General features: G+C 70.1%; 42 protein-coding genes and 1 pseudogene (2 of these 43 cut by a window edge). 27 read left to right on the top strand and 16 right to left on the bottom strand.

Annotated elements, in window-relative coordinates; all coding sequences use genetic code 11:
* The 3 genes from WME85_RS45935 to WME85_RS45925 all read right to left on the bottom strand — a co-directional run.
* Positions 1–1,419, bottom strand: partial view of a sensor histidine kinase gene (locus tag WME85_RS45935; RefSeq protein ID WP_437830800.1) — the 5' portion only. The gene continues 45 nt to the left of window position 1, outside the view; only the first 1,419 of its 1,464 coding nucleotides appear in the window; its start codon is at positions 1,417–1,419; its stop codon lies off the left edge, out of view.
* A 185-nt stretch (positions 1,420–1,604) separates the two neighbouring features.
* Complete coding sequence (locus tag WME85_RS45930; protein ID WP_437830798.1) at positions 1,605–2,912, bottom strand: c-type cytochrome; 1,308 nt, start codon at positions 2,910–2,912, stop codon at positions 1,605–1,607.
* A gap of 5 nt (positions 2,913–2,917) precedes the next feature.
* Entirely contained in the window at positions 2,918–3,559 is a 642-nt protein-coding gene (locus WME85_RS45925) for a hypothetical protein (protein ID WP_437830795.1), read from the bottom strand.
* Positions 3,560–3,849: 290 nt separating this feature from the next.
* Between WME85_RS45925 and WME85_RS45920 the strand changes: the two genes are divergently transcribed.
* From WME85_RS45920 to WME85_RS45880, 9 genes are all read left to right on the top strand, one after another.
* Positions 3,850–4,890: a BMP family lipoprotein gene (locus WME85_RS45920; RefSeq protein ID WP_437830793.1), complete on the top strand. Its 1,041-nt coding sequence runs from the start codon at positions 3,850–3,852 to the stop codon at positions 4,888–4,890.
* Positions 4,891–4,909: 19 nt separating this feature from the next.
* Entirely contained in the window at positions 4,910–6,010 is a 1,101-nt protein-coding gene (locus WME85_RS45915; protein ID WP_437830791.1) for an ABC transporter permease, read from the top strand.
* Positions 6,011–6,024: 14 nt separating this feature from the next.
* Complete coding sequence (locus WME85_RS45910) at positions 6,025–7,113, top strand: ABC transporter permease (protein ID WP_437830789.1); 1,089 nt, start codon at positions 6,025–6,027, stop codon at positions 7,111–7,113.
* Positions 7,110–8,693, top strand: a complete 1,584-nt coding sequence (locus WME85_RS45905; RefSeq protein WP_437830787.1) for an ABC transporter ATP-binding protein — start codon at positions 7,110–7,112, stop codon at positions 8,691–8,693. The genes WME85_RS45910 and WME85_RS45905 overlap by 4 nt, the downstream gene beginning before the upstream one ends.
* Positions 8,690–10,783 carry a DUF1585 domain-containing protein gene (locus tag WME85_RS45900; protein ID WP_437830786.1) on the top strand — a complete coding sequence of 698 codons (2,094 nt, stop codon included), beginning with the start codon at positions 8,690–8,692 and terminating at the stop codon, positions 10,781–10,783. Before WME85_RS45905 ends, WME85_RS45900 begins: the two co-directional genes overlap by 4 nt.
* 11 nt (positions 10,784–10,794) lie before the next feature.
* Positions 10,795–11,493, top strand: a complete 699-nt coding sequence (locus WME85_RS45895; protein WP_437830783.1) for a hypothetical protein — start codon at positions 10,795–10,797, stop codon at positions 11,491–11,493.
* Positions 11,494–11,765: 272 nt separating this feature from the next.
* Positions 11,766–16,652: a hypothetical protein gene (locus tag WME85_RS45890; RefSeq protein WP_437830780.1), complete on the top strand. Its 4,887-nt coding sequence runs from the start codon at positions 11,766–11,768 to the stop codon at positions 16,650–16,652.
* Entirely contained in the window at positions 16,633–17,292 is a 660-nt protein-coding gene (locus WME85_RS45885; protein WP_437830779.1) for a nucleotidyl transferase AbiEii/AbiGii toxin family protein, read from the top strand. The genes WME85_RS45890 and WME85_RS45885 overlap by 20 nt, the downstream gene beginning before the upstream one ends.
* A gap of 519 nt (positions 17,293–17,811) precedes the next feature.
* Positions 17,812–18,609 (top strand): AAA family ATPase, encoded by a 798-nt coding sequence (locus tag WME85_RS45880; protein WP_437830777.1) that lies wholly within the window; start codon positions 17,812–17,814, stop codon positions 18,607–18,609.
* On the opposite strand, the gene WME85_RS45875 is transcribed toward WME85_RS45880, so the two are convergent.
* The gene (locus tag WME85_RS45875; protein ID WP_437830775.1) at positions 18,599–20,299 is read right to left on the bottom strand and encodes an AAA family ATPase; all 1,701 of its coding nucleotides are present in this window, start codon (positions 20,297–20,299) and stop codon (positions 18,599–18,601) included. The genes WME85_RS45880 and WME85_RS45875 overlap by 11 nt on opposite strands.
* Before the next feature lie 181 nt (positions 20,300–20,480).
* Between WME85_RS45875 and WME85_RS45870 the strand changes: the two genes are divergently transcribed.
* The 10 genes and pseudogenes from WME85_RS45870 to WME85_RS45825 all read left to right on the top strand — a co-directional run bounded on the left by WME85_RS45870 (position 20,481) and on the right by WME85_RS45825 (position 32,037).
* A complete protein-coding gene (locus tag WME85_RS45870; protein WP_437830773.1) occupies positions 20,481–21,848 on the top strand; it encodes a DUF1501 domain-containing protein in 1,368 nt (455 codons plus the stop codon).
* Positions 21,845–23,200: a c-type cytochrome gene (locus tag WME85_RS45865; protein ID WP_437830770.1), complete on the top strand. Its 1,356-nt coding sequence runs from the start codon at positions 21,845–21,847 to the stop codon at positions 23,198–23,200. The genes WME85_RS45870 and WME85_RS45865 overlap by 4 nt, the downstream gene beginning before the upstream one ends.
* Positions 23,201–23,273: 73 nt before the next feature.
* Entirely contained in the window at positions 23,274–24,965 is a 1,692-nt protein-coding gene (locus tag WME85_RS45860; protein ID WP_437830768.1) for a metallophosphoesterase family protein, read from the top strand.
* 342 nt (positions 24,966–25,307) lie between these two features.
* Positions 25,308–26,144 (top strand): BPTI/Kunitz domain-containing protein, encoded by an 837-nt coding sequence (locus WME85_RS45855; RefSeq protein WP_437830766.1) that lies wholly within the window; start codon positions 25,308–25,310, stop codon positions 26,142–26,144.
* Positions 26,145–26,420: 276 nt separating this feature from the next.
* Positions 26,421–28,133: a DUF1592 domain-containing protein gene (locus tag WME85_RS45850; protein ID WP_437830763.1), complete on the top strand. Its 1,713-nt coding sequence runs from the start codon at positions 26,421–26,423 to the stop codon at positions 28,131–28,133.
* Positions 28,130–29,539 (top strand): DUF1552 domain-containing protein, encoded by a 1,410-nt coding sequence (locus tag WME85_RS45845; RefSeq protein ID WP_437830760.1) that lies wholly within the window; start codon positions 28,130–28,132, stop codon positions 29,537–29,539. Before WME85_RS45850 ends, WME85_RS45845 begins: the two co-directional genes overlap by 4 nt.
* A gap of 161 nt (positions 29,540–29,700) precedes the next feature.
* Positions 29,701–30,051, top strand: a pseudogene (locus WME85_RS45840) (isochorismatase family protein); the annotation flags it as partial.
* 42 nt (positions 30,052–30,093) lie between these two features.
* The gene (locus tag WME85_RS45835) at positions 30,094–30,252 is read left to right on the top strand and encodes a DUF1427 family protein (RefSeq protein ID WP_437830759.1); all 159 of its coding nucleotides are present in this window, start codon (positions 30,094–30,096) and stop codon (positions 30,250–30,252) included.
* A gap of 50 nt (positions 30,253–30,302) precedes the next feature.
* Positions 30,303–31,127, top strand: coding sequence for a lysophospholipase (locus WME85_RS45830; RefSeq protein ID WP_437830757.1), 825 nt, complete (start codon positions 30,303–30,305; stop codon positions 31,125–31,127).
* 82 nt (positions 31,128–31,209) lie between these two features.
* Positions 31,210–32,037 (top strand): alpha/beta fold hydrolase, encoded by an 828-nt coding sequence (locus WME85_RS45825; RefSeq protein ID WP_437830755.1) that lies wholly within the window; start codon positions 31,210–31,212, stop codon positions 32,035–32,037.
* Here the strand turns inward: WME85_RS45825 and WME85_RS45820 are convergent.
* Complete coding sequence (locus tag WME85_RS45820) at positions 32,024–32,350, bottom strand: hypothetical protein (protein WP_437830752.1); 327 nt, start codon at positions 32,348–32,350, stop codon at positions 32,024–32,026. The genes WME85_RS45825 and WME85_RS45820 overlap by 14 nt on opposite strands.
* Positions 32,351–32,626: 276 nt before the next feature.
* Here WME85_RS45820 and WME85_RS45815 point away from each other — a divergent pair, with 276 nt between their 5' ends.
* Positions 32,627–33,535, top strand: a complete 909-nt coding sequence (locus tag WME85_RS45815; RefSeq protein WP_437830750.1) for an aldo/keto reductase — start codon at positions 32,627–32,629, stop codon at positions 33,533–33,535.
* A 160-nt stretch (positions 33,536–33,695) separates the two neighbouring features.
* Here WME85_RS45815 and WME85_RS45810 read toward each other — a convergent pair whose 3' ends face one another.
* Positions 33,696–35,549: a protein kinase domain-containing protein gene (locus WME85_RS45810; protein ID WP_437830748.1), complete on the bottom strand. Its 1,854-nt coding sequence runs from the start codon at positions 35,547–35,549 to the stop codon at positions 33,696–33,698.
* A 335-nt stretch (positions 35,550–35,884) separates the two neighbouring features.
* Between WME85_RS45810 and WME85_RS45805 the strand changes: the two genes are divergently transcribed.
* Complete coding sequence (locus tag WME85_RS45805) at positions 35,885–38,206, top strand: helicase-related protein (RefSeq protein WP_437830746.1); 2,322 nt, start codon at positions 35,885–35,887, stop codon at positions 38,204–38,206.
* Positions 38,207–38,297: 91 nt separating this feature from the next.
* Here WME85_RS45805 and WME85_RS45800 read toward each other — a convergent pair whose 3' ends face one another.
* The 3 genes from WME85_RS45800 to WME85_RS45790 form a co-directional block, all read right to left on the bottom strand.
* Positions 38,298–39,308 carry an HvfC/BufC N-terminal domain-containing protein gene (locus tag WME85_RS45800; protein WP_437830744.1) on the bottom strand — a complete coding sequence of 337 codons (1,011 nt, stop codon included), beginning with the start codon at positions 39,306–39,308 and terminating at the stop codon, positions 38,298–38,300.
* 73 nt (positions 39,309–39,381) lie between these two features.
* Complete coding sequence (locus tag WME85_RS45795) at positions 39,382–40,284, bottom strand: DUF692 domain-containing protein (protein ID WP_437830741.1); 903 nt, start codon at positions 40,282–40,284, stop codon at positions 39,382–39,384.
* 7 nt (positions 40,285–40,291) lie between these two features.
* Complete coding sequence (locus tag WME85_RS45790; protein ID WP_437830738.1) at positions 40,292–41,281, bottom strand: MopE-related protein; 990 nt, start codon at positions 41,279–41,281, stop codon at positions 40,292–40,294.
* A 265-nt stretch (positions 41,282–41,546) separates the two neighbouring features.
* On the opposite strand from WME85_RS45790, the gene WME85_RS45785 reads away from it, so the two are divergent.
* The 4 genes from WME85_RS45785 (at position 41,547) to WME85_RS45770 (ending at position 48,361) form a co-directional block, all read left to right on the top strand.
* On the top strand, positions 41,547–42,317 hold the full coding sequence (locus WME85_RS45785) for a hypothetical protein (RefSeq protein ID WP_437830735.1): 771 nt from the start codon (positions 41,547–41,549) through the stop codon (positions 42,315–42,317).
* A 69-nt stretch (positions 42,318–42,386) separates the two neighbouring features.
* Positions 42,387–43,376: a DsbA family protein gene (locus WME85_RS45780; RefSeq protein WP_437830733.1), complete on the top strand. Its 990-nt coding sequence runs from the start codon at positions 42,387–42,389 to the stop codon at positions 43,374–43,376.
* A 1,807-nt stretch (positions 43,377–45,183) separates the two neighbouring features.
* A complete protein-coding gene (locus WME85_RS45775) occupies positions 45,184–46,728 on the top strand; it encodes a hypothetical protein (RefSeq protein WP_437830730.1) in 1,545 nt (514 codons plus the stop codon).
* 292 nt (positions 46,729–47,020) lie between these two features.
* On the top strand, positions 47,021–48,361 hold the full coding sequence (locus WME85_RS45770) for a formylglycine-generating enzyme family protein (protein WP_437830727.1): 1,341 nt from the start codon (positions 47,021–47,023) through the stop codon (positions 48,359–48,361).
* Positions 48,362–48,471: 110 nt separating this feature from the next.
* On the opposite strand, the gene WME85_RS45765 is transcribed toward WME85_RS45770, so the two are convergent.
* The gene (locus WME85_RS45765; protein WP_437830724.1) at positions 48,472–48,639 is read right to left on the bottom strand and encodes a hypothetical protein; all 168 of its coding nucleotides are present in this window, start codon (positions 48,637–48,639) and stop codon (positions 48,472–48,474) included.
* A 441-nt stretch (positions 48,640–49,080) separates the two neighbouring features.
* On the opposite strand from WME85_RS45765, the gene WME85_RS45760 reads away from it, so the two are divergent.
* A complete protein-coding gene (locus WME85_RS45760) occupies positions 49,081–50,469 on the top strand; it encodes a protein kinase domain-containing protein (protein ID WP_437830722.1) in 1,389 nt (462 codons plus the stop codon).
* A gap of 81 nt (positions 50,470–50,550) precedes the next feature.
* Entirely contained in the window at positions 50,551–51,645 is a 1,095-nt protein-coding gene (locus tag WME85_RS45755; protein WP_437830720.1) for a hypothetical protein, read from the top strand.
* Positions 51,646–51,952: 307 nt separating this feature from the next.
* Here the strand turns inward: WME85_RS45755 and WME85_RS45750 are convergent, their stop codons facing one another.
* From WME85_RS45750 to WME85_RS45725, 6 genes are all read right to left on the bottom strand, one after another.
* On the bottom strand, positions 51,953–52,774 hold the full coding sequence (locus WME85_RS45750) for an ExeA family protein (RefSeq protein WP_437830717.1): 822 nt from the start codon (positions 52,772–52,774) through the stop codon (positions 51,953–51,955).
* Positions 52,761–54,152, bottom strand: a complete 1,392-nt coding sequence (locus tag WME85_RS45745) for a DDE-type integrase/transposase/recombinase (protein WP_437830714.1) — start codon at positions 54,150–54,152, stop codon at positions 52,761–52,763. Before WME85_RS45745 ends, WME85_RS45750 begins: the two co-directional genes overlap by 14 nt.
* A 123-nt stretch (positions 54,153–54,275) precedes the next feature.
* A complete protein-coding gene (locus WME85_RS45740; protein WP_437830712.1) occupies positions 54,276–54,839 on the bottom strand; it encodes a DUF6431 domain-containing protein in 564 nt (187 codons plus the stop codon).
* A 790-nt stretch (positions 54,840–55,629) separates the two neighbouring features.
* A complete protein-coding gene (locus tag WME85_RS45735) occupies positions 55,630–56,403 on the bottom strand; it encodes an Hsp20/alpha crystallin family protein (protein WP_437830710.1) in 774 nt (257 codons plus the stop codon).
* Between the two features lie 165 nt (positions 56,404–56,568).
* Complete coding sequence (locus WME85_RS45730) at positions 56,569–56,952, bottom strand: response regulator (RefSeq protein WP_437830709.1); 384 nt, start codon at positions 56,950–56,952, stop codon at positions 56,569–56,571.
* A protein-coding gene (locus WME85_RS45725; protein WP_437830706.1) for an AAA family ATPase crosses the window boundary here: on the bottom strand, positions 56,949–57,671 show its 3' portion. 4,725 nt of this gene lie beyond the right edge of the window; only the last 723 of its 5,448 coding nucleotides appear in the window; its start codon lies beyond the right edge, outside the window; the stop codon is at positions 56,949–56,951. The genes WME85_RS45730 and WME85_RS45725 overlap by 4 nt, the downstream gene beginning before the upstream one ends.

The raw sequence follows: 57,671 nt of genomic DNA, 5'->3' as shown, positions 1-57,671 counted from the left end.
CCGCTCGATCCAGAAGCGCGCGCCGTGGAGCCGCGCGATCCCCTGGACGAGGTGGAGGCCGACGCCAGTGCTGCGCGGCTCGTCACGCCGCCCCTCGAACGCCATGACGCCGAACGGCTCCAGCAGCTTCTCGAGATCCTCCGGGAGGTCCTTCCCGCCCCGGACCTCGGTCGTGATGAGCACGCGCGAGGCGGAGGCGGCGTCGATCGTGACCAGGACCGGATCGTGCTCCAGCGCGACCGCCACGGCCTGGACGAGCACGCTCCATATCGCCTGCTCGAGGAGCTCGGGATCGCCCAGGAGGTGCGCGTCTCCGCGGGGTACCAGGCGAATGGCGTGATCCCTGGCCACGAGCTCGAACTCCCCGATCACGCGGCGCGCGAGATCCTCGAGGTCGATCGCTTGGGGCTTGAAGGGGAGCCGTCCTCCGGACACGCGCGCCGACCACAGGAGATCGTCGACGAGGCGGGCGAGGCGCGTCGCCTGGCGATCGATGATCGCGAGGGCGCGCTCGCGGACGGCCGTGTCGTGCCGGTGGTTGAGGGCGACCTGCGAGAACCCCTTCATGATGGTGAGCGGCGTCTTCAGCTCGTGCGCGGCGACGGCGAGGAACCGGTCGCGATCCTTGTCGCGCTCGGCGATGGCCTTGAAGCTCGTGCTCAGCGTGTGGGCGAGCACGGAGAGCTCGTCGTCGCCCCAGTCCCCGAGCGGCTCGTACACGCCGAGCTCGCGGAAGCGCTGGACGGCGGTCACCAGCCGGCGGATGCGCGGCGCGATCGCGCGGCGCACGGCGAGGCCGAAGAGCGACGCCGCCGTGATGCCCCCGAGGCCGACGGCCAGGAAGACGGCGATGACGAGCAGCCGGTGGTGCTCGTAGGCGCCGTAAGCGACCTCCATGTAGCGCAGGTTGATCTTGTTCAGCCGGACCAGGGCGGCGCTGAGGTCCTCCACGTCGGTGCGCTGCAAGGAGGGCGCCGCCGGCGCCGGACCGGAGAGCCCGGTCGTGCGCTCGAGGCCCTTCACGGCGGACGCGATGAGGTTCACCGCCTCGCGCTCTTCCTCCAGGAGCCTGAGCTCCCCGGCTCGCGCGAGCGCGGCGCGGAGCTGGATGGCGCCCGGTAGGGTCGAGGTCGCCGTCAACCAATCGCGCTGGTACCGATCGACGAAGGCTCGAAGCCCCACGATCGCCCTCCGGGCGCCCTCCGCGGTGTCCGGTGACGGCCGAGCGAGCACGGCGTCGAGCGCGTTCGACGACTCGAGGCCGGCGTTGATGACGACGAACGGCTCGAAGACGTAGTGGCGCAGGTGGGCGGTCTCGGAGGCCAGCCGCCTGAACGCGACGATGGACGTGATGACGCCCAGGGCGGCCAGGACCAGCTCGCTCAGCACGAGCAGGGAAAGGCGCCTGTCGATGGACATCCTCATCCGCTGGCCGTTGCCCCCGCCGCTCGGAGGCGAGCCCGCGTGCTGAGCACGTTGAGACCACCGCGACATCCGCCAGCTCCTCGGTGTCGCCTCGGAAGCAAGGTGGGCACCACGACAGCGTCGAACCGGCGCTCGCGAGCGCCTGGTCCCGGTCGCTCGCCGCGTCCTCGTCGCTCGCGCTACTGCGGCCGCCCCTGCGCGATCCAGCTCTCGACCAGCTGGATCTCCTCCGCGCCGAGGGCGGGGAGCCCGAGCGGCATCCCGCGCGCCGCCGGGTCGGCGCGGCCCGCCTCCTCCGCTTGCCGCGCCAGGAGCGCGGCGACGAGGCGCGGCGCGCCGCCCGGCCCGCGCGAGAAGACGCTGCGCCGCTCGCCCTGGTCATCGACGTACCCCGCGGCGATCCCCTCGTACGTGGCGAGGTTCAGCCCGCGCGGCTTGAACCCGAAGCCGCCCGTGTTCCCGGGCCCGCCGTCGCCGAGCGCGTAGTCGGGCTCGGAGTGGCAGTGCCTGCACGTGCCGCGAAACACCCTGCGGTCCACCTCCTCGTAGGTCACCCGCCGCGACAGCAGCGGCAGCCTCTCGGGCACGCTCCCCGGCGCCGGCGGCGCGAGCGGCGCGGTGACGAGGAAGGCCGCGATGTCCCGCGCCTCGGCCGGCGACATCGGCACCTGGGGCATCGGCGTGCCCGGCTTGATCGCCCCCGGGTCGAGCACCCACGCGACGAGGTCCGCGGGCTCGCTCCGGTCGCGCGCGTGCCGCAGATCCGGCGCCAGGGCGACCGCGGCGCGCGTCTCCTTCTCCATCGGCTTCACCGGCGCGACCGCCGACAGCCCGGTCACCCCGGTGAAGGCGTGGCACGTCCCGCACCCCTTGGCCTCGTAGAGCTCGCGCCCCCGCGCCGCGCTCGCGCCCTCCAGCGACGTTGCCGGACGGTCGCGCCGCTCGCGGCGATCGCGCGTCAGGTACGCCGCGATGTCGCTCGCCTGCTCGGGGCCGATCGCGAGCCGCGGCATCGTCGCGTGCAGGCGCGGGCGCAGGTCGCGCGGCGCCAGCAAGAAGCCGCGGATCCAGTCGCGGCGCAGCCTGTCGCCGGCGGCGGCCAGCGACGGGACGTCGCGCAGCTGGACCAGGTTCTCGTTCCACCGCTTCATCGCCGCGGCCGGCGCCTGGAACCGCCCCGCCGCGATGTCCTGGTGGCACTGGACGCAGTGGGCGTCGCGCGGCGCGGGCGCCTGCCCGGTGCCGTCGTGGCAGCGGTTGCACTGGAGCTCGGCGACGAGCCGCTGCCCGTGCGCCGGGTCCCCGGGCGGCGCCGCGGCGGCGGGGGACGCGGCGACGGCGGCGGCGGCGGCCGTCGCGCCGCCGTCGCTCGCGGACGGCGGCGCGGCGGGCGCGGCGAGCCCGGGCGCCCGCGCGTCCTCGGAGGAGCACGCGGCGGCGCCCGAGGCGAGCGCGAGCAGCGCGGCGAGCAGCGGGCGGGCGCGCATCGGCGTCAGCTCTGCGGCCGCGGGTCGATCGCGCGGCTCGGTCTACAGAGCGCCGCGCTCTTCGCCATCGCCTCGCACCGGCTGGCCGCGGCGTCGTGCCCCGCGCTGTCCCCCGCGAGCGCGCGCAGCTGCGCCAGCGCCGCGTACCCCTCGGGGCTCGCGAGCAGGTCCTTCTCCGCCAGGTCGCCGAGCAGCTTGAGCGCCTCGCCGCGGTGCTCCGTCGACCGGGCGAGCGCCTCGCCCAGGTCGGTCTGGAGCGCGGGGTCGTCCTTGCGCTGCTCGTTCAGCCGGCGCAGCGCGCGGATCGACCAGTCGAGGTTCCCCCTGCGCTCGTCAACCGACGCCCCGCCCCACGTCTCGAGCAGCTCGCGCGGCACCTCGGCGGCGACCTGGAGCGCCCCGTCCCCGCGCGCGGTGGCCACGGCGAGGACGCGGAAAGCCCGGTTGAGCAGCGGATCCTTGTCATACGAGATGCGCCGGATCTCGGGGAACATCCGGATCACGCTCCCCGCGGCCGCGGTGATCCGGCCGTCGCGCAGGGCCTGCTCGGCCTGGGCGACCCCCATCACGCGGTGATCGATCGCGGGCATGATCTCGACCCCACCGCAGGCCGCCGCGTCCCCCGAAGGGACGAGCGCGGACGCCATGAGGGCACAAAAAAGCGTGAGTCGAACGGCGGGACCATTCATGAAGGACCTCCTCGGGCAGGCTGCGCCGGCGCGCCCCGTCGCTCGTCGGGCGCTGCCGATCGACTGTGACAACGCCCCGTCGAAAAAAGTTGCTCCCGGATCGGGCGGCGCTCGCGCTCGAGCGCCAGGCGCCGCGCCGCGCGAGCGCCGTGCGAGCAAAGTGTGACCAAATGTGCGCGGATGCGATCCCCGGGTTGCCTTGGTGCGCGCCCCGGTGTCCAATGCGGGCCTTCCAAAGGAGATCCGGCATGTTGAAGAAGCGGCGCCTCGCGATCGCGGCCCTCGTGGGCCTGGCCAGCGCGCTCCCGGCGTGCACCAGCGGCAAGAAGGCCGACTGCGCGAGCCCCGAGGTGTTCTGCGTGGGCCTCGTGACCGACATGGGCAAGATCGACGACAAGTCGTTCAACCAGTCGGCCTGGGAGGCGATCCAGCGGGCGCAGAAGGAGCTCGGCGCCACGACGCAGTACATCGAGACGACGGATCCGAAGGATTACCCCAAGAACATCGCGACGTTCGCCGAGGAGAAGTACGACGTCGTCGTCACCTCGGGCTTCGGCCTCACCGAGGCGACGCACGGGGCCGCCGCGCAGTTCACGGGCACGCGGTTCATCGGCATCGACCAGTTCCAGGCGCCCGGCGCCGAGAAGCCGAACGTGGTCGGCCTCGTGTTCCCGGAGGACCACGGCGGCTTCCTCGTGGGCGCGCTCGCCGCGATGATGACGAAGTCGGGGAAGATCGGCGCCGTGCTGGCCACGGACGCCGTCCCGCCGGTCTGGCGCTTCGGCGAGGGCTTCCGCGCCGGCGCGCGCCACGTGAAGCCGGACATCGAGCTCAGCGTCGTCTATCACAACGACGTCGGATTCGATAAGACGTTCACCGATCCCGAGTGGGGCAAGACGACCGCCGTCTCGATGATCGACAAGGGGGTCGATATCGTCTTCGGCGGCGGCGGCAAGACGGGCAACGGCGCGCTGCTCGGCGCGGCCACGAAGAACGCCCACGCCATCGGCGTCGACACCGACCAGTACTACACGGTGCCCGAGGCCCAGAAGGTCATCCTCTCCAGCGCCGTCAAGCTCATCACCGAGGGCGCGTTCGACCTCATCAAGCTGGCCAAGGAGGGCAAGCTGCCGAGCGGCAACTACCAGGGCAAGTCGGGGTATGCGCCCTATCACGATCTCGACAGCAAGGTGCCGGCCGAGGTGAAGGCGAAGATGGAGGAGCTCAGGAAAGCGCTCCTCGACGGGACGCTCAAGACGAACGTGCCGCCGTCCAAGCCGGGCCAGTGAGCGCCCCGGGAGCTCGGCCATGCTGCGAGAGAGGCTGATCCGGCGGCTCAGGCCGCTGCTGCTGCCGGCCCTCTCGGTGTTCACCGCGATGGTCCTCGGCGGCGTGCTCATCGCCCTGGCCGGGGGCAATCCGCTGGAGGCCTATGCTGGCATGCTCGAGGGCGCTTTCGGGTCGCCGCGGGCGGTGAGCGAGACGCTCGTGTGGGCGACGCCGTACATCCTCGCCGGCCTGTCGGTCTCGCTGGCGTTCAAGGGGGGGCTGTTCAACATCGGGGCCGAGGGGCAGCTCGCGCTCGGGGCGCTCTCGGCGGCGTGGGCGGGTCACTGGCTGCCGCGGCTCGTCGGCGGGGGCCTGCCCGCGCCGCTGCACGTCCCGCTGACGCTGCTGCTCGGCGCGCTCGCCGGCGGGCTGTGGGCCGCGGTGCCCGGGTGGATCAAGGCGCGCGCCGGCGGACACGAGGTGATCAGCACGATCATGCTCAACTACGTCGCCCTCAACGCGGTCAGCTTCCTGCTGAACGGCCCGATGAAGGACCCCGCTCCGGGCAACGTGCTCTCCCGCACGCCCCTCATCGACGAGAGCGCGCGCCTCCCCGCGCTCGTCGACGGCTTCCGGCTGCACTGGGGCTTCCCGCTCGCCCTGCTCGCCGCCGCGCTCGTCGGGTGGGTGCTGCAGCGGACGGTGTTCGGCTTCGAGATCCGCACCGCGGGGCAGAGCCCCGACGCCGCGCGCTACGCGGGCGTCCGGGTGGGCCGCACCGTGATCGCGACCATGGCGCTCTCGGGCGCCCTCGCCGGGGTGGCCGGCGCCGTCGAGGTGAGCGCGCTGCACCACCGGCACGAGCTCGGGTTCTCGCAGGGGTACGGCTTCGACGCGATCGCCATCGCGCTCCTCGGCAAGGCGCACCCCGGCGGCACGGTGCTCGCGGCGCTGCTGTTCAGCGCGATGCGCAGCGGGGCGACCCGGATGCAGTACCTGACGCAGATCCCGATCGACGTCATCTCCGTCATCCAGGCGCTCATCCTGCTCTTCGTCGCGGCCGAGACCCTGGTCCGGCGCATCTACCGCGTCCGCGGCGAGGGCGAGCGGCTCGTGCTCACGCGCGGCTGGGGCGGCTGACCATGCGGCTGACCATGAAGATGGGCTATCGACGGTACGGGTTCATCGCGGTGGTCGTCTGCGTGCTCGTCGGCGTCGTCGCGCTGATCGGCGGGGCGCGGGTGTCGCCGATGACGATCGTGGCCAGCATGGCGGCGACGACCCTCGCCGTGGCGACCCCGCTCACGCTCGGGTCGCTCTCGGGTGTCTTCTGCGAGCGCTCGGGGGTCGTGAACCTCGGCATCGAGGGGATGATGCTCGCGGCCGCCTTCTCGGGCTGGTTCGGGTCGATCTACGCGAGCGCGGTCCTGCACCTGCCGCCGCTGCCGAGCTTGCTGCTCGGCGTCGCGATCGCGGTCGTCACCGGCGCGGCGCTGGGCCTCTTGCTGGCGGTGCTTGCGGTGACCTTCGCGGTGGACCAGATCCTCGCGGGGACGGTGATCAACTTGCTGGCCGTCGGGCTCACCGGGTTCTTCAACCGACAGCTCTTCTTCGGGCCGGGCAGCTCGTTCGGCGGCCAGGTCCCGCACGCGCCCGGCGTCCTGCCGCGCCTGCGCGTCCCGCTCCTCGCGGACATCCCCGTCGTCGGCCCCGTGTTCGAGCAGCAGCCGATCGCCCTCGCGGCCATCGCGCTGGTCGCCCTGACGCACCTCGTGCTGTTCCGCACGCGGTGGGGCCTGCGCGCGCGCGCCGTGGGCGAGCACCCGCGCGCCGCGGCCACCGTCGGGATCGACGTGGCCCGCGTGCGCTACGTGAACGTCGTCATCGGCGGCGCGATCGCGGGGCTCGGCGGGGCGTACTTCACCCTGGAGTCGGTGCCATCGTTCGAGCCGATGATGACGAACGGGCGCGGCTTCATCGCCCTCGCGGCGATGATCTTCGGCGACTGGACCCCGTTCGGCGCGTGGGCCGCGGCGCTCGTCTTCGGCGCGGCGCAGGCCTTCCAGATCAACCTCCAGCTCTTCCGCGACCTCATCCCGCCGTCGTGGTCGTTCCTGCAGCAGTCGTCGGTCGTCGGGCTCGTGCCGTACCTGCTGACGCTGCTGATCCTCACCGGCGTCATCGGCAAGACGACGCCGCCGGCCGCCGACGGGCTGCCCTACGAGCCGGAGGGGCGGCGGTGACGGCGGTCCTCGAGGCCCGGGGGATCACGAAGCGGTTCTCCGGCGTCGTGGCGAACGACGGGGTGGACATCGATCTGCGCGAGGGCGAGATCCACGCCCTGCTCGGGGAGAACGGCGCCGGCAAGTCGACGCTGATGAACGTGCTCTACGGGCTGGTGCGCCCGGACGCGGGGGAGCTCCGCCGGCGCGGGCAGCCCGTCGCGCTGCGCTCGCCGAGCGACGCGATCGCGCTCGGGATCGGCATGGTGCACCAGCACTTCATGCTCATCCCGGTGTTCACGGTCGCCGAGAACATCGTGCTCGGCGCGGAGCCCGTGCGCGGGGGCGTGGGCGGCCTGATGGACCGGCGGCGCGCGAGCGCCGAGGTGCGCGAGCTGTCGGCGCGCTACGGGCTCGACGTCGACCCCGACGCCCGGGTGGAGGACCTCCCTGTCGGCGTGCAGCAGCGCGTGGAGATCATCAAGGCCCTTTACCGCAAGGCGGAGATCTTGATCCTCGACGAGCCCACGGCCGTGCTCACGCCGCAGGAGGCGGAGGAGCTGTTCCGCGTGCTCCGGGCGCTGACGGCGCAGGGGGTGAGCGTCCTGTTCATCACGCACAAGCTCAAGGAGGTGCTCGCCGTCGCCGACCGGGTGACGGTGATGCGCGCGGGCAAGGTGGTGGGCGCCGCGGTCCCGGCGGAGACCGACGAGCGCGGGCTGGCGGCGATGATGGTGGGCCGCGAGGTCGTGCTCCAGGTGAGCAAGGTCCCGGCGAGCCCCAAGGACGTCGTGCTCGAGGTGCAGCGCCTCGGCGTCGCCGGCCGGCGCGGGTCGGGCGCCGACGTGGTGCGCGAGGTGAGCTTCTCGGTGCGCGCGGGCGAGATCCTCGGGATCGCCGGGGTGCAGGGCAACGGTCAGACCGAGCTCGTCGAGGCGATCACCGGCCTCTCGCCGGCCCGCGACGGGCGCGTGCTCCTCCGGGGCCGCGACGTGACGGGCGCGCTGCCCCGCACCCTGATCGAGCGGGGCGTCTCGCACGTGCCCGAGGACCGGCAGCGCCACGGGCTCGTGCTCTCGTACTCGGTCGCGGACAACCTCGTCCTCTGCACCTACCACCGGCCCCCGTTCGCCGAGCGCGGCGTGCTCCGCGACGAGGCCCGCGACGAGAACGCGAGGCGCCTGGTAAAGACCTTTGACATTCGCGCGCCGGGCCCTTCCGCGCCGGTCTCGGCGCTGTCGGGCGGCAACCAGCAGAAGGTGATCCTCGCCCGCGAGCTGAGCCGCCCGGTGGAGCTGCTCGTGGCGAGCCAGCCGACGCGGGGCGTGGACGTGGGGTCGATCGAGCACATCCACCGCGAGATCGTGGCGGCGCGCGACGCGGGGGCGGCGGTGCTGCTCGTCTCGGCGGAGCTCGACGAGGTCCTGTCGCTGTCGGACCGGATCGCGGTGATGTACCGGGGCGCGCTCGTGGCGACGCGCGACGCGGGCGCCGTGTCGCGGACCGAGCTCGGGATGCTGATGGCCGGGGTGGCGGCGGAGGCGGCGGACGCGGCGGCCGCGGCGGTCCCGGAGCGCGAGGCGGGCGAGGTGGCGCCGTGAGGGGCGCGCGCGCGCTGCGCGTGCTGATCGCGCCGGCGCTGCTGGCGGCGGCGGCCGGGGCCCTCGTCGCGCCGCCGTCTTCTGCCGCGGGAGGCGCCGCGGGAGGCGCCGCGGGAGGCGTCGCGGGGAGCGCCGTGGGAGGCGTCGCGGGGAGCGCCGCGGGAGGCGTCGCGGGGAGCGCCGCCCCGACGCTGGCGCAGTACCGGTACTTCCGCGCGCTCTCGCTCGACCTCGTGGGGCGGCTGCCGACCCGCGCGGAGCTCGCCGAGATCGAGGCGCCGGGCTTCGACATGGACGCCTGGATAGAGCGCCACCTCGACGGCCCTGGCTACGTCGACCGGCTGACGCGCATCTACATGGATGTCCTGCGGCTGGAGCTCGGCCCTGCGGTCACGTTCGCGCCGCGGGAGACGACGCTCCACCGGCTCCAGGTGCTGGGTCCGGACGGGAAGCCCATCTACGTCTATTACCGTCACAACCAGCGCCGCCTCGACCCGGTGATCGACGGAGAGTTCTGCTTCTCCGAGCCCGAGAGCGGGCTCAGGGTGGTGAACTCCGCGCCCGCCGCGGGGACGCCGATCCCGATCTCCCAGCGCCTGCTCGACGAGCGGACCACGCTCGTCCGCCCCTTCTGGCTCTACCGCGATTACCTCTCCGTGAATCCGGTGCAGCGCTACGGGGCCGGGTGGGACGACCCGGACAGCGCGTATGTCCCGCTGCCGGAGCTCCTCGTCGAGCCGGACGGCAAGACGCCGACGGTCGAGGTCCGTGTGTGCAAGGAAGAGGCGCAGACAGCGGACGTCGGCCACGTCTACGCGAGCGACGTCCCCCGGCTGCCCAAGGGCGCGCCGCTCCCCGCGGGCCGCACGCGCCCGCCGCTGCCCGAGGACCCGTATGCGAAGGAGCACCGGGGAGAGCCCATCTCGTGCCGGAGCGCGCTCGCGCCGAGGATGAGCGTCGATTGCGGCTGCGGCATCGGGCTCGTGCACTGCATGCCTGGCGACAGCTACGGCAGGGATCCGCGCGCCTTCGTGCTGCCGGCGCATGTCCCGCTCGGCGTCGACCAGCCGATCGGGGCCGCGCCGCACTCGAGCTCTGGCTGGCACAAGTTCTGGTGGTCTCAGGAAGCGATCCACTTCATGAGCCACGTGTTCAGGGCGGATCGCGATTTCCGCGAGATGCTCACGGCGCGGTACACGTTCATCAACGGGCCTCTCGCGCAGTTCTACCTGTCGAGCGCGCCGGCGGCGTGCTGCTCCCAGCACAAGTCGTTCGGGATGCGCGAGGACGAGGAGCCGCTGTTCCTGCCCCGCGCGGTGCCGCCGGTCGTCTTTCCGCACGACGTGTCCGACTGGACGTTCATCCCTGACCGTGGGCCGCGCGCCTCCGGTCTCATCACGATGCCTGTGTTTCTCACGAAGTATGCCTCGCGCCGGGCGCGCGCGGCCGCGCTCTACAGCGCGTTCCTCTGCAAGAGCTTCACGGCCGAGCACGCGGAGCTCCCGCCCTCGACCGAGCCGGACCTCATGGTCCGGCCCGGCTGCGCGAGCTGCCATGCGACGCTGGAGCCGCTCGCGGCGTATTTCTCGCGGGTCGAGGAGACGACGTGGACCTACCTGCCCGCAGCCAGGTTCCCGATCGAGAACCCCGCCTGCAAGGTGGGCGCCGACGGCAAGATGCGGAGTGCGTGTCAGCCGTTCTATGATCCTGCGTTCTCGAACCGGGAGCGCGGCGTGCTCCGGGGCGCCTATGCCTCGGAGGAGCACACCGAGCGCGGCCCGGCCGGCGTCGCGGCGGACATGACGCGGATGCCGGAGTTCGCGGCGTGCGCGGTCCAGCGCGTGACCGAGGGGTTCCTCGGGAGGGCTGTTCGCGAGGAGGATGAGGCGCTGCTGGGCTCGCTGCGCGAGCGGTTCGTCTCGCGCGGGTACCGGATGCGGCCCCTGGTCGAGGCGATCGTCCGCTCGCCGGCGTATTCGCGCGCGAGCAACCTGCGCCCCGCGCTGGAGCGGGGCGGGGCGGAGCGCGGCGGGGCGGAGCGCGGCGGGGCGGAGCGCGGCGGGGCGGAGCGCGGCGAGGGAGCGCGGTGATGCCCGGCCGGGTGAGGGCCTTGGCCCTTGCCGGCCTGGCCGTGCTGGCGGGCGCGTGCGGCGGCCCGCCGGAGGCGGTCGCGCCGCGGCCAGCCGCGCCGCTCCGGGAGACGGGGCGCGTCGCCCTGAGCCGGGCGCCGCAGGAGGACCTGCGGCTGGTCCCGGCCGAGGCGTACCTGAGGAGCTATCTCCGGCTGTTCGGCGGCCTCGCGCCCGCCGAGGTCGAGCGCCGCGCGCGGGGGGACGACAGGTCGGCGCTGTTCGACACGTGGGGAGACTACCTCGCGGCGCTCGGGCTCCCCGATTACAGCCTCGATCTCCCGCGCGGCACGCAGACCAACGCGCTGATGATGGCGGCGTTCGAGCGGCTCGGCATCGCGCTCTGCGACCGTGCGCTGGAGCACGACTGGAAGGCGAGCGTGCCAGTCCCGATCGAGCAACGGCTCATCTTCGCCTTCGACCTGCCCGCGCCGGGCCTCGACGAGGCGGCCTTCGCCCCGCGCTTCGACGTGCTGCACCGGACGTTCCTGAGCTACCCGGCGCGCCTCGCGCCGCCGGACCGGGAGCGGCGGTTCTTCGCGCTCTACCAGGCCACGGCGGCGCGGCACCGCGCGAAGGGCGCGCCGAGGTCGCGGTTCTCGCCGGAAGAGGCGGGGTGGGCCGCGGTGTGTTACGGGCTCGTGCGGCACCCGGAGTTTCTGCTGTACTGATGCCCGGCTGGCACGAGGGCGCGCCGTCGGGTCTCCTGTCGTCCTCGATACCCAACAGCGCGCGCCCGCTCGCCCTTGCATGGCTGGGACGGAAATTCCGCTGGATCGGTAGAGCGCGCCGGGTGCCCGCTCGGCCAGGGACGTGAGCACGACGCACTGGATGCTCGCGCGAGCGACGACCCCGTACACCGAGCCGTTCGCGCCCGGCGCCGAGACAGTGCGCGGGATCGAAGCGGGTCGGGCCAGCTTGCGCACCGGGGGCATCGAGGGGCATGTTGCTCGCGAGAGGCATGGACTGGAGCCGGTTCGACGCGCACGGGAAGGACGAGGCCGAGGCCTTCGAGGCCCTCGCCGGCCAGCTCTTCGAGCGCTGGTGCCGGCGGGAGTATGGCGGTGAGCTCCGGGACTTCCGGATCCCCGACGGGCGAGGGGGCGATGGCGGCGTGGACGCGTACGCCGTGCTGGCGTCCGGGAAGATCGTAGGCCTGCAGGCGAAGTGTTTTTCCGGACGCCTCGATCGAAACCGGATCGATCAGATTCACGACTCCTTTCAGCGGGCGCTCAAGGTACGCCCGGACCTCGTGCGCTACTGTGTCGCCATGCCCCGTGCTCTGACCGACGATCGCGGAGGCAAGGAGGAGACAGAACGGGCGCGGTGGAGCGGCTGGATCTCCAAGGCGAACGCGATTGCGCCGCACGTTGAAGTCGCTCTCTGGGACAGGGCGAAGCTCGAGGAACTGCTCGGCGAGAGCGAAAACGAGGGACTGCACGCGTACTGGTTCACCGACAGCGTCCTCACACTGAACGACCTGACCCAGCGCTTCGCTGCTGCCCATCGTGGCTGGCTCAACGTGCGCTACGCTCCGCACCTGCACGCAACCGGCTGGCTGGAGCAAGACCTCGCGCTCCGTTTGGGTGAGCGTGAAGCGCGCGCGAAGATCCTGCTCCACGTGAAGGAGGCAACCGCCAAGCTGGAGGCGCTTCGCGAGGACGTGGCTCGCCTGGAGCGGTTATCGATGTTCGGGCGCGACGTCACTGACGCGGAGCAACTCCGCGGGGCAGCCCTCGACGCCCTGGACCGCATGATAGATGCGGGCAAGGCACTGACCTATGCGCTCTGTCACGCCACGCCCCTCCCGGAGCACCTGGAGCCGAGCGAGCACGACGAGGAACACCTTCGGCGGCTCGCCGGGGTGCTCCTCGATCTCGAGCGCGACCGCTTCCACGTCCCCACGCGCAGCATCCGCGAGCACCTGGAGCGCTGTGTCGACGAGCTGGGGCGTCCATTTTCGTTGCTTCGCGATGCGTGGGCGCGCTGGCGCGGAGCGCGGCTCCTCGGCGCCTACGTCGGTGCGCCGGGCGTCGGGAAGACCCACGGGCTCGCGCATGCCGTTGAGCAGCAGCTGAGCCGCGAGATGCCAGCGGTGATCCTCCGCGCCAGGGATTGCCCTCTCGGAGGGTGGGACGAGATCCTCCAGAAGGCTCTGGACCAACCTCGCTCCCGGCTCCCCGAGATCCTGAACGCCATGGAAGCGACGGCGACACGCGCTGATGTGCGACGGGCGCGAAGGCCGGTGCAGAATCCGGATGGTGCCGCTGATGTCCAGGACCCTGCCGCGCCGTCCGGAGCCACCTCGGGCCACGGTGACGGGGTGGAGCCCGAGCCGGTCTGCTTTCTGCTCGCGATTGACGGTCTGGAGGAGTCGGGGAAGCACCACCGCTGGGCCGAGCTGCTCGGCGAACTCTCGGTGCACCTCGAGCGCCACCCCCGCGTACGGGCCGCGGTGACCCTGCGAACGGCCAGCCGCGAGGCGATCCTGGGTCGTGTACGCGTCGACCTCTTCGACGAGATCGCGCTCCCCACAGGCGGCGAGGTCGACACGCTGCTGCGGGCCACCTGTCGAGCGACGCACATCGAGCTCCCGGACAGGCGCATCCGCTGGGCGATCCGGGAGCCCCTGAGCGTGCGGCTCTACTGCGAGCTCCGCGGCCGGATGCCAGCGCCCCCAGCAGCAGCCTGGGGCTCTCGACCCCAGGACGTGTCCCTCACGGCGCTGCTCGGCGAGAAGCTCCGGCGCATCGAAGACGAGCTGCAAGACAAGCGCGGGTGGAGCCGGCGCGTCCCCGTGCGAGAGGCGCTCACGGCGCTCGCCGAGGCCAGCATGGGGCGCGGTGCCATGAGCCGTGACGACGCTGTCGCAGCGGTTCATGCAGCGGTCCCGCCGGCGCAGGGGATCTCGATCATCGACGCTCACTGGCTGCTCGAACAGGCCAAGGAGCACGACCTCGTCATCGAGTGGGCGGTCGAGTCGGATGGCCTCCTTCCACCGTTCCAGCATGTCGAGCTGGCGTTCGAGCCCCTCGTGGACTACCTGATCGCCCGCCGAGCATGCGACGCGGCGCGGGACGCGCTGGCCCGAGGCGAGGCGCCGCCGCTCCCCGAGGTGCTGCGGGATCGGCGCGACGCCTTGACGCAGACGGCGATCCTGCTTGCGCAGAAGGGTATCAGCCTGGTTCGCTCGGGCCTCTGGCGCGACCAGCTGCCGCGCGAGGAGATAGAACGCCTGGAGCTGCGGGCTATCGCCGCGCTGGATGACGGCGCAGCCCGCACCTACCACGGATGGGTGCTCGAGCGGCTGCGGGCCAGCATGCCCTCGTGCCGGCGGGTGCTGGCCGAGCTCTGCGTTCCAGTGGCTCGGGACGTGACGCACCCTTTCGGCCCTCGCTTCGTCCATGAGGCGCTCCTGCCTCTCTTGCCGGCGAGGCGTGACCAGTTCTGGTCAGGTCCGCAGCATCTGCCCGGAGACGGCGGGCAGCCATGGGAAGGGAGCGGTGATCGGGCCTTGGAGGGGCTCACGCTCGCGGAAGACGACCCGGCGGACGGTCCGCCGCTGCTCCTGGCCTGGGCGCTCACGTCGGTGGACACGGCCTGGCGCAGGCGCCTCCGCGCCGAGCTGGCGCGCTGGGCGTCCAGAGATCTCGGTGAGCTGATCCGATGGTTGGATCTGGTGATTTGCACCAACGATCCCCAGATGGTCGAGGACGTCTCGATGGTAGCCTTCGGGGCCGCCTGCCTGACCGGCGCGGAGCCGAGCTTGGTGCGGCTCGTCCGGTGGGTCGACGAGCACCTGCTCTCTCCGGACGCACCACATCGCCGTGATGACGTCGCGGTGCTCCATGCAGCGCGCGGCATCGTCGAGCGCGCGCGCGCCGTGGGCATCGTCGTGGATCCTGCCATTCTCGAACGGGCGCATCGGTTCTACGCGCCGACCGGGGAAACGCTCCCTATCGACGCCGAGGCCGCCCGAGCGGCGAGCGATCATCACGGAGTCAAGCCTGTCTCGGCGGAGTTCGCCTGGTACGTCGTGCCTCCGGCCATCGATCCGTTCTTCCGATATGCGGTGTCGATGGATCTGCACATGTGGTCACCGGAGCGAGCAGAGGGGCTCGACCCGCGCGCCGCTCGAATCCTGCGCGCGCATGCGGAGCAGGCGGAGATCTCCGCGCTCTCGCCGCTTCGTTTCGCGTTCGGCGCGCTCGTGGCACACCTGCGCGCGGTGGGCTGGAGCGAGGCTGAGTTCTATGGAGATCCGCGCGGCGAGGAGCCGGCCGCGACCGTCGGGATGGATGTGGCGATCGCGCGGTACCACGGCGATGCCAGGGTACGTGGGGAGGTCAGCCCGGTGTGTACGGTGGCCGAGAAGTACATCAGGACCGGCTGCCGTCAGCTGCAAGCTTATCTCGCGGCGCGCGCGCCTGCGGACGTGCGCGGCGGGGCCGCCGGGTTGATCGAGCCGCCCGTGGATCCAGTGCTCATCGACCTGCTCGATCCCAATCCGTCGAGCGACGCCGCCCTGGAGTCCTCCAGGGAAAGAGAGCCCTGGGTGTTCTGGGCGGATGACGGCCTCGTCTCGTCGATCCACCTGGACTCCCACGACCAGGTGGATCGAGCCATCGAGTGGGTGATGAAAGCCCCGCCACCCGAGATCGAGCCCTGGCTTCGTCTTCCGAGAGGTGCAGCCCCGCGCTTCGAACGGGAAGAAGACGACGAGTGGATCACCCTCTGGGGAGAAGTTCGCGCACGTGAGCGGGAGAGTCAGGCCGACTCCACGCTATCGATCGGAGCCGCCGCGGTGGCAGAGCGCGACGCCGGGTTGATTGCGGTTCATGCGCGCTATGTTGACCCACAAATCATCGGTTACCTCTGCGAGGACGGCGATTTGGGGTGTAATCGTGTCGATCCTGGGGAGGCTATGTGGGCTCCCTGGTCGGAAGAGCGCATCGGAGCGTACGAGATTCCGGTGGGCGGTCGAGCGATCGAGCTGATGGGCACCTCCGTCGAGGCCGGCTATCATGGGCTTCGTGGCATGGCGCGGTCCTGCAGGCTCCCGGCCAGATGGCTCCGCGTCCTCCTCGGTCTCGTCGACGCGAGGCCCGTGGGAGGAGGGGCGAACTGGTGCTTCATGGATCGCGAAGAGCGCGTACAGGCCATTTATTCTCATCATTCGTCGGGACAAATCACATGGCAGAAGGCGCTCGTGGTCAGGCGCCGCGCGCTCGAGCGAGCGCTGGACGATCGGAGTCAACGTCTCGTCTGGGGCGTCAGGCTGCTTCGTGAACCCGCCCCCGGGATCATCGACCATCTCTCGAAAGACGCTCCACCTGCGCTTCGCGGCTGGCTCTGGCTCGCGGTCATGGGCGACTCGAGCGTCGGCGACCCGAGGATCGACGTCGTACCCTTGCCCGGTTCAGGCAGCGTCCGCGGGGCTGACGAACCCGACGCTTCAAGCCGAGCAGCCCCGGATCCATGCAGCCCCTCCGAGGCTCCGATCGGCCCCGGGAACCCGGAGCTGGCCACACCGCTCTCCAGCGATCTCGATGACGCTCAGGCCATCCCCTATTTTCTCTGGGACGATCCCATTCCTGTCAGCGAGGTCCGACGTCGGCTGAAGAGCGCATCACCGCCAGAGCGCGACCGTCTGCTGGGCAAGATCCTGCGCGAAGCCCAGGATCCCGACGTCTGGCGGTTCACCACGCCCGAAGAGGTCGCAGCGCGTTTCAGCCAGCTGGCCCGGCACCTCGGGCGACGCAGGCGCTTCTGGGAGTTTCTGCTGAAGTTATGGCACAAGGAGGGTCTACTTGAGCAAGAGCCTGCTTAGCCCGCTGCAGGAGGAGGTGCTCGCGGCCTTCTTTCGTCGCGAACGGCGGTTCTTCGTGACGGGGGGGGCGGCGCTCGCTGGCTTTCACCTCCATCACCGGCGAACGGCGGACCTGGATCTCTTCACGACCTCGGCGGATCTGGATCGCGCGGATGAGGCCTTGCGAGCGGTCGCGCAGGAGATCGGCGGTGCGATCGAGAACAAGGAGACCGCGCCCACGTTTCGCCGCCGCCTGGTGAAGCGGGGGAAGGATCGGGTGATGGTCGATCTGGTCGTCGATCACACTTTCCAGGTCGACCCGGAGAAGCAGCTCTTCGGCGACATCCGGGTAGACCCGCCGGAGGAGATCTTGGCCAATAAGCTGTGCGCGCTGCTGTCCCGCTCGGAGATCCGCGATCTGGTCGACGTCTTCGCGCTGGAACAGGCGGGCTACAGCGTGGAGGACGCGCTGCCGCGCGCCAAGCGAAAGGATGGTGCTGTTACGCCTGCTTCCCTGGCATGGATCCTCTCGGAGATCCAGGTTGGCGACGATGCCTCCATCCCGGGTGATATCCCGGTGCCGGAGCTGCGGACCTTTCTCCAGGACCTCATCTCTCGTCTAGGGCGGTTGGCCTTCCCCACGCAAAGCGGCGACTCCTGAGGAGCCTGTCGAGCGGCGCGAGGCTGGGGAAGGCCGGACGTGCCGGCCCCCGATTCGTCGGAGCTCTTATCGTCGCAGATCACCAGCATACCGACAGGCTCGCCAGCCGCCCGGGAGCGCTGGGGAATACGTCCAGCAGCCCCGAGAGCCCGTCCAGCACCGCCGGCGAGCGCACCCAGCAGCTTCGGGAACGTGTCCCGCAGCGCCGGGGAGCGCGCCCAGCATCGCCGGGAACGTGCCCAGCAGCGCCGGGGAGCGCGCTCAGCATCGCCGGGAACGTGCCCAGCAGCGCCGGCGAGCGCGCCCAGCAGCTTCGGGAACATGTCCAGCAGCGCCGGGGAGTGCGCCCAGCGACCGCTGGCATGCGCGCCCGATCTGCTGGCCAGCCTCCGGGATGCGCTGGCATGCACCCGAACGCTGCTGCCCGGGTTATGGCGCGGCGACAGACCGCTCCATCCGCCGTCACAAGCGTCCGGTCTCACGTGACTCCCGGGGCTCGCATGGCAGGATGGCGGCGAGATGGCGCGCTTCTTCAACACCGCGGGCCCGTGCAGGCCCGACCTGCACTACATGGTCGATCCCCTCCGGCGCATCGAGCGGCTGCGCCGGCTGATCGACCGCCAGAGCTACTTCGTCGTGCATGGCCCGCGGCAGACGGGCAAGACGACGTCGCTCCTGTCCCTGGCCGCCGCACTGGCGCAGGAAGGTCGCTACGCGGCGGCGCTCCTGTCCCTCGAGGTAGGGCGCGCCTTCCCGGAGGACGTCGGCGCCGCGGAAGCCGCGATTCTTCAATCCTTTCGGGAAGATGCCACCTACCAGCTCCCGCCCGACCTGCGTCCGCCGCCGTGGCCTGAAGGGGCGCCGGGCCACCGCCTCGCCGCCGCGCTGGCGGCGTGGGCGCAGGCCTGTCCTCGCCCGCTCGTGCTCTTTCTCGACGAGATCGACGCGCTCACCGGCCCCACGCTGCTCTCGGCGCTGAGCCAGCTCCGCGGGGGCCATCGGCGCAGGCCGCAGGGTTTCCCCTGGGCCATTGCCCTCGTCGGGATGCGCGATGTTCGTGATTACAAAGTCACCGCGGGCGAGGGGGCCCAGCTCGGCAGCGCCTCACCGTCCAACGTGAAGGAGGAGTCCGTGCTCCTGCGCGACTTCACCCGCGAGGAGGTGGCGGGGCTTTACGCTCAGCATGCAACCGACACGGGGCAGGTCTTCGCGCCCGAGGCGGTCGACCTGGCCTTCCAGCTCACTTGTTTTATCGAGCGCGCGATGCCGACGGACAGGGAACAGCCCTGTCCGTCGAGCGAGGCGATCACCCGATGACGCCGGCCTCAGCGCGCACCGCCACCTGCTTGCCGTTGAACGCCACGGCGAGCGCGTGCACCGGAGACGCGCCGGCGGCGCGGAGCTCTGCCGCGTAGTCCCTGCGGGCGATCTGCGAAAGCCCCTCTTCCAGCGCCTGCTCCAGCGTCTGCCCGCCCCGCGCCACCTTCATCTCCAGCACGACCCCGGGTTTGCCGGGCTGCCGGGGCCGCACCAGCACGTCGGGCCTGCCTTCCCCGGACTCGCGGTTCGATCGCACCTCGTAGTCCGGCTCCAGCGTGGCGAGCAGCCCCGCGACGAACCCGTGATAGACCTCCTCCGGGCCGAGGCGGCGCGCCTCGTGATAGGAGAGCACATTCGTGACGAACGCCCGGAGCTGCTCCTCGAAGGTGATCACATCACCGCTCAGCAGCGCCCGCACCAGCCGCCGCGAGCTCGCGCCCTGCCCGGTCAGCCGCTCCTCCATCCAGTCCCGGAAGGTGCTGGTGTAGACCTCGCGCACCTCGTCGTTCGGGATCGACAATCGATAGGCCGGCACGTGAGTCGTCCCGGACTCGGTCGCCTCCGCGCGCAAGTACCCCGAGAAAACGAGCAGAGCAAAGAGCGCGCGGGGGCTGCCCGGCAGCTGGTCGAGGGCCACGTTCTCATCGAGCCGCTGCTCGATGGAGCCCCCCTCGAGCAAGATCGCGATGTCGTCCTCGACGTCCAGCGCGTGAAACACCAAGAGATCCCTGATCAGCTCGTTCGCGCTGGTGGACACCCAGTAGCTGCGCGTGCGCCGGTCGTCGCTGGCCAGGAAGCTCAGCACCGACCATGGATTGTAGACCACTGTCTCGCCGAAGACGTAACCGTTGTAGGCCCGGCGCACGCTCTCGAGCAGGTCGAGCGCGCCCCCGTCCTTGAGGAGCGCGATCACCTCGGGCTCGGTGAAGCCGAAGCAGGTGGAGAACTCGGTGCGGAGGAGCGAGTAGACCCCGATGTTGTTGAGCCCCGAAAAGATGCTCTCCCGTGCGACCCGCAGGATGCCCGTGAGGACCGCCCTCGACAGGTGAGGATTGTCCTTGATCCCGCCGGTCAGGAAGGCGCGGAAGAAATCGAGGACCTCGCGGGCGTAGCCCCCGACGAACCCGGCGTGGATGGGCTCGTCATATTCATCGATGAGGATGACGACCTTCTCGCCGTGAGCGCGGTGCAGGTACGCGGACAGATCGCAGAGCGCGCGCTGGTAGAGCACCTCGTCCGCCGTGCCGTCGAGGATCGCCCGGTAGTCGCGCGCCTCCCGCTCGCTGAGCGCGCCCGCGTCGAGCACCGCTCGGTGCTCGTCGAACAGCGCCTCGATCTTCTTCCGCATGGCCTTCCAGCACGCCTCGAAGGCCGGGGCCTTGACGTCACGGAAGGTCATGAACACGACCGGGTAGCGCTGGAAGTGCGTTCGGTAAGGCTCGCCCGCGCGCCAGATGGCGAGGTCCTCGAAGAGGTGCGAGAGGTCCTCGTCACGCCGCTCGAAGAAGCACCGGAGCATCGACAGGTTCAGCGTCTTGCCGAAGCGCCGCGGCCGCGGGAGCAGGAGCCCGAGGAGCCCTGGACGATCGAGCAGCTCCTGGATGAGGTGCGTCTTGTCGACGTAGACGAGCCCGCGCTCGCGCAGATCGCGGAAATCAGAGACGCCGATAGGAATGCGCTGGCTCATCGTGATCGCTCGACGCGCGGGGCATCCCGAGCATGGAGAAGAGCGCGCGCGGTAGCAAGCGGGCGGGGCTGGCCGTTGATCGCCGCGCCAGCCGCGGCGCATTTCGGGGCCAGGCGCGGGCCCAGGCGCGCTGTCGCGCTCTCTTGCGCGCTGCCATCCCCGGGAGCAAACTGCGCTCGCGATGGCTCCTGCGTTCCCGCGCCGCGCGCTGCTCAAGGCCGCCGCAAGCGCGGCGCTCTCCGGCGCGTTCGGCCTGCCGGCGCGCGCGCTCGCCGCGCCGGGCAAGGCGGCGGAGGACGAGTTCTTCCTCTTCATCCACGCGTCCGGCGGCTGGGACGTCACGCTGTGGGCCGACCCGCGGAACGAGGGCAAGGGGCTCTGCGACCCGGCGACGACCGACAACACCGACACGGCGCCGCTCCGCCTCTGGGTCGACGCGCCCGGGCCCGGCGGCGCGAAGACGTTCGCGCTGGTGCGGCCGCAGGGCTCGAGCCTCGCGTTCGGCCCCGGCATCGGCGCCCTCGCCGAGCTGTACGACCGGCTGTGCATCGTCAACGGGCTGGCCATGAACACCGTCAGCCACCCCGACGGCACCGCCTTCGCGACCACGGGGAGGCACCTCAGCGGCGGCCGCACCACGTCGTCGAGCGTCGACGCGATCTGTGCGAGCGAGCTCGGCGCGGACCAGACGTTCCCCATCGTCTCGGTGCAGTTCCCCTCGGCGGTCGTGGGCGACCGCCTCGACCGCCGCGCCGCCCCGCTCATGGTGGCGGACATCGGCACGATCAGCCGCTCCCTCTACCGCGCGAAGCCGTACGACACCGACGAGGACCGCGCCGCCGTGACAGCGCTCCTCTCCGAGGAGGCCAGGACGCTCGCCGCGCGCTCCCTCCACGCCGACCCCCTGAACGGCTTCGCGCTCCAGGCGGAAGGGCTCGGCCGGATGCTGAAGGCAGGGCTCCAGGACGTGTTCTCCAGGGGCAAGCTCGTCAAGGCGCACCCGGAGTTCAACCACGCGGCGCGGTTCGCCAGGCAGGCCGCCGTCAACGCCTCGTTCGCGCTCGAGGCGATGCGGCGGAACGTGGTCCGCTGCGTCAGCTTCGCCAGCATCGGGTTCGACACGCACACGAGCAACTACCGCCAGCACGCGGCCACGCAGCAGGAGCTCTTCGACCTCATCGCCGCCCTCGTCCGCTCGCTCGACGGGACGCCGCACCCGACCAGGTCCGGCAAGAAGCTCTCGGATCACACGCACATCCTCGTGACGAGCGACTTCTGCCGCACGCCGCAGATCAACACGGCGATGGGGCGCGACCACTACCCCAACAACTCGGCGATGGTGATCTCCCCCCGGTTCCGCGGGAACTTCTCATTCGGCAAGACCGACGCGGAGCAGCTCCTGCCGGCCCCGGCCAAGGCGTTCCAGGGCGGGCCGCGACCGATCGCCCCGCCGGATCTGCTCGCCACCTTCCTGTTCGCCTTCGGCATCTCGCCGCGCGACCACCTGCGCGACGGCGAGGTGGTGCCGGAGCTCCTCCGGCCGTCGTGAAGCTCCTGCGCCGAGCGGCGTCCCTCACCGCCCTCGCGACGGCGTCCCTCGCCGCCCTCGCGCCGCCCCTCGCCGCGCTCGCTGCGTCCCTCACCGCCCTCGCGCCGCCCCTCGCCGCGCTCGCGCCGCCCCTCGCCGCGCTCGCGCTAGCCGGCTGTGCCGCGCCGGCCGCGGCGCCGCTCCCGCAGCTCGCCGTGCGCCCTGTCGCGTGGCCTGCCCCGGGCGAGCTCGGCCCCGTCCGCGCGCTCGCCGACGACGGACGCCGCGTCGTGCTGTTCCACGACGGCGCCGCGGCGATCTTCGTGGACGGCGCGCTCGCCCGGGTCGACCGCGCGCCCCACCGCTGGGCGAGCGCCGCGGCGCTCCCCGCGCCCGACGGCCACGGCACGTGGATCGTCGGCGTCGACGCCGAGGGGCGGCTGTTCAGGCTGCCCGGCGAGGGGGCGTTCGAGCCCGTCTCCGACCGCTACGGCCTCGAGCGCGCCGCGGTCCGCGCCGCGCTCGGACTCGGTGGGGGCGGCGCCGCCTTCGCGCTGGACGGCGAGATCGCGGTGGCGGACGGCGCGCTCGTCACGCGCTACGCGACCGGTCCGCTCGCGGCATTCGCGGCGGGCGGCGGGCGCGTGGCCTTCGCGTCCGGTGGCGACGGGCTCGCGCCCGGCGGCGACGGGTTCGCGTCCGGCGGCGACGGGCTCGCGTCCGGCGGCGACGGGCTCGCGCCCGGCGGCGACGGCCTCCGCGCCCTCGACGTCGCCACGAGGGCGCTGCGCGCGTACCCGCTGCCGGACGGCCCGGCGCCGCTCCTCGCCGTCACGGGCGCGGGCGCGCTGGTCGCGGCGACGCCGGCGGCGCTCTACGCGGAGGACGGCGCCGGCGTGCTGCGCCTCCGGCTGCAGGCGAGCGCCGCGCTCCACGGGCTCGCCGCCTCCGGCGACCGCGTGTGGTTCGCCGACGGCGACGAGCTCGGCGTGCTCGACGAGGCCGGCGCGCGCGAGACCCGCGGCGCGCGCCTCCCGCGGGACGGCAGGCTCATCGGATCGCCGAGCGGCGACGTCTGGCTGCTCGCCTCGGGCGCCCTCCGGCGCTTCGCCGCGGCCGAGGGCGACGCCGGGCCCGCCTGGGACGAGATCGCGCCCGTGTTCGCCCGCGCGTGCGCCCCGTGCCACCTCCCGCGCGGCGAGGGCGGCGCCGACCTCTCCACGGGCGCGGCGTGGACGTCGCGCCGGGACGCCATCGCGCGCCGGGTCATCGAGGAGCGGACCATGCCGCCCCCGGGGCGCCCGCTGTCCGAGGCTGATCGCGCGCGCATCCGCGCGTTCGTCGAGCGCGTGAGCCCGGCCCGGCGGCCGTGAGGCGCGCGGCCGTCGCCGCGGCGCGCCCGTCTTGCGCTACCCTGGGGCACCACCGCCAGAGGAGAGCTGCCTGATGATGTCGTTCAGCCCTGATCCACGCGTCGCTGAGCAGCAGATGCACGCCATCATCTACTATCTCACGGGGTTCGGGTACATCGACGGCGAGCTCGACGCGACCGAGAAGTCCTTCATCCGCGGCTACATCCAGGAGCTCGTCGGGCAGCGCGCGCGCGACGCCCTGGGCGCCGAGGCCGAGGCGAACCAGGACGTCGTCGCGCGGTGGACCGGGCACTTCCACGAGGTGTTCGCCGAGGTCGACCACCAGATCCAGAGCCTCTTCACCGAGAGCGTCGCCGAGGGCGAGGACCCGAGGGACTTCGTCCTCGCCAAGATCAAGCTCCGCTGCTTCGAGCTGCTCGACGGCTTCGACGACGAGAGCCGCGAGTCGCTGCTCGCGATCGTCGACGGGCTCATGCTCGCCGACGGCGTCGTCCACCCGAACGAGCAGCGGTTCCGCGACGAGCTCTTCGCCCTCCTCGCGAGCCCGACCGAGATCGACGACGTCGACATCGAGCCCGTCGAGCAGGGCGCGGTGGTGATCGACCCGGCCACGCGCAAGAAGGCGCGCGAGGTCGACCACCCGTTCTTCAAGGCGTTCGAGTGGGACTACGCGAGCGACCCCGCCACGTTCGCGGAGCAGGCCAAGGTCGATCTCGACCTGATGCGCAGGTTCGAGGCGAAGCTCGAGGAGCAGCGCGCGCGCGGCGCCGGCCGGCTCGACGGCGCGGCGGATTTCGCGGGCTTCGCCGGGCAGCCGCCGTTCCTCGACGGCCACGTCTACGTCGCCTCGCCGGACCCGGCGGAGGAGGTCGAGCTCCTCGTCGTCGGCGACCTGCACGGCTGCTACTCGTGCCTCAAGGCGGCGCTGATGCAGGCGGACTTCTTCGCCAAGGTGCAGGCCCACCGCGAGGACCCGGCGCACAACCCGCGGATCATGCTCGTGTTCCTGGGCGACTACATCGACCGCGGCAGGTTCAGCTACAACGGCATCCTGCGCACGGTGATGCAGCTCTTCCTCGCCGCGCCCGACAACGTCTTCGTGCTGCGCGGCAACCACGAGTACTACGTCGAGCTGAACGGCCGTGTGCTCGCGCCGGTGCGGCCCTCCGAGGCGATGAGCTCGCTCGCGGCCATCGCGCCGAACGAGGTGTTCGCGGCGTACATGCGCCTGTTCGAGGCGCTCCCCAACATGCTCGTCTTCGACCGCATCCTCTTCGTCCACGCGGGGATCCCCCGCGACGACACCATCGCCGCGAAGTGGCGGTCCATCTCCTCGCTCAACGACCCCGACATCCGGTTCCAGATGCTCTGGAGCGACCCCAGCGAGGTCGACGCGATCCCCTCGGAGCTCCAGCGGGCGACCGCCCGCTTCCCGTTCGGCAAGCGGCAGTTCAAGAGCTTCATGCAGAAGCTCGGCTGTACCACGCTGATCCGCGGCCACGAGCGCATCTCCGAGGGCTTCCGCGTCGTCCACGACGACCCCGACGGCGTGCTCCTCACGCTGTTCTCCGCCGGCGGGAAGACCAACGACGACCTGCCGCCGAACAGCAACTACCGCGAGGTGACGCCGATGGCGCTCACCATTCGTTACAAGGGGGGAGTGAGTCAACTCACGCCCTTCGTGATCGAGTACGAGCGGTACAACGATCCCAAGTACAACTCGTTCTTCCGCGAGCAGCTCCCGTCGCTCGAGGTCACCGCGTGATCACCGCGTGACGCGCGCGATCCTCGCATGACGAGCGCGCGGCCCTGACGCGCGCCGGCCCTGATCGGCCACCAGGTGGCAGGTGGGATGACGTCGCCCACGCGAAGGCCGCGGGCCGGCGGGGCGCCGCACCTCGACGACGTCGTCACGGTGTGCCGCGCCGCCTGGCACACAGCGGCCCGGCGCGCCGTCGAAACCCCGGCGATCCTCGCGCGATCCGCGGCCCCGTCCGCCGGCAGCCGAGGGCACGGCGGTTGCAAACGCTCTCGTATGCATCGGCGCTTGGCCCTCGGTCTTGGCTTGCTTACCTCTCTTCTGCTCGCAGCGGGCTGCGGTGCGAGGGTGGACAACGAGGGGGGCGCGGGCGGCGGGGGCGCTGGCGGCGGCGGCCAGGTCGCGGGCAGCGGCTCGGTGGCGGGCAGCGGTAGCGGCTCGGTCGCGAGCAGCGGCAGCGGCCCGGTCGCGAGCAGCGGCAGCGGCCCGGTCGCGGGCAGCGGCGGCGGCGGCGAATTGCCCGCCCGGTGCAAGCTGCCGCAGGAAATCGGCGACTGCAACGCGGCGATCCCGAGCTACTGGCACAACCCGAGCAACGGCGTGTGCGAGCCGTTCACGTATGGCGGCTGCGGGGGCAACGAGAATCGGTTCGAGTCGCTCGCGGCGTGCCAGGAGGCCTGCCAGGGCGGCGCTCCAGACATGGATACCTGCGCGGCGCCGGCCGACTGCGTCCTTGTTTCGCCGCGCTGCTGTGCCGCCTGCGACCCTGTGGACGCCCGCGCGTTCGTCGCCGTCCACCGCGCCGCGGCGGAGGACTACCGGGAGTCCACCGGGTGCGGGGACATCGCGTGCGCGCCGTGCCCGGAGGTCGGCGAGGCCGAGCGCACGTCCCGGTACTTCACCGCCGCGTGCGAGGGCGGGCGCTGCGTCGTCGTCGACGTGCGCGAGTCGCCGCTGACGCAATGCTCGGACGACGCAGAGTGCGTCCTGCGCGACGGCCTCGGGTGCTGCGAAGGGTGCGACGGGATGGATATCATCGCCCTCAACCAGAGCGCGGATCTCCGAGGCCTGGTCTGCCCCGACGACTCCGGCGCGTGCCCTCCCTGCGCGCCGGTGTATCCGCCCGGGATGAAGGCGGTGTGCTCGGAGGGCAGGTGTCGGCCCGAGATGCCCGCGGGGCCGTGAAGGCCAGCGTCGCCTGCATGCGCCATCGGGCGCTGTCACCCGAGCCGTGAGCAAGGCTCTCCCCGGCACCCACAGACGGCGTCTCCCCGGCCGCGGCGCGTCAGCAGCGCGTCACCAACGCGCCCTGCCGATGCGGTCGAATGAGTCTGGCGCGGACGAGAAAAACCGCCGCGGCGCGCCCGCCTCGCGTTGACGGTCGGCGCTTGTCGCCGATAGCCTCTTCCTGGAGCGCTTGTACATTTCTTCTTTTCGACCTCTTCGCGAAGGGAGCTGCCCGTGAATCGAAGCACCCCGAGGATGCTGCTCGTGGCCCTCGCGCTCTCGTGCGCGGCCGCGTGCTCGGGAACAGACGGAGACCAGGGCGGATCGAGCTCGGGCGACGGTCCCGGTCCCGGTCCCGGTCCCGGTCCCGGTCCAGGCACCGGCGTCCAGTGCGCGCCCGGCGTCACCGCGCCCGGCCCGATGCCGCGCCTGACGCGGCTCACGCACGCGCAATACGACAACACGATCCGGGATCTCCTCGGCAAGGACATGAAGGCCTCGGCGGCGTTCCTGGCGGACCCCGCGTTCGAGGGGTTCACCAACAACGCCAGGGCGCTCACCGTCTCCGACCGCCTCGCCCGCGATTACCGCCGCGCCGCGGAGACGATCGCGGCGGACGCCGTCGCCGACCAGGCCGTGCTCGGCAAGATCCTGCCCTGCGCCCCGGAGGGCGACGGCGCCGCGTGCGCCCGGCAGCTCATCAAGGAGCTCGGCAAGCGCGTTTACAGGAGGCCGCTCTCGGCGGAGCAGGAGGAGGCCTACGCCGCCGCCTTTGCCCGCGGCGACGGCCTCTTCGAGTCGGGCACGCCGTTCGAGCAGGGCATCCGCCATGTGATCGAGGCGATGCTCCAGTCGCCGCACTTCCTCTACCGCGTCGAGCTCAGCGACGAGCTCGACAGCGAGCAGGTCATCCCGCTCGACGGCTACGAGGTCGCGACCCGGCTCTCGTACCTGCTCTGGAACAGCCTGCCTGACGACGCGCTGCTCGCGGCGGCGGAGGGCGGCGCGCTGGGCACGCCCGAGGGGATCGAGGTCGAGGCGCGGCGCATGCTCGCCGACGACAAGGCGGTGAGCGCGCTCGACGACTTCCACCGCCAGTGGCTCCACATGAGCGGCTACGCGGATCTCTCGAAGGATCCCGCGCTCTACGAGGGCTTCGACGCCAGCGTCTCCTCGGCCATGCTGGCCGAGACGCAGCAGTTCATCCGGCACGTCATCCTCGAGCTGGAGGGCGACTACCGGACGCTGATGACGGCGCCCGTCGGGTTCGTGAACGACAAGCTCGCCCCGATCTACGGCGTGGACGGGTCGTTCACGAGCGAGCTCGTCGAGACGCCGCTCGACCCGAGCGAGCGCGCGGGGCTCCTCACGCAGGCCGGCTTCCTGAGCTCGCACGCGTTCTTCAACAAGACCTCGCCGATCCACCGCGGCGTGTTCATCCAGCGCCAGATCCTCTGCGCGGAGCTCCTGGACCCGCCGGCGAACATCAACACGGAGCTGCCGCCCATCCAGGGCGAGATCAGGACGACGCGCGACCAGGTGGAGGCGCACACGTCCCCGAAGGCGTGCAGCTCGTGCCACGGCATGATCAACCCGCCTGGCTTCGCGTTCGAGCACTTCGACGCGGTCGGGCGGTACCGGGCCGACGAGGAAGGCGAGCCGATCGACGCGACCGGCACGATGAGGGTCGGGGAGACCGAGGTGAGCTTCGACGGCGCCATCGATCTCGTGAAGCAGCTCGCGGAGAGCCCGGTCGCCCAGCGGTGTTACCTGACGAACTGGTACCGATACGGCAACGCCCGCCAGCTCTCGCGCGAGGACGCGTGCACGATCGAGGACCTCGACAAGAAGCTCGTGGAGTCCGGATACAACATCAAGGAGCTGCTCGTCGCGCTCACGCAGACGAGGACGTTCAGGTATCGAGCGGTGGAAGAGGTGGACCAATGAAGCGCAGAACGTTCTTGCGGGGCGCGTGCGGGGTGATGCTCGGCCTCCCGTTCCTCGAGTCGCTGCGGGCGGGCGACGCCAAGGCGGATCCGGCGAGCGCGGCGCGCCGGTTCATCGCCTTCTTCATGTGCAACGGCGTGAACATGGACCGGTTCTTCCCGAGCACGCAGTACGGCGCGCTGACGGCCGCGTCGTTCGGGGCCGAGCGGGCGATAGCGCCCCTCGCCGGGTACCGGGACAGGCTCCTGATCCCGCGGGGCATTCACATGGCGCCGCGCGGCTTCGGGTGGGACATGAGCGCGGGCGACGACCACGCGAAGGGGATGGGCTGCAAGCTCACGGCGCAGCCGCTCGTCCAGGGCAGCCAGTACCCCGCGGGGATCTCGCTCGATCAGTTCATCGCGAGCAAGGTCAACCCGCCGGGCACGCCCGCGCTGACGCTGATGGTCGGGGCGAGGACGCCGAACGTGCGCGGGCACATCTCGTACAGCGGCAGCGAGCAGCCCGTCGCCGGCGAGAACAACCCGTGGCTCGCGTACAAGGACCTGATCGGCGAGACGAACCTCGAGGAGGAGGCGCTCGTGCGGCTGACGAAGCGCCGCGAGAGCGTGCTCGACCTGGTCGGGGCCGAGTACGAGGGCCTGCTCAAGAAGAAGCTCAGCAAGGCCGATCGCGAGAAGCTCGAGATGCACTTCCAGACGGTGCGCGACCTCGAGGTGGGCATGGGCAACGCGGGGGTCATCCCGCGCGAGCTCCCGCCCGAGCGGGCAGCCGAGATCGAGGCGATCAACCCGGACACGGTGTCGTTCGACGCCGAGTTCAAGAAGATCGGCCGGATGCAGATGGACATCCTCGCGCTGGCGATCGCGACCGGCGCGACGCGGTCGGCGACGCTGCAGTGGGGCTCGGGCGCGCACGGGCCCATCTTCAAGTGGGACGGGATGAGCCACGAGTACAACCACCACAAGCTGTCTCACGGGAACACGAAGGACGACGACTCCGGGAGCGTCGTGGACGGCTACGAGGAGATGCTCTTCAACATCGATCGCTGGTTCATCGGCGAGTATGTGTATCTGCTCGACCGGCTCGCAGGCTACGACGAGGGCGGGACGTCGGTGCTCGACAACAGCGCCGTCGTGTTCATGAACGAGCTCTCCAACGGCAAGGTCCACGACTTCCGCGACCTGCCGTACATCATCGCGGGGAGCTGCGGCGGTTACTTCAAGACGGGGCAGTACATCAAGGTGACGGGGCAGCGGGACACCGTGCAGGACGAGGACGCGCCCCACAACAAGCTGCTCACGACGCTCGCGAACGCGGTCGGCTGCACCGAGGAGGGCGGGGGGCCGATCAAGAACTTCGGCTCCTTCGGCGAGCCCGGCGAGTTCGACCAGCTCAAGGCCTGATCCAGCGCGTCGCCGGCCCGGCGGCGAGCGAGAGGTGCGTCAGAGCTCGAGCGTTGAGCGACGCCGGGCTCTCTGGCGTCACATAGCGCGTCGCCGTCGCGAACCACGATCGCGGCACGAACCACGGCCCGAAGTCGTAGGCCGTCCCCACCTCGTCGAACACCGGGTCGGCGATCGAGCAGGGCTTCGAGGTCTACGTGATCACCGACGCCTGCGGCGACGTGTCTGACGAGGCTCACGAGCGCGCCGTCACGCGCATGGTCCAGGCCGGCGCGCGCCCGCTGACCGCCCTGCAGTACTTGCTCGAGCTCCAGCGCGACTGGGCTCGCGGCGCGACCTACGGCGCGACCACCGGGATCGCCGCCGAGCTCGGGGGCGCCTACGGCCTCGGCATCATCCACGCCGAGTCCATGTTCAACGCCTCCGAGGGCGGCCACCAGGAGCGCATGAAGCTCTACCTGCTCTCGCTGGGCGTCGGCGTGCTGGTCGCGGCATCTGCTACAGCGTGCTGAACGTGCGCTCACCGGCGCCGCCGATCGTCGCGCGGATACGGCATGCTCGGCATGCTCCTCGGCGAGCAGGTCGTCCCGGTCGCGCGGCGGCTCCTTGCGGGGGAGCCGCTCAGTGCGGCATGGTTCTCCCGCGAGTGCGCGCCCAGGATCACCGGCGTTTCCGCGCTCGAGTCCGACCATGGCGACCACGCCTCCCGCTGAGCCATCCGCCGCTCCTGTTCTTCAAACGCCATCTCTAACGAGGATCTCCCATGAAAGAAGAAACATTCACCGGCCGCGGTGGCACGCGCCTCCACATGCGCTCCTGGCGGCCTGCGGGGACACCGCGCGCGGCCGTGGTGCTCTGCCACGGCATTCTTGCGCACAGCGGGCAATACACGTGGTCGGGGGAGCAGCTGTCGGCGGCGGGTTTTGCCGTGTATGCCTACGACCATCGCGGGCGTGGCAAATCGGAGGGGCCGCGCCTGTTTATCGATGACGTCGCCGAGTACACGGACGATCTGGGGACGTTCGTCGCCCTGGTGAAAAACCGCGAGCCCGGCCTCAAAGTGTTTCTGTTGGGTCACAGCATGGGCGGAGTGATCTCCTGCACCTGGGCGCTGGATCATCAGGGAGAGATCGCCGGTTTCATCTGCGAGAGCTTCGCGTTCGAAGTGTGGGCGCCCAAGCCCGTGCTGTCGCTGGTGCGTTTCCTCGGGCGCGTGGCGCCGAAATTGCCGGTGCTGAAGCTGCACGAGAAGGACTTCACGCGCGACCCGCAGGCCCTGCAGAAGCTGAACTCGGATCCGCTGACCCACGGTGAAGTCCAGCCGGCGGGCACGGTGGCCGCGCTGCTCAAGGCCACGGACCGCATGCGCGCGGAGTTCGGGACCATCACGCTGCCCTTGCTCATCATGCACGGCACCAGAGACAAGGCCACCGTGCCGGCGGGCAGCCAGCTCTTCCATGACAGGGCCGGTTCGAGCGACAAGACGCTGAAGCTCTACGAAGGGCACTTCCACGATCTGCTCAACGACCTCGGCAAAGAGCAGGTGATGGCCGACGTGGTGGGCTGGATCAACGCGCGCGTAGCCTGAGGTGCCATCATGAATAAGCTCGCCGCCGAACAGGTGGCCTCGTTCCTGCGTCACGCCATTCAATAGATAGAAGGAGTGCCACATGCCGATTTTCAAGACCAAAGAAGGCGTCGAGATTTTCTACAAGGACTGGGGCAGCGGCCAGCCGCTGGTGTTCCATCATGGCTGGCCGCTGTCGGCGGACGACTGGGATGCGCAGCTCATGTTCTTCCTCGCGAAGGGCTTTCGCGTCATCGCCCACGATCGTCGCGGTCACGGGCGTTCGTCGCAGACCTTCGACGGCAACGAGATGGACACGTACGCCCGCGACGTGTCGGAGCTCACCGCTCACCTCGGTCTCAAGGGCGCGGTGCACATCGGCCACTCCACGGGCGGTGGTGAGGTGGCGCGCTATGTCGCGAAGCACGGGCAGGACGGCCGCGTGGCGAAGGCCGTGCTCATCGGTGCCGTGCCGCCGATCATGGTCAAGAGCGACAAGAATCCCGGCGGCCTTCCCATCGAGGTGTTCGATGGATTCCGCGCCTCGCTCGTCGCGAACCGCGCGGAGTTCTACCGCGCCGTGCCCGCGGGGCCGTTCTATGGCTTCAATCGCCCAGGCGCCACGACGCTGCCGGGCGTCGTCGACAACTGGTGGCGGCAGGGCATGATGGGCGGTATCAAGCCGCACTACGACTGCATCAAGGCGTTCTCGGAGACCGATTTCACCGACGACCTCGAGAAGATCGATGTGCCCACGCTCGTGATGCACGGCGACGACGACCAGATCGTGCCCATCGCGGATTCCGCGCTGCTCTCGATCAAGCTGCTCAAGAAGGGCACGCTCAAGGTCTACAAGGGCCTGGGGCATGGCCTGTGCACCATCAACCCGGACGTCGTCAATCCGGATCTGCTCGAGTTCATCCGTTCTTGAGGGCGAGGGCCGCGGACTCGAGGGTCCGCGGCCTTTCATCGCTGTCTGCGACCGAGCGCGTGGCCAGCGTGGCGTCGGCAGCGTCGTAGTGGTCGCCGCCTGGACGGGCAAACGCATGCCTGCGCACGACCGACGCCTCGGCGTCGCTTTGCACGACGAACGTGCGAACCGTGATGCGGCGACGAGCGGGCTCGACGTCGCGCGAAGCGTCGTTCACGTTGAGGATCAGGTTCAGGACCACCTGCTGCAGCTGGACCGGGGCGCCAACGACCGCCGGCAAGCTCGGCCTTAGCGCCGTCTCGAGCACCACCACCTCGGTTGAGCGTGGACTCGTGCCTGTGTCCGCGTGGCATGTCCCCTGCAATCGGGCTTCGTCCTCAAAGGAGCGCTGCCCTTTATGACGAAGCGACCTTCCCGAAGAACATTCCTTCATGCTGTGGGCGCGGGCGTCGCGCTCAGCGCGTGTGCCGGAGGCGCGCAGGTGGGGCAAAACGCCACATCCGCGAGCGGCGGCTCTCAGGAGCCTCCCCAGGGGCCCGCGCCTGGTGCGCCGGGGGAAAAGGACGTCGAGCTGCCGGCCGGCGGGGTGATGCCGACACGGCCCCTCGGGCGGACCGGCGTGAACGTCAGCCTCGTCGGCCTCGGCGGGTACCACATGGCGGTCCCGAAGGACGAGCAGGAGAGCATCCGACTCGTGCGCTTCGCGCTCGATCACGGGATCAATTTCCTCGACAACTGCTGGGATTACCATGACGGCAAGAGCGAGGAGCGGATGGGCAAGGCGCTCCAGGAAGGGTACCGCCAGAAGGCCTTCCTGATGACCAAGCTCGACGGCCGGACGCGCGCTTCCGCCGAGGCGCAGCTCGAGCAGTCGCTCCGCCGGCTGCGCACCGACGTCATCGATCTCGTGCAGATGCACGAGATCATCCGGATGAGCGATCCCGAGCAGATCTACGGGCCCGGCGGCGCCATGGAGGCGCTCGTCGCCGCGAAGAAGGCCGGCAAGATCCGGTTCATCGGCTTCACCGGGCACAAGGACCCGGACATCCACCTGGCCATGCTGCAGATGGCCGAGCGCCAGGGGATCCCGCTCGACACCGTGCAGATGCCGCTCAACGTCATGGATCCCCATTACCGCAGCTTCGAGAAGAAGGTCCTCCCGGTGCTGACCGAGCGGGGCATCGGGGTGCTCGGGATGAAGCCGTTCGCCAGCGGGGAGATCGCGAAGACGGGCGTTGTCTCGCCGATCGACTGCCTGCACTACCCCATGAGCCTGCCGACGTCGGTGGTCATCACCGGCTGTGACACGATGGGTGTCCTCAAGCAGGCGCTCAAGGCGGCGTACACGTTCCAGCCGCTCGGCAGCGAGCGCGTGTCCGCGATCCTCGCGCGCACCGCCGAACTCGGGGCCACCGGGAAGCACGAGCAGTTCAAGACCTCGGAGCGCTTCGACGGCACGACCAAGAACCCCCACTGGCTGACCAGCGCCACCATCTGAGCGGGGGTCGCCCGCTTCGGATACGGGCCCACCTCGACGTTTTCGGTGCTCGGCGCACTGGAGTGCGCCTGCGCGCCGAAAACGCCGATCTGGGCCCGTCTCCTGTGCGGGCGAGCCCCGCTCGGGGACGTCAACTCAGGACAGGAGGAGAGGGTAGAGCTCAGAAGCCGAACGTCGGATCCCGGTCGGAAGGGCGCTTGCTGGAGGGCGCCGGAGAGGCCCGCCGGGGCGGGGGAGGCGCCGGCGGGCGCGCCGGCCTCGACACGCCCCGCGCGGCGCCTGTGGAGGGCGCTGCCGGGGGCGTGGCCGCACCGGCGGCGGCGGACGAGGAAGCGGCGGGGAGGGCGCTCGCGGGCGGCGCAGCGGGCTCCTGGGCGGCCGGCGAAGGCGGCGGAGCTGGGTCCTGCGGCACGGGCGAGGGCGACGGAGCGGGCTCCTGGGCGCCGGGCGCAGGTATCGCGGCCGGCGTGGCGGGCGCTTCCGGTACCGGCGAGCGAAGCAGGACGAGGGCGGCGACGCCCGACCCGATCGTCAGCGCGCCGGCGACCACCGCGATGAGCGCCCGGGCCGAGGAGCGACGGTCCGCTTGCGGGGGCAAGGCGCCTCCGACGGCCTCCAGCGTGCCGCCCGCCGCGAGCGTGCCGCCCGGGCCATGGACTCCGCCCGGGCCCGGGCTCGACATGCGGCCGGCGACCAGCGTGCCGCCCGCGACCAGCGTGCCGCCGGCGGCCGCCGCGTCATCCAGGGCCACGGTGCCGCCCCGGAAGACCGGCGCGCTGCCCTGAGCCGGCGGCGCGCCATCCGAGCCCGGCGCGCCGCCGTGGGCCATCGCGCCGCCCAGGCCCGGGGCGCTGCCGTGGGCCGCCCGCGCGCCATCCGAGCCCGGGGCGCCGCCGTGGGCCATGGCGCCGCCCAGGCCCGGGGCGCTGCCGTGGGCCATGGCGCCGCCCAGGCCCGGGGCGCTGCCGTGGGCCATGGCGCCGCCCAGGCCTGGCGCGCTGCCGTGGGCCATGGCGCCGCCCAGGCCCGGGGCGCTGCCGTGGGCCGCCCGCGCGCCATCCGAGCCCGGGGCGCTGCCGTGGGCCATCGCGCCGCCCAGGCCCGGCGCGGCGCCCTGGGCCATCACGACGGAGGAGTCCATCGCGCCGCGCGGCTCCGGGAGCGGCGTGCGCTGCACCGCCGCGGCGAACGCCCGGGCGAGCTCGCTCGCGCTCTGGAACCGCTCCGCCGGCTCGCGCTTGAGCGCGCGCTCGAGGAACTGATCCAGCTCGGGCCAGAGATCCGGCGCGAGCTGCGAGGGGACCGGGATGTCTCCCGTGCAGATCTCCACGAGCACGTCGCCGAGCTCCTCGCCCGGGAAAGGCAGCTGGCCGGTGATGCACTGGAAGATGATCACGCCGAGCGACCAGAGATCGCTGCGGTAGTCGATCGTCTTGCTCCGGCGCACCTGCTCCGGGCTCATGTAGTGCGGCGAGCCGATGAGCGTGCCCGTCTTCGTCGCGTCGGCGGCCAGCCCGGTGCCGGTCGACTTCGCGACCCCGAAATCGAGGATCTTGACGATCTCCTCGCCCTGGCGCGCGAGGAAGATGTTCGCGGGCTTGAGGTCGCGGTGGATGAGCCCCACCTCGTGCGCGCGGCGGAGCGCCTTGCACACCTGACTCATGATGCCCAGCGTCTCGGCCGGCTCGAGGCGGCCGCGGCGCGCCAGGTACGCCGCGAGGTCCTCGCCCTCGAGGAGCTCCATCGCGAGGTAGGGCGTGTCGCCCTCGAGCCCGTAGTCGTAGACGTGGACCACGTTGGGCGTCCGGAGCTGCGCAGACGCCTTCGCCTCGCGCTCGAACCGCGCCCGCGCGACCGGGGAGTCGGCGTGCTGCGGCATCATGAACTTGATCGCGACCTCGACGTCCAGCTGGAGGTGCCGGGCCACCCAGAGGAAGCCCATGGCGCCGCCCGCCAGCGGTCGCTCCAGGCGATACTTGCCCCCCACGACGCTCCCGGCTTCAAGCGACAGCATGCGATCGAGCCTTCCGCGTCCCAGCGTCCTTGCGTCCGGGCCCCCGGGGTCTAGCAGACGCGGGGCCCAGTGTCGCGGTTCTTACAACCACAGGCATCTCGCCCCATCATGCCACGGCCGCGGTGACGCGACGAAGGCCGAGCGCGAGCGGGCCGCTGTCGCATCTTCTCTCCTCCGCCCTACGCGTCCTCCGTGCCCCCGCGCGCCCAGCGCTCCCGCGGCCACCCCGCCGCCGCGAGGGCACGGACGAGCCCGTCCAGCCGCGAGGCGCCGAGCGCGCGCTCCCCGCCGCGCCGGGGAGTCTTTGCGGGATCCGGTACTAAGCTGCGCGCGGCATGGCCGACGCCTCTGCGATCACCGCCGTCCTGGGCCCGACCAACACCGGCAAGACCCACCGCGCCATCGAGCGCATGCTCGCGCACGACTCGGGCATGATCGGCCTGCCCCTGCGGCTGCTCGCGCGCGAGGTCTACGACCGGGTGACCACCCGGGTCGGCGAGGCCCGCGTCGCGCTCGTGACCGGCGAGGAGAAGCGCGTCCCGCGGCGGCCGGACTACTGGGTGTGCACCGTCGAGGCGATGCCGATCGACCTGGAGGTCGACTTCCTCGCCATCGACGAGATCCAGCTCGCGGGCCACGACCAGCGCGGCCACGTGTTCACCGAGCGGCTGCTCCTCTCGCGCGGGCGGCGCGAGACCTGGTTCCTCGGCGCCGACACGATGCGGCCCCTCATGTCCGAGCTCGTGCCCACCGCGAAGCTCGTCCAGCACCCGCGGCTCTCGCGCCTCGCGAGCGCCGGCGCCGGCAAGCTCTCGCGGCTGCCGCCGCGCAGCGCCGTCGTCGCCTTCTCGACCCCGCAGGTCTACGAGATCGCCGAGCGGCTGCGCGCGCAGCGGGGCGGCGCGGCGGTCGTGCTCGGCGCGCTCTCGCCGCGCACGCGCAACGCGCAGGTCGCGATGTTCCAGTCGGGCGAGGTCGACTACCTCGTCGCCACCGACGCGATCGGCATGGGGCTCAACCTCGACGTGCGCCACGTCGCGTTCGCGGCGCTGCGCAAGTTCGACGGGCGCGACGTGCGCGACCTCGACCCCGCCGAGCTCGCGCAGATCGCCGGCCGCGCGGGCAGGCACCTCGCGGACGGGACCTTCGGCACGGTCGCCCCGCTGGCCCTCCCCGACGGCGTCGCCGCCGCGATCGAGGCGCACCGCTTCCCCCCGCTGCGGCGGCTGCTCTGGCGGAGCAGCGAGCTCGATCGGAGCTCGATCGACGCGCTCCTCGCGTCGCTGCGGGAGCCGCCGCGCGCCCGCAGCCTCAAGCTCGTCCGCGACGCCGAGGACACGGCCGCCCTGGCGCGGCTCGCCGAGGACCCGGAGATCCGCGCCCGCGCGCGGGGTGAAGCGGCGGTGGGGCTGCTCTGGGAGGTCTGCCGCATCCCCGACTTCCGCAAGCTCCTGTTCGAGTCGCACGTCGCGCTCCTCGCCGAGATCTACGGGCAGCTCTCGGGCCCGAAGGCGGCGCTCGACACGGACTGGATGGCCGCCCGGGTGGCCGAGATCGACGACGTGGGCGGCGACATCGACACGCTGATCACGCGGATCGCGTCGATCCGGACGTGGACCTACATCTCGAACCACGCGCGCTGGGTCCGCGACGCGGCGGCGTGGCAGGACCGCACGCGCGCGATCGAGGATCGCCTGAGCGACGCGCTCCACGAGCGGCTGGTGCAGCGCTTCGTCGAGCGGGGCGGCGGCGCGGCGCGGGGCGGGCGGTCTTCGGGCGCGTCGCGCGCGCGCGCGGTCGCCAGCGGGGGCCCGCGCCGGGCCGAGGCCGAGGAGCCGGTGACGCTGCCCGAGGGGCACCCGTTCGCGCGCATCGCGGCGCTGCGGGCCCTGCTCGCGCCGGGGCCGGCGGCGCCCGCGCCCGAGGACGACCTGGCGCGGTGGGTCGAGTCGATCGTGGGGGCGCCGCACGAGCGCTTCTCCGTCGACGCGGCGGGGCGGATCCACGGCGGCGATCAGCTGCTCGGGCAGCTCGCGCGGGGCCCGGCGCTGCTCCTGCCCGACGTGCGGCTCGCGGCGCTCGAGGACGTCGGCCCGGGGGCGCGGTCGCGGGTCCTGCGGCGGCTCGTGGCGTTCGCGCGCGACCTCGTCGAGGAGCTGCTCGGGCCGCTGCGGTCGCCGGAGGTGCGCGCGCTCCCCGGGGCCGCGCGCGGCATCGTCTACCAGCTCGAGCAGGGGCTCGGGACGGCGGCGGCGCGGGAGGCCGGGGAGCAGATCGCGGAGCTCGCGCCGGAGGACCGCGCGCTGCTCAAGGCGCACGGCATCGAGGTGGGCGAGCGCGTGATCTACGTGCAGCAGCTGCTCCGGCGCGGCGCGCTGGAGCGCCGGCTCGCGCTGTGCGCGGCCTGGTTCGACCGCGGCCGCGTGCCCGCGTGCCCGGCGCCCGGCGCGGTGTCGGTGCCCGCCGCGCGCGGCGTGGATCCGAGGGCGTACGCGGCGATCGGCTATCCGGTCTTCGGCACGCGGGCGATCCGCGCCGACGTGGCCGAGCGCGTCCACCGGGCGCTCGTGAGCGGCGAGCCGGCGGCGCGGCTCTCGAGCTGGATGGGGTGCCCGGCGCGGGAGGCGCCGCGGGTGGCCGCGTCGCTGCTCGGGTAGGGCGGGGGGAGCCAGCGCCGGCGGCGAGCGTCTGGCGTGACGCGCGTGACGCGCGTGAGGCGCGTGAAGCGCGTGACGTGCGTCGCGCGCTTCACGCCCCGCCCGGACCGTCGCTCGAGCCGTCCTGCGCGCGCGGCTCGGCCTCGGCGAGGCCCGTCCACCAGCCGCTCGCGAGGGCGAGCGCGATCCATCCCTGCAGGCCCGCCCGCAGCCGCGCGGCCTCCTCCGCGGTGCAGCCTTGCTCGACGGCGGCGAGGGCCTCTCCGAACGGCAGCTCCCGGCAGCGCTCGAGCAGGCGCGCGAACAGCGGATCCACGGAGGTCGTGGTCGTGCCGGCCGCGCTCCGGGCGAAGACCCAGGTCCGGGTCGACGGGTGGCGACGGATCGCCTCCGGCGCGCCCTCCTCCCGATCGGCCCCCGCGAGGCGCGAGAAGCGGGCGAGGTCCCAGTCCTCCTGGGCCAGCGTGCAGGACACCGCGAAGCGCAGCTGCCCCTCAGCCAGCCTGGCGAGCTCCTCCGGCGCTGGCCGCCAGAGCCCCTCGAACGGCGACTCGTAGGCGTGCCGCTCTGCCTCGTCCATGCGCAGCGCCTGGCGGACCATGGCGCGCGGGGCCCGGGAGAGCTCGATCCGCCGGCACCACGCGTCTTCCTCGTGTTCGCGCTCCTGCTCGCGCGCCGGGCGCTTCGATCGGCGAGCGCGGTTCGCCCCGTCGTCGAGGCGCTGGAGGGCCTGGTCGAGGCGCCCGGCGAACCCGCGGGCCACCTCGTCGAGGTCGAAATGACGGGGCGGGCGCGCGGCGAGGTGGAGCGCGGCGAGGTGGTTGACGTGCCAGTAGCCCATGGCCCGCGACACGCGCGGGAAGCTCGTCTGCAGGGCGGTGAACAGCCGCATCCAGTACTGGCGGTGGTAGAGCGCGAGCCGCTCCGCCGGAGCGGCGCTCCCGGGGCCGCTCCTCAGCTGCGCCACGAGCCGCGCGGGATACAGCTCCTGCCGCTCCCGGAAGACCCCCGTGCCCGAGTCGAGCGGCCCGCGGAGGACAGCGGTGAAGTCGCGCTGGAGCTCTCGCAGCCAGCTCGGGGGATCTCCACCGCCCGGGCTCATGGAGACCGCACCCGCCGGGTAGTGCTCAAATCTGGCCGGAGAGAGTTCACATGAAGGCGGGAAGGCGGGAAGATCATTGATCTTTTCTTCCCGCCTTCCCGCCTTCATGTTCAATTTTGAGCACTACCACCCGCCGCGCCTTGTCGAGCTCCGAGAGCGCCACGGACAGGGGCGGGATCTCCGCGTCCCATTCGAGGAGCGTCGGGAAAGGGCCGCCCCGGCGCCACGCCTCCTCGTAGAGAGACCACACCTCGTCGCACACAGGACGATCGTGCGTGTCGTGCCGCAGGCCCGAGGGCAACCTCTGGTGGCCGGCCAGGTGGACCTGCAAGACCCGGTTCCATGGCACGCTGTCGAGGTACTCGCGCGGATCGAACCCGTGGTTCTCGCTGGAGACGAACACGTTGTTGAGGTCCAGCATGTACCAGCAGCCTGACTCTTCCACCACGCGGCGGTAGAACACCCACTCCGGCAGCGTGTCGCGCTCCCAGGCGACGTAGGAAGACAGGTTCTCGATCCCGAAGGGGACGCCGAGAGCCTCCTGGACCTCGAACGCCCGGCCGGCGGCGTAGGGGATCAGCTCAGGATCGTGGGGCGCAGGCAAGAGGTCGTGGTGCGTCACGCCCTCGAACGCCGTCCAGCAGAGGTGATCCGTGAAATACGGAATACGGAGCTCCTGGATCAGATCCTTCAGCCGGGACAGGTAATCTCGGTCGAGGGGGCCTTCGCCCAGCAGGTTCAGGGAGACGCCGTGGGCGACGATCGGATAGCGCTCGGCGATGCGCCGGAGCCGCTCCCGGGGTAGCTTCGACGCGCCGAGGTAGTTCTCGGCGATGATCTCGAAGAAGCCGAGCGGGGGCCGGAGCCGCTCGATCTCGTCGTAGTGCGGCGGACGCAGCCCGAGGCCGAGCGCGTCCCGCGCGAGCGCGCGCGCGTCTCGCGTCCGGTCGCCGGCGGGATCTCGCGGCGCGCTCATCGGCCGGCTAGTTGCCCGGGTCGATCGGATCGGCTGGCGGCACCTGCTCGAAGCTCTCGCCCTCCGGCGTGAGGGTGCGCAGGTGCGCGATCAACCCGTCCATCTCGGCGCGCGAGAGGAGGTGGTAGGCGCCGGGCATGTTCGAGTAGGCGGTGCCCTCGGAGGCGACCCCGTCGATCCCGAAGGCGATGACGGACTGCAAGTACGGATCGGAGCGACGGTCCCAGAAGTCGGCGATGAACTCGCCCACGTCCTCGCCGGGCGGCACCTTCACGGTGAACGTGCCCTCCGGGCCGGAGTGGCAGTGGTTGCACCCCGCGGCCGCGAACGACGCCGGCCCGTCTCGACCCTGGTCCTCGGCGGTCTCCACGCAGCTCCAGCCCGCGCAGCCGTTCACGGCGCGGCAGGAGTGGTCGTAGATCTCGTTCCATGTCTGGTAGACCATGCCGCGGCAGCTGTTCGTGCCGGCGCAGGACGCGTGGACCTGGACCACGCCGGGGCGCGCGGTGCCCATGAGCATGGCGGACTCGGCGCACGCCGCCGAGAACTCGTCGAAGGAGATCTGGCCGTCGCCGTCCGCGTCCATGAGCGCCACCGCGTCGACCCGATCGGGACCCGGCTCGCCGCTCCACACCAGCGTCTTGGCCGGCGCGTCGGACCCGTCGCAGTCCGAGTCGATCGAGTCGAGGTTCCGCTCCTCGGCGCCAGGGTAAATGGTGTTGTTGAAGTCGTCGCAGTCGCCTGCGCGCTGCGTGACACCGTCCCTGTCGTTGTCGCGGTCCTCGTCGCTCACGGGCTGGCCGCCGGCGCCGCCGTCTCCGGAGGACTCCCCGCCGGAGCCGCCGCCTCCGGAGGCCGACTCCGCGCCGGAGCCGCCGTCTCCGGCAGGCGGCTCCGCGCAGGGGGGCGAGCTGTCGTCGCCGCCGCAGGCTGGAGCGAAGGCGGCGAAGCTGGCCAGCGCCAGCGCGAACAGCGTTGATTCCGGAGATTTTTTCATGATCATCGTCCTGTCTCCGAGGGCCGCGCCGGACGCGCGCCCGCGAGTTGCTCGGCGCAGGACTCTATCCATGGCCGTCGCGCGCGGAACATGCGGCAAGTTGTCGCACGCACACCTTCGATGTTACGACCGGCGACCGCTCCGGCGGTGAGTTCTGCCGCCGCCCGAGCGTGGATGGCCGGGGCCGGATTCGGGTGCAGAGGTCGAGGGCAGGGAAGCAAGAAGCAACGAGATGGGTACCAGGGGAGAAGGAGAGGGGCGACGGATGACGCGCAGGCTTCGTGATGTGCTCGGGATGGGCTGCGCAGCGGCAGCGGCGCTCGCGGCGGGGCAGGCGAGCGCGATGCCGCCGCCCGGTCCCGAGGCGCAGGCGTCGCCGGCGCCTCGGCCTCCCGCGGCTCCGCCCGCAGCCTCGACCCCGGCGCCTCCGCCACCTCCGGCCGCCCCTCCGGCCGGCGCGTGGGACGCGCCGCCGCCCGGGTATCCGCCGCCGCCTCCCGGGTGGACGTGGAGCCCGGTCCCGTGGCAGCCCAAGACGACCGCCGGGGGCGGCCAGCGGCCCGCGACGAAGACCGTGTGGTACGGCTGGCAGCACCTCCTCGTGGCGCTCGGGAGCTTCATCATCTTGCCCGTGGGCGCCGGCGCCGAGTCCGAGGGGCTCATCTGGGTGGGCATCGGCGGCTTCGCGCTCGGCGGCCCGGTCACGCACTGGGCCAACGGGAACGTCGGCAAGGGCTTCCTCAGCCTCGGCCTCAACGCCGGCGGCGCGTTCGGCGGCAGCATGATCGGGCTGGCCATCGCCAGCGCCGGCGACGGTGGCCGCGACGGGTGGGCGGAGCTCGGCGGCTTCCTCGTCGGCGGCAGCCTCGGCCTGCTCGCGGCCAACATCGTCGACATCGCCGCCCTCGAGTACGAGGAGCGCTCGACGGCCGAGAGCTACGACTACATCCGCGTCCGCTCCCCGCGCCTGCGGCTCGCGCCCCAGGTCGGGCTCGCGCCGGGCGGCGCCACCTTCGGACTCGACGGCGCCTTCTGAGCGGGCCGCCCCGCGCCTCGCCCGCCGCTTCGGCCTGGCCCGGCGGCGGCGGGGGTGTAGCATCCGCGCGTGTTCACTCCGAAATCAGGTGCACGACGGCTCGCGCTCGCCGCGCTCGCCGCCGCCGCGCTCGCCGCGTGCGGCGGCGCCGACCGGCAGGATCCCCAGTTCGCGGACTCGCCCTCGGTCCCGCTCCCCGGGCCGCCCGGCGCCGCGCCGCTCGACGCCCCCGGCGGCGAGCCCGATGAGCTGCCCGGCATCGACACGAGCGAGCTCGTCCGCCGCGAGCGCCACACATGGTGGCAGCTCGTCTCGCAGCTCTACGCGCCCTGCTCCGATCAGGCGGTGTCGCTCGCGCAGTGTGTCCGCGAGTCGCGGCCCTGCGCGGCCTGCGTGCCCGCCGCGCAGCTCGTCGCCGACAAGATCCGCGGCGGCGCGAGCGGCGCCGAGGCGCAGTCCGCGTACGGCGTGAGGTTCGGTCCGAACGTGAAGAAGATCGACCTCGCCGACTCGCCCGCTCGCGGGCCGGAGCGCGCGCCGGTCCAGATCGTCGTGTGGTCGGACTTCGAGTGTCCCTCGTGCGGGCGCGCGGTCCCGCTCCTCGACGAGATCTTCGAGCGCCACGCGCCGAACGTCCGGCTGGTCCACAAGGTCTACCCGCTGCGGTCGCACGCCCACGCCGAGCCCGCGGCGCGCGCCGCCGTCGCGGCGCACAACCAGGGCCGCTACTGGCAGATGGAGCGCCTCCTGTTCGAGAACCAGGCGCGGCTCGAGGACAAGGACCTGCTCGGCTACGCGCAGAAGATCGGCCTCGACATGGCCCGGTTCCGCGCCGACATGGCCAGCGAGGCCGCCGCGAAGGTGATAGCCCGCGACAAGGCCGAGGCCGACCGCGCCGGGCTCAACGGGACGCCGTTCATCGTCGTCAATGGACGGGAGTTCGATCTGGCGCTGTTCAGCCTGCAGGGGGAGCTCGATCGGTGGATCGACACCGAGCTCGCGATCCTCAAGGCGAGCGGGGGAGCGGCGGGGGGCGGCGCGGGGCACGACGCGAGGTAGCGCCGTTGCAGGGTGAGAAGGACTGGAACCTCTACAGGTCGACGCTGATGTTCGGATCCAGCAGCATGAGGCGCCGGACCATCCTGCGCGTCTCTGGGTCGGCGCCGAACTTCCTCAGGAAGTCCATGACGTCGCCGTGGCTACCCAGCGTGATCTTGGGGACTCCTCGCGTGTGTTGCCTACCAGGGGCGGACGCATCAGCGAAGCATGTTCGCGCACCGGTAGCCGCGCCAGCGCCCGCCGGCTTGCACTCAATCCCCGGAGCCTGCGAACGTGGCACCGTCCGAGCTAGGGTGTCTGGGACGCGAGCGCCGGACTGGACAGACGCGCCAGCCGAGCTCCCTATCCGCGTCGCGGAGCGTCGGCTCGCAGAGCCGGTGCTGTCGTCGCTTCGCCCCGCCACCGTGGAGTTCGTCTCGGCGGAGCGCCTTCGGGTCGCTTCGCTTCGGCGTTGCTTGTCCCCGCATCGGGTTGGCCGCCGTCCGCCCACTTCCGCCGCGGATGGCTGGGCAGCGCTCTTGCGGCGCCGATCGCTTGTGGCCTCGGCCGCTTCCGGGCGCTCCACGTGCACGGCCGCGCGATGCGGGCGTCCCTTCGCGCGGGCGGGGCGATCGTTGCGGATCGCCACGCGACGTGCGGCGCAGACAGCTTCAGCACCGCCGCCGTCAGGCTCGGGACTTCAGCTCCTTCCTCGCCGCTCCGTCGCTTCGTCAAAGCACGGCGATTCTATGCACATGGCCGCCTTCCACAAGCACGCTCTGGAACGCGCTCCATGGAGCGGCTACGGCTCCAGCGCGACCAGAGATGTGTCGGCCACCACGTGACCGGCAGAAAGTGCGGTGCTTCGGTCATCGAGGACGGCAAGGGCTGCGAGGGCCGGTCAGCGCGCCGCCTCCGGCGACACCAGCACAGCTGCTTCAGCTTGTACTCTTCGCGCCGCGCGAACTTACGGCGCTCAGCCGGCTGGGCTTCGGTCGATCCGACCGCTCGGTCCACTCCGCCCTCGCTTCCGCTTTGGGCGCGATGGGGATGGGTAACCGGCCCCGCTAGCGTGATCACAATCGTCATGGTCGGGCAGTTACGGTGTGACTGTCGTCGGCTGCAGAAGCGGTCAGGATCCAAGGACCAGGATCGGCTGGGCATCGGAGCGTACGCCCAGCCTGCGGCAGTAGTCTGCCCGGTCCGACCGACCGTGCCAAGGAACCTCCCGCGGAGGGCTTCGCTCAAATCCGTCCTCAAGAGAATTCAGGAGAGCCCTGGCCGTCCGAAGCCTAGGAGCCGGCGAATTTCTTGTTATTGACAGCGAACGTGGTAAAATTATAGCATAACATTCCAGGAATTTTGCGCGGAACATCCAGAGCCAGCGGGCTGGCTGTGCGCCTCACGTGTAGTTCGGAGCGCGACGGAGTGCCCATGTCTACAACTTGCCGCGTCAAAGATGCGGTACTTGCAGAATAGAGCCACTGGGATCGCGCCCTTCGTGGCTCAAGATGCTCAGTTTTGACATTGTTGAATTGGTAGACGAAGGCGGCTCCCACGCGGATGCGATGTGAAGCATCAAGACGAAATTAGCGATGACTGAGACAGAGCCGCGCTCGCGCCCGAGGATGGCTCCGACCTGAACTGCGCTGGTGGTCGAACCGATGATGGTGCCACGCACCGAAGCCGAGATTTTCCAGTTCGGGATCGCGTATGCTTAACCTACTCTTGATCGACGCCGGCATGCGGCGAAGCCGAAACAATCGATTCGAGGGTCATACACCTGGTTCCCAGCCTAACCATGGTGTGACCTCAGGAGAACACGAGCATGAAGTACAGAACAACCATAATCCTATGCTTGCCAATCGTCATGTCCGCGGGATGCACGGTGGATGTGGACAGTGAAACAGTCAACGAGAAGATCACGCAGGCATCCCAGGCCGTAGTTGTAGACGATTGTCCGTACAGTAATCATCGCATAAGCTTCGAAAAAGAGATGATCATACGCGATGTCGCCGTCGTGGAGGATCAGTGCCGTACAACGTGGGACTCGTCTAAATGCACGGCTAACGGGTTCACCTCCAGCAGCCTCGGAAAGTGGACATTCAAAAACCTTATTTCGGCGATTGCCGGCCCAAAAAATCCCAGCGAATTTGTCGGACGCTGGCTTAGCATGTGGGAGAACGATCAAGCAAATATCAACGGCTTCTCACCAGTTTCGGCAAGACCGATGATCCGAGCTAACTTGATCGACCCATGGATAACGGCATCATCTGGCGTCAATTGCGGGGCAGGCCGCGCAGGACTGAATACCCCGATTCACGGTAGCGGTGCTTGTCTTCTCGATCTAAATGTCGCTCCATTCCGTCTGCTAGCCATAGTGCCAAGGCTTGATTTGGCGGGATCGGAATCCTACGGGCCCGCTGATGCTAATAGCACCGGAGAGCTTCGCTTCGTTTTTGGTGCAGTGAATCTAGGTTTAGTAGGAGACTCCGCGAAATTGAACGGAGCCTTGCAGGCCTTGTTCATTCTCGAGTACAAGCTTCCGAATAGTCGCGATCTCATCGATTGGGCTTACGATTTCAACGAGTTGAGCTGGTTCTCCACGATGGGGTCTAAGACACAAAATTCCACCTACAAGAACTGGCTCGAGAGGCTCACCGAGCGGGTAGTGGCAAGCGGCGCAATGCCAGGCGCTCCGAACGGAAGCGCCATCAGCCAAATCCGGACCAACGAGATCGATTTTCAATCCGGCACCTCAAAAGTTTGGGAATTTCGAGAACACAAGTTGATGGACTGTGCCGGAACACCGAGCGCCTGTTTTCTCAAATTGGCATCGCTAGCAAAAACGCCCGACAGTTCACGTAACAGATCTGCAGCGCTTGACACGTTTCTCATCTCTAATGAGCAAAATATACTTGCAGAAAGTTATGAGATTCCCACTGCGATGCAGACTCTACGTTCGATTTCAGGATCGGGTGCGGCTGGCACGCCCACCGAAGCCGTTCACTGGAACGTGTCAAATGCCACGACCTCCTACGATCCATTGGCGCGCCATATATTCGGGTTCGGAACTTGCAACGGATGCCATTACTCAGAAACAGATACTTCAAGTTCACGAGCTCACATCAAATGGCGTAAAATTGGACAAGCGGCGCAGTTGTCAACATTTTTGAGTATCGAGCCAGGCGTGAATCCCATTGAGCCGGATCCGAATAATTCGTCCGCCCCGCTGAACGCCCAATCGTTTAGCGATCCTGTAAGTGGCGATCTGCGCCAATACAATGAGTCGTGGCGTCGTGCGTGCGAGCTCCGGCGAATTCTTGATGAAGGTGGCGGTACACCCTATACAAGACCCAGCGGCGCGCACTAATAGCTGACGTGGCGACTGCGACAGCGCGGTATCCCGGATGAGGCTCGGGGTACGTCTCCCATGCTCTTCCTATCCATCGAATAACTAAACCGCGCGCGACCGATCAGCGCGCGGGCGAAACGTCTATCTGGACCCGTCAATGTCGGGCAGTAGACAAGCACAGCGGGACGGGAAGCGGAGCCCGTGAGAGCTAGGTGCCGCCCCCTGTGAAAGCGTTGTCACTTGCTGGGGCAGCATATAGCTTGTCCCTGGTGAACCAGCGGTAGCCATAAATGCAGCAACGGAGTCAAACGTGAAAGTTGACGCACTTGTGATAGGGGCGCTCGGTTTGTCAGGCTGCGGCTGTACCGCCATCGCGGGGCTGGACTTAGACTATTATGCGGCCCATAGCGGAGGCGGTTCGGGCGGAGATGAAACGGACGCCGGTGGTCATGGCGGTCAGGCCGTTGGAGGCGGCGCGAGCGGAAGCGGATCAAGCGGGACCGGAGGTGGAGGAGGTGGAACGGGAGGGAGCGGGGACGGCGAGTGCACGCCTGACGAGAAACAATGCTCGGGGAACGTGCCCCAGCGTTGCATCGATGGGCGCTGGGAGAGCGACATCGAGTGTCATGAACAAACATGTGTGAATGGTGAGTGCATTGGGGAGTGTGCCGCTGGAGAGGTGCGATGTGTTGGAAACATTCCGGAGCGTTGTGATGAAGTTGGACGGTGGCACGACGAGGGGCAGTGCCATGCGACGGCACCTCTGTGCATCGACGGCCGATGCACGCATCCACCGAGCTGTGATGGTCTGCCTGCGAACTGTGGGGCGAGCAAAGATGAGAACTGCTGCGCGAGTGCGGTGATACCAGGTGGGACGTTCAATCGAGGCAACAACGACGCTCATCCGGCGACGGTGAGCGAGTTCAGGCTGGACCGTTTCGAAACCACGGTAGGGAGATTCCGGGCCTTCGTGGCCGCGTATCCGGAAAGCAAGCCTGCGTCGGGAGCAGGTGCAAATCTGCAAATCAGAGAAAGTGGTTGGAACACAATATGGGACGGGGCTCTGCCCCCCGATGCCGCAGATCTGAGAGAGCTGCTTAAGTGCGACTCGGCATTTCAAACATGGACAGATGATGTGGGAATGAACGAGCGCCTGCCGATAAATTGCCTGAGCTGGTACGATGCCTTTGCGTTTTGCGCGTGGGACGGTGGAAGATTGCCTACGGAGGCAGAGTGGAATTATGCGGCTGCAGGAGGCGACGAGCAGAGGCAGTATCCATGGTCGATTCCGCCGGATTCTACATCAATCGATGGAAAATACGCGTCATATGACTGCCTCGGCGATGAGTCAGACCGTCAGGAATGCGCGTTTGCGGACATCCTCGCTATCGGTTCAAAATCACCTCTAGGCGATGGACGCTGGGGACAATCGGACCTGGGCGGCGGTCTGTGGGAGTGGGTCCTGGACTGGCATGCAGGATACTCGGCTCATTGCGACGACTGCGCCAACTTGGCACCGTCCACAAGCCGAGTAACTCGCGGTGGCAGCTGGTCCAACAGCGGCTCCTACCTACTCTCTTCATATCGCAACAACAGCGATCCCGAATATCGCAACATTTATACCGGTGTCCGATGCGCGAGAATCCCTTGACCGCACGACAACTCTTCCACCGCTTGGGAGCTGCTCGATGTCGGCTCATATGTAAGATGCCTAAGCCAGTGGCGCTAAGCGGGAACGCTGAAAAGGCATCACGTCTGCTCTCATTCACTCGCCGCCAGAACAACCTGACGAGCCACGATCACGAAAATTGAAAGAGTTAGCTCAATTGCTGCTAAACTCGTGTCACTGCGAGAATTTCGCCGTGGCGCGGAGGCACCGGTGCGCACGACCGCTCCCGGCACGCATAGGATGGCGGTGATCATGATCATGGCCGCTCGATCGTACCCAGCGCAGATCGTGTATACGGATCGTTGAGTTGCAGTGTGGACATATTGATGTTGAGAGTGTTCCGGCTCCCGGTTCGCGATTCAAGAAGCTGCGGGGCTCCCGCCGCTTCTCGATCCTCCTGCCCTGGTCGTAGGGCGAGAGGCAGACCTGTGTCACTTGTGACATGCAAGTCGCGGGCCGCCCCGTTGGCAGAGCAGCAGAGCGGTAACGCACGAGAGATCGTCCTTGTAGCACGCTGAGGCAAGCGCCGTGCGAAGGCGCCGGTGTCGCCGGAACGGTGCATCGACCATCTTGACGCCGCGGCTGCGAGGCGCGACGCTTCATCGGTGTCAGGTCCACTCGTAGACGGAGCGGTCTTCGCGCGCCGATATCGCGTTGTACGAGCTATCGCCGCCGGAGCAATGGGGGTGGTATACGAGGCGGTGCACCTCGATACCGACCGCCGGCGTGCGCTCAAGGTCATGCATCCGCACCTGTTCCAAAGCGAAGAGATGCGCCAGCGCTTCCGAGCCGAGGCTAGAATCGCGGCGAACGTTGATAGCGAGTACATCGTCGACGTTTTCGACGCCGGTATCGATGAGGCGACGCAAATTCCGTTTCTGGTCATGGAACTGCTCCGCGGCGAGGAGTTGGGCCAACGTCTCAAGCGTCTGGGACGCCTGCCGCCCGCCGAGATGCTCACCTACCTGCATCAGACCGCGCTGGCGCTCGACAGCGTGCACCGCGCGAGCATCGTGCACCGGGATCTAAAACCGGAAAACCTGTTCTTGGCGCAACGGGAGAATGGCTCGACCCGCGTAAAAATTCTCGACTTCGGCGTGGCGAAGCTGGTCGCCGAGGGCGCCACAGCGGCAGGTGCGACGCGCAGTCTTGGGACGCCGCTCTACATGGCACCCGAGCAGTTTTCCGCTGGCAGCAAGCTCACCGGTGCCGTCGATATCTATGCGCTGGGGATGATGGCCTACACGCTGCTGGTGGGGACGCCGTACTGGAACCTGGAAGCGAATGGCGCACGGGACGTGATCGCGTTTGCGATGGTGGCCATCCGTGGTCCCCAGGAATCGCCTGTTCAGCGCGCGGTCGCCGATGGTGTAACGTTGCCACCGAGCTTCGACGCGTGGTTTGCCCAAGCCACAGCCGTCGATCCGGCGGCGCGGTTCCGCGCGGCTACGGTGGCTGTGCAAGCCCTGGGCGAGGTGTTCAATCTCCCAGTGACTATCAGTGTTCCGATGCCATTCCAGAGTTCGCCGTCCGCACCCAGGCGAACCCCCTCGCTGTCGGAAGGCACCCAGGTATCGCTTCCCGAATCGGAGTGTCTCTCCGCGCAGGCGCTGGCGCTCACGGCAACCTCCACGGGTGCCGCAGTGTCGGCTGTTGCGACCAAGACGGGCCGAGGGCCGCTCGTTGCCGTGTTGGTTTCACTAGGGCTTGCTGGCCTGGCCGCGCTCGGCTGGCTCGCGCTGCCGACGAGGTCCGGGAGCGAGCAGGCCGCCGGAGCGCAGAGAACTAGCACACCTGGCACGGCCACATCAGGCGTGCCGAGCGCGACGAACCCGACGGCCCCGTCTGGACCAACATGGTTCGCACCGCCTCCCGCGGTGGTGCCGGCGCCGTCAGCGGAGACGCCGCCTGCCTCCGCCGAGACGGCGCCTTCCTCTCCCGGCGCTAGCGAACTGCCAGCAGGGCGCTCGACACAGCCTCCCACACGTGCAACGGCAGGCGCGTCCCCCTCCACGACGGCAAAGCGCTCGGCTCCCGTGAAGCCAACCTCGTCCCCCACGTCACCGTCCTCTTTGTTCGGGCGGAACTGAAGCTCAACGTCCCCTGCAACAGCGGCTTCTCTCTACTCATTCACGTGGTCAGCAGATCACTAATCAGACCTCGCCGAAACCATGAAGCGTAGCTCCTTAATAGCCCAAATTCCTCTCTGGTTCCTCTGCCCGCTTTGCCTCCAGGTGCCCGCCGCGGCGCAGGATATCGCGACCGCAGAGGCCTTGTTTCAGCGAGGCCTCGTGGATATGCAGGCAGGCCGATATGACACGGGTTGCAAGGCCATCGCAGAGAGCCAGCGCATCGATCCACGGCCGGGCACGCTCTTTACACTGGCCTTCTGCGAATCGAAGTCGGGCCGTGTCGCGACGGCAATCGCGCGATTCGGTGATTATCTGTCACTCGTGGACGCGCTGCCGCCGGCGCAGAGGGCGCAGCAGCGTGAGCGGCCTAAGGCTGCGAGGCAAGAGCGTGAACGGCTGGCCCCCTTGGTGCCCGAACTCTCACTGTTGCTACCGCCCGGAGCGCCGGCAGGTACGGTGGTGAGGCGCGACGGTCAGGTGCTGGGAGAGGCCGCGTTGGGCATTGGCTTGCCGGTGGATCCGGGAGAGCACGTGCTGTCGACCCATGTGCCTGGAGGGTTCATTCGGGAACAACGGATAGTCATCGAGCAGGGCGAAAAGAGGCAGGTGACGCTAGAAGTGCAAGCTGCGCCGGAGGCGGGCGCCTCCCCTGCTTCTCCGGCACCAGCGGTTCCCCGGGGGCCGGTCGTCGCGCCGCGAACAGCCGCACCCACCCTGCCCGCGCCGTCGCTCCCACTCGGCGCAGACGCGCCTCCCGCAGTGCGACGCACGGCTGTATACGTGAGCGGTGGGGTGGGGATGGCAGGGCTCGTGCTAGGCGGCGTCATGGGAGCGCTCACGTTTGGCAAGAAGGCAGTCGTTGAGAAGCACTGCGGCAGCGGCATAGGCTTCTACGACGCCGCTGGCTGTGATGCGACGGGACTCGATGCGGCGAACAGCGGACAAACCATGGGGCTCTTGAGCACCATCGGAATGGGTGTTGGACTCGCCGGGCTTGGAACGGCAGCGGTTCTCTATTGGACAGAGCCGAAACCGGCGAACACGGCGACCAACGCGGTCCCGCGATCGATCCGCATCGACGTATTTGCAGCGGGTCCAGGAGGAGCAAAACTCAGAGCCGAAGGAGTTTGGTGAGCCAACACGAAGCCCGGGCTGGATGTCAGGCGTGATAGCCTCGGGTGGGGGGTCGGGATCGGATGTGGAGCACGTGTTACCGAGCCGCCCCGTTGATGGCGCCGTGCTCCGCCTGGCCGATGGCCATCTCGCGGCCGCTCGGCAGTGTCTCGTTCCGCCGATGGCCATCGTGGGCGTTGCTCCCGGCGTCAGGCGGCGCGATGGGCATCCTGCCGGCTACCGTCGGCGCGGCGAGGCGATGGCCATCGTGGGCCTGGCGCGACGCGGCCCGCGAGGGCGACGAGCCTCGCGGGCCGCACGCCGCCGTTCAGCCGAGCGCCGAGGAGAGCGTGAGTGCCTCCGCGACGCGGGCTACCGCGTCACGGTCGACCAGCTTCCGCTTCCGGCGCGCCGACTCCCGCATCGCCGCCGAGGCGATGCGGTCGATCTCCCGCAGCGAGCCCGACGCGACCTCGTGCAGAGCGGCGAGCGACTCCCGCGAGAAGAGCTCGTGCTCGGCGCCGGCACCCTTCAGCCGGAAGGCGACATACTCCGCCGTGTCCTCCACCGTGGCCGGCTCGATCATGAAGCGGTGATGGATGCGCGTGAGCAGCGAGCGGTGCGACCGCAGGGCCATGCGGCCCTCGAGCTCCGGAAGTCCGACAAGGATGATCGACAGGAGGGCGCGGCTGTCCCACTCGTGATTCAAGAGGATATGCAAATGCGCCATCATGTCCGGGTGCAACAGATGGGCCTCATCGAGGAGAAACACCGGATGCACCTGATCTCCTTGCAGCTCGTGGACATGCCGCTCGACCGCGAGGAACAGGTTGGCGGCGCTCGATGTCGGCTGCAGGCCGAGCGCATGGCATAGATACCGGTAGAAGTCGCGGCGGCCGAGCGTCGCATTGTGGCAGTAGGTCAGACGGAATCCTGCCTGGGGTAGCCGATGTCGCAAGGCCCTCAACACACACGTCTTCCCGACGCCGGGCTCCCCCACGAGGAGCAGACTGGCACGCTCGAGGAGCGCGGCTTCGAGATCGTCGACGAGCACCTGCTTCGACGTCGGCAACCACAGCTCGGCATCGTCGAGCTCTTTGGAGAAGGGCGCGGTGCGAAGGCCGAAGAAGCCAAGCTCAGAAGATCGCATCGAGGTCCTCCTCTCCATCGAGGTCCTTCGCGTCGGCCGCCCGGGCCACGTCGCGCGCCGCCCTGTCGCGCAGCGCGCCGCCAGGGTCGAAGGCGACCGGCTGCTCCATGGGCAACGCGCCGCTCGTCGCGGAACGACGTGGCGGCCGTTTGACGTGCGCGTTGTGCACCGGGTCGACGGGGCGAAGGGCGATCCGCTGCCCCTCGATCTCGACGACCGGGGCGACTGGCTCGTCGAGCAAGCAAGAGGCGACGGTCACGATGCGACCGGCGAGGTAGCCGTGGTCGAGCTCGAAGAGCTGCCCGCGGACCGAGACGGTCGTGTCGCGGTGCACGCGCCGACGCTGCCGGATCGTGAGCGCGTCGCGCAGGCGAGCCTCGGAGAGGGCGTCGATCTCGCGCTGCCCGGGCGCGTACACGAGCCCCGGCGCGCGCCCCATCAGACCGGCGTGCGGGGACGCGTGGTAGTGGACATCGATGAAGGCCTGGATACGAGAGGAGATATCGTCCAGCGACGTGATCGCGCCCAGGTGGTCGAGCACCCCCTCCCGAAGCGTGCGCCAGAATCTCTCTATCTTGCCGCGCGCCTGCGGGTCGTAGGGGCGCGCGTGCAGCAGCGTGATCCCGAGGCGCGAGCAGAAGAGGCGCAAGGCGTCACCGCGATAGGTTGCGCCGTTGTCCAGGTACAGCGCGTCGGGCACGCCGTAGAGCCGGACGGCACGGACGAGCAGCCGCAACATGGTATCTTCCTTTTCGTCGCTCTCGACCGAGATGGCGACGAGGAAGCGCGATGCGTCGTCGAGCAGGGCGTGGATCCGCACGGGGATCCTTCGCCTGTCGAGGTGAAGCGTCGGGCCGTGACAGACGTCGCCGTGCCAGAGCGCGTCAGGGCGCTCGGCCTGCCACTTGAGCCGGGTCGTCGGCCCCTTGCCATCGCGCTGCGGGATCTTGTCGAGTTCCTCTTGACGGTAGAGGCGACGCACGGTCGAGGCGCTGACCGTGGCGCTCAGTCGTCCGTCTTCGCGCAGCGTGCGCAGGATGAGCGGCACCGAGGCCCCGGGGTGCTCCCGCCGGATGTCGCACAGCAGCTGTCTCAACACGGGGTCGAGCTCCCGGCCGCGACCGCGGTCGCGACGGGCGCGAGGGCAGAGGCCTTCGAGCCCGCGCTGGCGGTAGGCATAGAGCCAGCGCTCGAACGTCGGTACCGCGAAGGAGCGCGTGCACGCGCTGCCGGGCGGGCGCACGCGCTCCTTGGCGAGGGCGCGCAACGCTTCGACCAGATCGCCATGCGCGAGGTCGCGAGCGCAGAGCTGGCCAATGATGCCGTGGCGGAAGAGGGCGATTTCCTCCGCGTGATCTCTGGGTTTGAGGAGGTCCACGAACGGTCCTTTCCACGGGTGCGCTTCGACGCCCCGTGGAAACCCAGTGCCCCGGATCCGCGCCGCCGTGCCCGATCCTATGTGGTGGCGTCGCCGGACCGCGCGTTTGCCCGCGAATGGTCATCACGCTGCGAGCGCGGCGCCGTGGAACGCCAGGTGAGGGGCAGGCGTGCCGGCGCTGCCCCGAGCCGCCAGCGCCACGAGCTGCATCGCCGTGCGCTCGGCGACCTGCGCGCGCGTGCTCTCGGCGCCGTGGCGTCCGAGCCGGGGGAAGAGCTGGCCACGGCGACTGGCGTCGATCCATCGCGACGGCGCCAGCCACCGCTCGGCCGCCGCGACGCCCAGGATCACGGAGCAGCAGACCTCGGCGCGGACGACCGGCGTGGTGGCGCCCTCGAGTCCGATGCGAGCGAGCACCCAGCCGATCGCCGCCGCGGAGTAGCGCCGCCGCGGCAGCAGCCCGCGGGGCACGACGACCACGATCGCGCCGCAGGCGGTGCAGCGGTAGCGCCGAGCTTGCACCGTAACGAGTTGGGGCGCGCCGCCCGCATCGAGCGGGCCGTACACCTGGCGCGCGCGCAGGCCATGGCCGCGCATCCCCAGCGGACCGTTGACGGGGCGGCTGGCCGCGTCGCAGCCGGGGCAGCGCGCCGGCCGCACGTGCTGAACCGTTGGGAGCACCGTCATCCAACGCTTGATGTCGACATCGGCTTGAACGATCCTGCACGGGCTCCGCTCCTCCAAGGTGCTCGGAGCACGACGAGGGGAGGACGGGTCGCCACAACACGCATCCCCTCGTCGCCTATTTTGTGGCCGGCTCCGCGCCGATGCTCCGCTCCGTCGATGCCGGGCTTACGTCAGCGGCGGCATGGACGTGGTGCGAAGTGCAGTGGTAATTTCTGGCGTGAAGAAGGAAAGCTCAATCACCGAGGCATTGAGGGCGCGGATCCGAAGTTTTGTGAGAATTGCGAATGCATGACCGGAAAGCGTTGTCGGCGATCGCTCGCGGGCGGCGGACCGCTGCGCCCACCCCAGCTCCCGCTCTCGGGTCCGAACCAACTCCCTGATGGAGGGGTACGGGGCGCTCGGCGGATATCCATCACGAACGGGGATCGAGATCGGGGAGAAGTCCACTATTGGGAGGGCGCGGTAACAAGCACGCCAGTGCTGTGTAGGCGGTACGCTCGACTTTGTCCCGCTACCGCTGGGAGGCTGCGGGCTCGCCCAGTCGGAGCCATGAGCTCGCTGTCCTCAAAGCTTCGGGACCGCCTAGCGCCCCGCATGCTACACAGCGCCGGACGGGAGCTTCGCCCACACTGAGCCTACAGGAGCGAGCGACGCCAGGGAGCAGGGCTCTCGTGCAGCTGCGTGCGGCGCTGTCGAGGTGTCGAGAGCAGAAGATGCGTGGGAACTACCCGACCGAGCTGCGGGAGCGGGCGGCGCGGCGCGCCACCGCTCCCCGGGTTAACGAAGCGACTCAGCTCGGTCGATTCGTCTTCTCGGCCATCCCCTGGCCGCTCGCGGCCGTCTGGCCGCCGCCCGCGCTCGCTCCCTGTCCGCTCGCCATCTGCGCCGCGGACCCGCCGCCGCTCTTGATCTCGACCGAGCGGCCGCGCCGCTGCTGCTGCGGCAGCTTCAGGCAGACCTCGAGGACGCCGTTCTCGAACCTCGCGTCCACGTCGTCGGCCTGCACGCCCTGGGGCAGCGGGATCGAGCGCATGAACGAGCCGTAGCTGCGCTCGGTGTAGCTCACGCCCTCGCGCTGCTCCTGCTGCTCCTGCCGGCGCTCGCCCTCGATGATCAGGGCGTCGTCGTGGAGCTGCACCCGGATATCGTCCTTCGTCACGCCGGGGAGATCGGCCTTCACGACGAGCTGGCCGCCGCGCTCGCCCACCTCGATGTGCGGCGACCAGAGGTCGCCGCCCAGGGACGAGAGACCCCGCCCGCCGCCCTGCTCGGCCATCGAGCGGGGCTGCCTCGAGGACGACAGCATCCCCCCGAAGCCGAGGTCGTCGAACATGCGATCCATGTCCTCCATCATCCGGCGCACCATCGTGAACGGGCTGATGATGCCGCCCGCCGCGCCATACCGCCCGAGCTGACCGCCTCCTTGCTGGCGCTGCACTCCGGTGGACTGCGCGCCGGCCGCCTGAGAGGAGGGCTGACCCATCGCCTGGCTGCTGGGCTTGCCCTGCTGCGACCTGCCAACGGACACATCCTGACCCGTCTGCTGACGCTGCTGTTCCGCCATGGGAACCTCCTTTCAACCAGTCAACCAACCAACCAATCAACCAATCAGCTCGACGTTCTTGCAAGCGCGATGCCGCGTCGCCCGCGCGCGCCAGACAGGGCGGCTGAAGCGCGCGGCGCCGCGCCGCGCCAGGCCGACAGCGCACCGCTGTGCCCGGGAGCCCGGCTATCGCCAGCCCCTGACGATCTCCAGGAAGCGATTGAGGTTGCACGGCTTCTGCAGCACCGGACGGCTGAGATCGGACTCGCGCAGCCCTGCCTTGCCGTACCCCGTCATGAAGACGAAAGGGATGCCTCGCGCCGTCAAGATGTCCGCGACCGCATAGACCTTCTCGCCGGCGATGTTGACGTCCAGGCTCGCCCCGTCCATCTCCGCCTCGCGGGCCAGTCGGATCGCGTCCGTCATGTTCAATGCCGGGCCGATCACCACGCACCCGAGGTCGGTCAAGGCATCTTCCAGGGATGAGGCGAGCATGGGCTCGTCCTCGACGATGAGGACGCGCAGGCCCTCCAGCAGGTCGCGCGTGCTCTCTGGATCTGGCGCCATCATACGGTCATACGCTCGAGCGACAGGTGCATCACGCAGCGCACGCCCCCGGGCAGGAACTCGAGGAGCACTTCCCTGGCGAGCTGGCGCCCCAGGTCCCGCTCGATCAGGCGCGAGCCGAAGCCCTTGCGGCGCGGCGGCCGGACAGGCGGTCCGTTCGTCTCCTGCCATTCGAGGCGGAGCAGCCGCTCGTGCGCCTGTGCGCTCACGTTCCATGTGACCGCGACGCGGCCGGGCGGCTGCGACAGCGCCCCGTACTTGGCCGCGTTGGTCGCCAGCTCGTGAAAGGCCATGCCGAGCGTCACCGCCGCCTCCGGGCGGAGGCGCACGTCCTCGCCTGCCACGCGGACGCGCTCGGCGTTGCAGCTGGCGTGCGGCGCCAGCTCGGCGCACACGATGTCGCGCAGGCTCGCGCCCTGCCAGGAGGTCTGGTTCAGCAGGTTGTGGGTCTGGGACAGGGCCAGGAGCCGGGCCAGGAAGGCCTCCGTGAACGCCCCGGGCGAGTCCGCCATGCGGAGCGTCTGCATGGCGATCGCCTGCACGATCGCCAGCGTGTTCTTCACCCGATGGTTCAGCTCGTTCAGCAGGAGCCTCTGGCGCTCCTCCGCCTGCTTGCGCTCGCTCACGTCGAGGACGAACGCCACCCCCTGGTTGTCCGACCCCTCGAACCGCGCGCCGCCGAGCAGCACCGGGACGCGGCTGCCGTCCTTCCGGAAGAACTC

Origin of the sequence: Sorangium sp. So ce1153 (assembly GCF_051521595.1) — a bacterium.
In the GTDB taxonomy this organism is placed as follows: domain Bacteria; phylum Myxococcota_A; class Polyangia; order Polyangiales; family Polyangiaceae; genus Sorangium.
The sequence above is the reverse complement of the archived record's forward strand: the minus strand, read 5'-3'. Positions and strand labels throughout refer to the sequence as shown.

Coding starts and splice junctions, on each gene's coding strand:
- WME85_RS45805 (WP_437830746.1), top strand. CDS start 35,885: ATGGCCGACGCCTCTGCGATCACCGCCGTCCTGGGCCCGACCAACACC.
- WME85_RS45875 (WP_437830775.1), bottom strand. CDS start 20,299: ATGAGCCAGCGCATTCCTATCGGCGTCTCTGATTTCCGCGATCTGCGC.
- WME85_RS45835 (WP_437830759.1), top strand. CDS start 30,094: ATGCTCGGCATGCTCCTCGGCGAGCAGGTCGTCCCGGTCGCGCGGCGG.
- WME85_RS45795 (WP_437830741.1), bottom strand. CDS start 40,284: ATGAGCGCGCCGCGAGATCCCGCCGGCGACCGGACGCGAGACGCGCGC.
- WME85_RS45890 (WP_437830780.1), top strand. CDS start 11,766: ATGTTGCTCGCGAGAGGCATGGACTGGAGCCGGTTCGACGCGCACGGG.
- WME85_RS45925 (WP_437830795.1), bottom strand. CDS start 3,559: ATGGCGTCCGCGCTCGTCCCTTCGGGGGACGCGGCGGCCTGCGGTGGG.
- WME85_RS45860 (WP_437830768.1), top strand. CDS start 23,274: ATGATGTCGTTCAGCCCTGATCCACGCGTCGCTGAGCAGCAGATGCAC.
- WME85_RS45845 (WP_437830760.1), top strand. CDS start 28,130: ATGAAGCGCAGAACGTTCTTGCGGGGCGCGTGCGGGGTGATGCTCGGC.
- WME85_RS45930 (WP_437830798.1), bottom strand. CDS start 2,912: ATGCGCGCCCGCCCGCTGCTCGCCGCGCTGCTCGCGCTCGCCTCGGGC.
- WME85_RS45815 (WP_437830750.1), top strand. CDS start 32,627: ATGCCGACACGGCCCCTCGGGCGGACCGGCGTGAACGTCAGCCTCGTC.
- WME85_RS45730 (WP_437830709.1), bottom strand. CDS start 56,952: ATGATGGCGCCAGATCCAGAGAGCACGCGCGACCTGCTGGAGGGCCTG.
- WME85_RS45915 (WP_437830791.1), top strand. CDS start 4,910: ATGCTGCGAGAGAGGCTGATCCGGCGGCTCAGGCCGCTGCTGCTGCCG.
- WME85_RS45920 (WP_437830793.1), top strand. CDS start 3,850: ATGTTGAAGAAGCGGCGCCTCGCGATCGCGGCCCTCGTGGGCCTGGCC.
- WME85_RS45785 (WP_437830735.1), top strand. CDS start 41,547: ATGACGCGCAGGCTTCGTGATGTGCTCGGGATGGGCTGCGCAGCGGCA.
- WME85_RS45870 (WP_437830773.1), top strand. CDS start 20,481: ATGGCTCCTGCGTTCCCGCGCCGCGCGCTGCTCAAGGCCGCCGCAAGC.
- WME85_RS45830 (WP_437830757.1), top strand. CDS start 30,303: ATGAAAGAAGAAACATTCACCGGCCGCGGTGGCACGCGCCTCCACATG.
- WME85_RS45825 (WP_437830755.1), top strand. CDS start 31,210: ATGCCGATTTTCAAGACCAAAGAAGGCGTCGAGATTTTCTACAAGGAC.
- WME85_RS45910 (WP_437830789.1), top strand. CDS start 6,025: ATGAAGATGGGCTATCGACGGTACGGGTTCATCGCGGTGGTCGTCTGC.
- WME85_RS45755 (WP_437830720.1), top strand. CDS start 50,551: ATGAAGCGTAGCTCCTTAATAGCCCAAATTCCTCTCTGGTTCCTCTGC.
- WME85_RS45880 (WP_437830777.1), top strand. CDS start 17,812: ATGGCGCGCTTCTTCAACACCGCGGGCCCGTGCAGGCCCGACCTGCAC.
- WME85_RS45775 (WP_437830730.1), top strand. CDS start 45,184: ATGAAGTACAGAACAACCATAATCCTATGCTTGCCAATCGTCATGTCC.
- WME85_RS45765 (WP_437830724.1), bottom strand. CDS start 48,639: ATGATCATGATCACCGCCATCCTATGCGTGCCGGGAGCGGTCGTGCGC.
- WME85_RS45790 (WP_437830738.1), bottom strand. CDS start 41,281: ATGAAAAAATCTCCGGAATCAACGCTGTTCGCGCTGGCGCTGGCCAGC.
- WME85_RS45810 (WP_437830748.1), bottom strand. CDS start 35,549: ATGCTGTCGCTTGAAGCCGGGAGCGTCGTGGGGGGCAAGTATCGCCTG.
- WME85_RS45750 (WP_437830717.1), bottom strand. CDS start 52,774: ATGCGATCTTCTGAGCTTGGCTTCTTCGGCCTTCGCACCGCGCCCTTC.
- WME85_RS45735 (WP_437830710.1), bottom strand. CDS start 56,403: ATGGCGGAACAGCAGCGTCAGCAGACGGGTCAGGATGTGTCCGTTGGC.
- WME85_RS45740 (WP_437830712.1), bottom strand. CDS start 54,839: ATGACGGTGCTCCCAACGGTTCAGCACGTGCGGCCGGCGCGCTGCCCC.
- WME85_RS45800 (WP_437830744.1), bottom strand. CDS start 39,308: ATGAGCCCGGGCGGTGGAGATCCCCCGAGCTGGCTGCGAGAGCTCCAG.